Raw genomic sequence first — 53,635 nt, forward strand, 5'->3', positions numbered from 1 at the left:
GGCGAGGCGCGCTCAGGCGTTTGCGGAGAGGCGCTTGATGTCGGCGTCGACCATCTCGGTGATCAGCGCCTCCAGGCTGGTCTGCGCCTCCCAGCCGAACGTCGCCTTCGCCTTGGCCGGGTTGCCCAGCAGAACCTCGACCTCCGCCGGACGGAACAGGTCCGGATCGATCACGAGGTGATCGTCGATGGCCAGCCCGACATGCCGGAACGCGATCGCGCACATGTCCCGCACCGTCGTGGTCCGCCCGGTGGCGATCACGTAGTCGTCCGGCCGGTCCTGCTGCAGCATCAGCCACATCGCCTGCACGTAGTCCCGGGCATGGCCCCAGTCGCGCTTGGCGTCGATGTTGCCCAGCCGCAAGTCCTTCTGCCGGCCCAGCTTGATCCGCGCCACCGCGTCCGTGACCTTGCGGGTCACGAACTCCACGCCGCGCAGCGGGCTCTCGTGGTTGAACAGGATCCCGTTCGAGGCGTGCAGCCCGAAGCTCTCCCGGTAGTTGATCGTCATCCAGTGGGCGTACAGCTTGGCCACGCCGTAGGGCGAGCGCGGGTAGAACGGCGTCGTCTCGCTCTGGCGCGCCTCCTGGATCAGCCCGAACATCTCCGAGGTCGAGGCCTGGTAGTAGCGCGCCTGCGGCGCGACCGTGCGCAGGCATTCCAGCATGTGCGCGGCGCCCAGCCCCGTGACCTGCCCGGTGAGCAGCGGCTGCTGCCAGGACGAGTTCACGAACGACTGGGCGGCGAGGTTGTAGATCTCGTCGGGCTTGGCCGCCTGGACGATCCGCAGCAGGGCCGAGAGATCCAGCAGGTTGCCGTCGACCAGCTCGACCGCGTCGAGGATGCCCAGCCACTTCAGCCGGTGGTCGAACACGCCGGCGTGGCTGGAGCGGCGCACGATGCCGGTCACCGCGTAGCCCTTCTGCAGCAGGAGCTGCGCCAGGTACGCCCCGTCCTGGCCCGTCACCCCCGTGATCAGCGCGCGCTTGCCCGTCATAGCCCGTCCCGTCCCAACAGATGCCCGGCTGCTACGACTCGGGTGCCCCGGACGTCAAGGCGAGCTTTCCCGGGCGATACTGGGCCCTGCCCGCGAAGACGTCGGGATTGCAGTTTCCAGCAGGGAGCGCACATGCAATCGCGGAGCGACGACGCGTGTCTATGGATGCTCCAGCCAGTCTTGCACGCCCGTGATCGTCCGGAACTCCTCCAGCGCGTGAACCCTGGCGTCCGGCAATGTCGACCGGGCCATGGTGGCGAGGGCATGCCCGGGGCCGAGCTCCAGCACGCGGTCGGCCCCGTACTCGCGACAGGCCTCTAGGCAGGCGGCCCAATCGATGCACTGCGCGATCTGCGTCGCCAGTTTGTCCAACCCGTGATCGTTTCGAAACACGACCGCGCCGTCGAGCCCGCTCACCAGGCGCGGCGCGCCCAGCGCTGGGCGGCGCACTGGCGTCCGGCGCAGGGCCTCCCGGAACGCCTCCGCGGCGTCCCGCAGTCGCGGCGTATGCGACGGAGTGTGCACCGGAAGGATTGCTGCGCGCTGCGCCCCGCGCGCGTGCGCCGCGCGGCACAGCGCCTCCAGCGCATCGCGCGCGCCCCCTACGACGCCGCTATCGGCGGCGTTGCGGATGGCGAGATGGCATCCGTGCGCGGTGGCAAGAGCGTCGAGGGCGTCGAGTCCGAGGCCCCGAATGCCCGCCAGCGCGAACCCGGTGCCCGAGGCGGCGTCCATGGCCTCCGCCCGTCGCGCGGCGAGTCTCAGCACGTCCGTCGGCTCGAGACGTCCGGCGACGCCCCAGGCCGCGAGATCGCCGATGCTGTAGCCTGCCACGATCGTGCGTTCCACGGGGGCGGCCCCCAACGCCTGCCAGCCGGCGAGCGCGGCGACGCAGCACAGGATCTGGCCGGTTCGGTTTTCGTGCAGGGCGTCGCCCCCCCTACGCGCGACCTCGCGGGGGTCGACGTCACCGAGCAGCGGTTTGGCCGCGGCGAAGATCGCCTGCGCCGCGGGGTGGTCGGCCGTCAGGTCGAACATCCCCGGATTCTGGCCGCCCTGACCGGAGAGAAGGAGCGCCAGCGTCATGCATTCCTCGATCCGCGCAAACCGGCAACTGCTCTGAGCGTGACGCCATCGAGGCCCTTGGCCAGGATCGACCCGCCCTTCGGCGCGTCGCGCAGCTCACGCCAGTGGAGGCCGGTCCCGTCCGGAAGCAGGATCTCCCCGTCGATGCGCATCGGGGCCTCGCGTGCGATCGCGTCGAGCCCATCGAGCAGCCCTGTCGAAACCGGCTCCGGGCAGGGCCAGAGCAGGTCGAGATCCGAGGTCGGGCCGAGATAGGTGAGGCCGGTGACGGCCTGCCAGAGCACGCTGCCGAAGGGCCGTGGCGCGAGGCCGTGACCGCGTCCGAGCGCGAGGAGCGCGGCGATGGTCGCGTGCCAGGCTGCCGGGGCGTACTCGCGGGTCGCTGACAGATCGGGAGGGGCCATCGGCGTCAACGCGGCGGCCGGCAGGGCGAGACCGATCCGCCGCTTGCCGTCCGCGGGCGGCATCGGCAGGCCGAGGGGGATTGCTGTGCCGGCTTCCCCCGGCACGCGCCGCCGCACGATCAGCGGACGTCCAGCGTCAGCCCATCCGTCGAGTTGCCGGAGGCCCGTGAGATCCGGCCGGGTCTTCAGCCATGCCGCCCAGGCTGACGGATCGACCCGCACGAGATCGTGGCGCCCAAAGGTCCCGGACAAGGCCGGCCTCAGCCGCGCCGGGCCTGATCGATCACCGCCGCGGCGACGGCACGCGCCACCGGGCGGCCACCGCGCTCCGCGCCCAGGCGGTCGCGGACATCACCGGGCTCCATCCCGGTGATGAGGTCGCGGATCTGATCACCCAGAGGTTTGCCCGGATCGAGGACGACGTGCACGGCGCCGGTCGCCACCATGTTGTCGAGGCCCGGGGCGAAGACCGGTGTCGATTTCGCCATCTGCTCGAGCTTGTCGAGGGGCAGCTTGGTCACCCGGGCGACCGAGGGCAGATCCATCACGCTCGGGTTGGCTCCCGGCAGAGCCGCCAGCACCCGCGTGGCCAGCGCCGTCGCGATGAAGGCGCCCGCGGCCGAGTGGCCGTAGATCAGCCCGATCGTCGGATGGCCCGACCGATCCGCCAGAAGCAACGCCTTGGCGAGATGGGCGAGGCATTCGTTCAGCCCCAGCAGCTCGTCCCGCCGGCTCATGCGCTGGCTGTCCGAATCGACCGCCACCAGGATCGGGCTCCGATCGCCCTTACGGATCGCATCGAGGACAATGCGCGACAGTCGAAGTGCCCCGTCGACCCCAAGCGGCGTATCGCCATCGATGCCGACGACGGTGATCCGGCCGTCCGCGAACGGCCCGGTGCCGCTCACCAGCCCGTCCTCGACCGTGACGTCGTGCCCGTTCGGAAACAGCGAGGCGAGGATCTCAGCGAGCGTCATGGTCTGCCTCCCTGACCCGGGCCACGGTCGCCTCGAAGGCGTCCGTATCCATCGCCGGCACCGTCTCCGGGTCGTTGACACCGAGACGCCGCCAGACATCCGTGGCATCGCGGCAATCGCCGAAGCGGGCGATCCGGTCTTCGAGCCGCGCCTGCTCGGCCTCCAGGGTGGCGAGGTCGAAGGCTGGGGCCCGGCCGATCAGCCCCAGGGCGGCCCGCCGGAAGGCAAAGACCGTATCCGCGCAGAACGCGTCGGCCCCGCCGGTAAGCCGGCGGTGCTTGCCGCCCATCGTCCGCCAGACGAGCGCCCGGTCGCGGGAATCGAATTCCTCCGCCCCCTTGTTGGTCTCGATCACCTCCGGCCCGGAAACCGAGATGCGGCCGCTCTCCGAGACGGCGAGACGCGAGCAGGTGCCGGCGATCAGGCCGCCGCCGCCGTAGCAGCCGGCCCGCCCGCCGATCAGCCCGATCACCGGGATGCCGGCCGCGCGGACCTCCACGATCGCCCGCATGGTCTCGGCGATGGCGGTCTCGCCGGCATTGGCCTCCTGCAGGCGCACGCCGCCGGTATCGAACAGGATCAGCACCGCCTTCGGCTTCAGGTCGAGGGCGGCGCGCAGCAGGCCGACCAGCTTGCCCCCGTGGATCTCGCCGAAGGCTCCGCCCATGAAGCGGCCCTCCTGGGCGGCGATCAGGACGGGGCCTCCGTCGAGGGTCGCGCGGCCGACCACGATGCCGTCGTCGAAGGCGCGCGGCAGGTCGAACAGCGGCAGGTGCGGGCTCATCCGCCGCTCGGTCGGCGGCAAGAATTCCTGAAAGCTGCCCGGATCGGCCAGCGCCGCCACGCGCTGGCGGGCGGTCGCCTCGTACCAGCTCAGGGCGTCCGGATCGATGCTCGCGGCGCGGTCGCCAGCCATGGTCAGGCCTCCATCAGCCGGGCGCCCTGGAGCAGGCGCAGCGACACGGTATCGGGGCGGGCACCACCGTCGTTGATGCTGATCCGGATGCCGCCGGGCTGCGCCCGGGCCACGAAATCGGCCACCACCGCCTCCCAGACGTCGCCGTAGCCGGCGATCGGCGTCTCGATGGCGATCTCGCAGGCATCCGGCGGCAGGACGCGTTCCAGCAGGATCTCCAGATTGCCGGAGGCGACCACCCCGATGATCGCGTTCGGCACCGAGCCGGGCAGCGGCTTGTGCGTGGTGTGGCGGAAGGTCAGGGATTCCATGGCCGGTTCCGTGAAAGTGGATCCTCGATCCAGACCGAAAACCTCATCCTGAGGTGTTGAAGCGTCGCGGAGGCCTCGAAGCGCCCTCCAGAGGCCACTGCGATCCCGGGAGCCCGCGTTCGAGGCCCGCTGGCGCGGTCACCTCGGGATGAGGGCATTGATTGGCGTAGGCCTGTGCATCGCACGCCCCATCACCAGTTCCGGAACTTCGCCGGTGGCTCGTACAGTCCGCCGGACCAGTGCACCAAGTCCTTGATCGACTTCGCGGCCAGCAACGCCCGGTCGGCGTCAAGCGGCTCGATGCCGAGATCCTCCGGCCGGCGGATGATGCCCCGGGCACGCAGTTCCTCGACCTTCGCCCGGTCGCGGCCGCGGCCCACCTCGGTGTAGCCGGCCACGCCCCGAATCGCCTGCTCGCGCTCATCGGCATCCCGGCAGAGCAGGAGATTGGCGATGCCCTCCTCACTGACGATGTGGGTGACGTCGTCGGCGTAGATCATGACCGGCGCCAGTTCGAGCCCGATCTTTCTGGCGAGTTCCAGGGCGTCGAGCTTCTCAACGAAAGTCGGCACCAGTTTGTCGCCAAACGTCTCGACCAGCTGCACGACAAGCTTGCGCCCGCGCATCAGCGCCGGATCGCCCACGATCTGCCCCTCGCGTCCCGCCTTCATCCAGGCATCGGACGGATGGCGGCGGCCATGCGGATCGGAGCCCATGTTGGGCGCCCCGCCGAAGCCGGCGACCCGCGACTGCGTGACCGTCGAGGAATGGCCCATCAGGTCGATCTGGAGCGTCGCGCCAATGAACATGTCGCAGGCGTAAAGTCCGGCCGTCTGGCAGAATGCCCGGTTCGAGCGCAGGCTTCCGTCCGCGCCGGTGAAGAAGATGTCTGGGCGCTCGCGGATGTAGCGGTCCATGCCGACTTCGGAGCCGAAACAATGGACCTGCTTCACCCAGCCCGACTCGATCGCCGGGATCAGCGTGGGGTGCGGGTTGAGCGCCCAATGGGTGGCGATCTTTCCCTTCAATCCGAGCTTCTCGCCATAAGTCGGCAGCAGCAGCTCGATCGCCGCCGTGCCGAAGCCGATCCCATGATTGAGGCGGCGGATGCCGTATTCCGCATAGATCCCCTTGATGGCCATCATGGCGATCAGGATCTGCGTCTCCGTCATCGCCGCCGGGTCGCGGGTGAACAGCGGTTCCACGTAGAACGGCTTGTCGGCCTCGACCACGAAATCCACGCGGTCGCCCGGGATATCGACCCGGGGCACCCTGTCGACGATCTGGTTCACCTGCGCGACCACGACGCCGTTCTTGAAGGCGGTCGCCTCCACAACTGTGGGCGTGTCCTCGGTGTTGGGACCCGTGTAGAGATTGCCGTTCCGGTCGGCCGAGACACCTGCAATCAGCGCCACGTTGGGTGTCAGGTCGATGAAGTAACGGGCGAACAATTCGAGGTAGGTATGGACTGCCCCGAGTTCGATCTGCCCGCCGTACAGCATCTTGGCGATGCGGGCGCCCTGGGGACCGGAATAGGAATAGTCGAGCCTCTTGGCGATGCCGGTCTCGAACACGTCGAGGTGTTCCGGCAAGACGATGCCGGATTGGACCATGTGGAGATCGTGGATCTTGGCGGGATCGCAGGCGCTGAGGCCCCGGGCCAAGCAGTCTGCCTGCTTCTGGTTGTCGCCTTCGAGGCAGACGCGATCCCCCGGTCGGAGGATCACTTCGAGCAGATCGACGACGGCGCCGGCCGGCACGACCTTGCCCTCGGCAAAGGTGCGACCTGCCGCTATGCGGGCATCGCGCGCCTGCCTCTCGCCGCGCCACTCGGTCATCCGCGCGCTCCCATCTCGTATGCCAACCAACAAGTAGCGCGCCGCTCGGTATTTTCAAACCGGATCTGATCACGGTTTCGTATACGGGATTGCCAGACTGTCAACATCCTGCATACTCGCTGCAAAGGCCGACAGGGCACAATCAAGAGGAGACGTTCCATGCTGAGCGCGTCGAGACCGGCGCCGTTGTGCGCCCGCATGCCGACAGAGGCACGGGGACGAATCCGATGATCGTCCTGGGTGTCGCGCTCCTCGCCGGCTGTACGCTGATCGGTGTCTATCTCGGCGACCTCCTGGGCGTGCTGCTCGGCGTGAAGGCCAATGTCGGCGGCGTCGGCATTGCGATGATCCTGCTCATCGCGGCGCGGCTCTGGCTGTCCCGCCGGGGCCGGCTGACCAAGGGCGTCCAGTTCGGCGTGGAGTTCTGGGCCGGCATGTATATCCCGATCGTGGTCGCCATGGCCGCCCAGCAGAACGTGGTCGCCGCGATGAGCGGCGGCCCGATCGTGCTGATCGCCGCGACGGGATCGCTGGTCCTGTGCTTCGGCGCAGTGGCCCTGCTCAGTCGGATCGGGCGCCAGGATCCCGGCAGCGCCGCGGTCGAGCATGGCGGATCGGTGATCGAGGGCGACGCGGAACCGGTCGCGGTCGGCCGGCCCGCGGCCTCCCTGGCCGGGAAGGAATGAGCGCCATGGACCACACGATCTGGCACGGCATCGAGCATGTCTTCGTCGAGCAGAGCCTCGTCGCCGCGTTCGCGGTGATCGGGGCGCTGATCCTCGTCTCGAATTACGCCGCCAAGCACCTCACCAACGGGCGGGTCCACGGGTCCGCCATCGCGATCGTGCTGGGCCTCGTGCTGGCTTATGTCGGCGGCCTCCATACCGGCGGGAAGAAGGGGCTCGCCGACATACCCGCGCTGGCCGGCATCGGCCTGATGGGTGGGGCAATGCTGCGGGACTTCGCCATCGTGGCCACCGCCTTCGAGGTGGACGTGGTCGAGGCCCGGCGCGCCGGGTTGCTCGGCGTGCTCGCCCTCGCCCTCGGGACGATCCTGCCCTTCATCGTCGGCACCCTGACGGCGGTCGCCTTCGGATATCACGATGCGGTCTCGATCACGACGATCGGCGCAGGCGCGATCACCTACATCGTGGGCCCTGTGACCGGCGCGGCGATCGGCGCGGATTCGACGGTCATGGCGCTCTCGATCGCGACCGGCGTGACCAAAGCCGTCATGGTGATGGTCGGCACGCCGCTGGTGGCCCGGCTGATCGGACTCGACAATCCGCGCTCGGCGATGGCCTACGGCGGGCTGATGGGGACGGTGAGCGGCGTGGCCGGGGGGCTCGCCGCGACCGACCCCAAACTGGTGCCCTACGGGGCCCTGACGGCGACCTTCCACACCGGCATCGGTTGTCTTGTCGGGCCGTCGATCCTGTTCCTTGCGGTGCGAGCGCTGGTCGGCTGATCGGCACCGCGCTGTGCCGGAGCGCGCAACGCAGTGGATGAGGAAGGAGGACTGCTTCGTTTGCCCCATAGAACTGAAGCCGCAGCGCGCGAATTGGTTTAGGAACGTTCGATGCACGGCGACTTTCAGAAGATCGACACGGGACTGCTCTCGGACCGGATCCGCGACGCGCTCACCGATGCCATCGCGTCCGGCTCGATCGCGGCCGGCACGGCGCTCGACGAGCAAAATCTCGCGCAGCGCTACGGCGCCTCGCGCACGCCTGTCCGGGAGGCCCTGCGGCAGCTCGCGGCATCGGGACTCGTAGAGATTCGGCCGCGCAGGGGTGTCGTCGTCGCGCGGCTGACGCCGCAGCGCATCGCCGACATGTTCGAGACCACCGCCGAGATCGAGGCGATGTGTGCGCGTCTTGCGACCTATCGGATGACTCCCCTCGAACGGGGCCAGCTGATGGAGCTTCACGCCGATTCCGCGAACGCGGTCCGGGACGGCGACCTCGACGCCTACGATCGCTTCAACCGCGCCTTCCACGAGGCGCTCTACACGGCGACCCACAACGGCTACATGGCCGAGCAGGCGCTGGCGATCCGGGAACGCCTCGCCGCCTTCCGCCGGACGCAGCTGCGCCACGCCGACCGGATTCGCTGCTCGCACGACGAGCACGGCGATATCCTGACGGCGATCGCCGAGGGCGACGGCGAGACCGCCGCCCGGCGGATGCGCGCGCACATGCTGCGGGCCGCGGTTGCGCTGGGGCGCTACATCGCCGAACACGGCTGAGTCCTGCGCAGGTCGACGGCGACGCACGCGGCTGACAGGCGGCCCCGACCGCCGACACGGCACCGACTCCAACCGTCGCCGTCCGCCAGTCTCGGCGGCGCGCCGGTTCGGCAGCCTCAAGCCGAACCGCGCTGTGGGAGCGATCCGAGCGCATCCGCTAATCTGCCGACCCGCTCGGCCGCCCGACCGATGCCCGCGGCGGCCCGCTCCGCATCGACCGCCCGGCCACGTTCGGCCGTTTCGGCGGCGGCCCGCAACGTCGCGTTGTCCGCTTCGAGCCCGGCAAGGCGGCGGCGCAGCTCCGCCAGTTCATCCGCAATCGTCAGCGCCGCCATCACCTGCAGGCGCATGTCGCCGATCTCGCCGAAACTCTTGCGCATCTCGCCGATGCGCCCGTCGAGGTCCGCGGCGAGCCCGGTGAGGTACGCCTCCTCGCCCTCGCCGCAGGCCATGCGGTAGTTGCGGCCGTCGATGGTCACGTTGATCTGCGGCATAGGCGGCTCCGGGATAGGCTCCGAGGGACGTGAGGCCCGATCAGGCGCGCCCCAGAACATCCTGGACGGTCTCGATCGCCCGATCGAGGCGGTGGCCGACCGCACCGGTCGTGGCGGTGACCTCCGCAAGCCGTGCGCTCGCCGCGTCGAGGGCGGCGGCGAGCCGCGCGCGATCCTCGTCCATCAACGCCAATTCGGCGTCGCGGTCGTCGGGCTGGGCGGCGGTCTTCAGGCGGTGCTGCACGACGGCATCCATGCGATTCACGGCCGCCTCGAGCCGGGCAAGCGCCTCGTCGATCACGCTGGGTTCGGTCTCGTCGGCCATGATCTTTCGTCCGTTCCGGCCTCAAGCTTTCCGTCGAATGCAAGCGGAATTCCAGCGCAAAATAACGTCCGATGCCCGGATGGGGCTGGCCACCAAATCGAATGCGAAGTTCCCTGTTTATTGGTCGGTGAATCGAAGGTCTTTGTCACCGCAGTGCGTTTGACAGGTCGGGGCGCCATGCTAGACAGCCGCGCGCTCTCGAAAGGGGACGCGCCAGACAGGCCGGATCGCCGGTCCGCGAGAGCCCCGAGGCGTCGGCCCGCACCGTGCGCTCTGGCGGTCGCGGGCGGCGGAGCCCGGCCTCGCCGGACCCGGTTCATCGCCGGTTCAAGCCCGCCCGCACAGATCCGCGCGACCGAGATCGACGCGCGGTGGGCGGTACTCGGGGCGGGACGTCGGGATCCGCCGCAAATCCCGCCCTGCGCGTCGACGCGCGGTCGAGGGCCGCATCAGGAAGGAGTGACGCCGTGACGAAGGTTGCCATCAACGGGTTCGGACGCATCGGCCGCAACGTCCTGCGCGCAATCGCGGAAGCCGGCCGCAGCGACATCGAGGTCGTGGCGATCAACGATCTCGGCCCGGTGGAGACCAACGCCCACCTGCTCCGGTTCGATTCCGTGCACGGCCGCTTCCCCGGCACGGTCGCAGTCGACGGCGAGTTCCTGGTGGTGAACGGCAAGCGCATCAAGGTCACCGCCGTGCGCAACCCGGCCGAGCTGCCGCACCGCGATCTCGGCGTCGACATCGCGCTCGAATGCACCGGCATCTTCACGTCGAAGGACAAGGCCAAGGCCCACCTCGATGCCGGCGCCAAGCGCGTCCTCGTCTCGGCGCCCGCCGACGGCGCCGACCTGACGGTGGTCTACGGCGTCAACCACGACAAGCTGACCGGCGAGCACCTCGTGGTCTCGAACGCCTCCTGCACCACGAACTGCCTCGCCCCGGTGGCGCAGGTGCTGAACGAGGCCGTGGGCATCGAGCGCGGCTTCATGACGACGATCCATTCCTACACCAACGACCAGCCGTCGCTGGACCAGATGCACAAGGATCTCTACCGCGCCCGCGCCGCGGCGCTGTCGATGATCCCCACCACCACCGGTGCCGCCAAGGCCGTGGGGCTGGTGCTGCCGGAACTGAAGGGCAAGCTCGACGGGACCTCGATCCGCGTGCCGACCCCGAACGTCTCGGCGGTCGACCTCGTGTTCACGGCCAAGCGCCAGACCTCGGTCCAGGAGATCAACGACGCCATCAAGGCGGCGGCGTCCGGGCCGCTGAAGGGTGTGCTCGGGGTCACCGATCAGCCGAACGTGTCCATCGACTTCAACCACGATCCGCACTCGTCGACCTTCCACCTCGACCAGACCAAGGTCATGGACGGCACCTTCGTGCGCATCCTCGCCTGGTACGACAACGAGTGGGGTTTCTCGAACCGCATGGCCGATACCGCCGTGGCGATGGCGAAACTCCTCTGAGTCGGCTTGCGAACGGCCGCCGTCCCGTGACAGGACGGCGGCCGTTCGCCCGATCGGGCGGCCTCACCACGAACCGGGAACTCGCCAGGGATGACCGACGCTTCGCAGGCCCCGTCGACCGCACCGAATACAGCCGTGCCACCCACCCCGCTTCCGGCGCCGCCGCCGGCCGCCGCTTCACAGTCCCACGCCCTTCCGGCCAACCAGCTCTTCGACCAGCTCGCACGGATCGAGGACAAGTGTTCCCGGATCGAGGACAAGTATGCTCGATCCGAGGCACTGCTGTCACGCGTCGAGGACAAGGTCGAGAACGCGACCAGCCGGATGAATGAATCGGCGCGGCAGACCGATCTCGCGGCTCTCCGCGCGGAGATGCGCGGGATTTCGGAGCGGACACGCCGGCTCCCGGGGACCGGCGCGCTGGTCCTGACGGCCGTGATCACCGCCATCCTGACCGTCGTGCTGATGATCGCGGTCGAGCGGCTGAACCTGGTCCGGCTGCTGCCGCAGCAGGCCGCGATCGGCACGACCGCCCAGTGATCCACCGACCGACGCAGGACCGCATGAGCGCCTTCCGCACCCTTGACGATGCCGGCTCCCTGACGGGCAAGCGGGTCCTGATGCGCGTCGATCTCAACGTGCCGATGGAGAACGGGCGCGTCACCGACGCGACTCGCATCGAGCGCGTGGTGCCGACGATCCGCGAGGTCGCCGCGCAGGGCGCGAAGGTGATCCTGCTGGCGCATTTCGGCCGGCCGAAGGGCAAGCGCGAGCCGAAGGACTCCCTGGAGCCGGTTGTGCCGGCGCTGGGACAGGCCCTCGGGCGCGCGGTCACCTTCGCGCCCGACTGCGTCGGCGCGGAGGCCGCGAAGGCGGTGGCGGCGCTCAAGGATGGCGACGTGCTGCTCCTTGAGAACACCCGCTTCCATGCCGGCGAGGAGAAGAACGAGGCGGCCTTCGCCGACGCCCTGGCGGCAAACGGCGACATCTACGTCAACGAGGCCTTCTCCGCGGCCCACCGCGCCCATGCCTCGACGGAGGGGCTGGCGCACCGCATGCCGGCCTTTGCCGGCCGCGAGATGCAGGCCGAACTCGACGCCCTGACCAAGGGCCTTGAAGCGCCCCAGCGCCCGGTGATCGCGCTGGTCGGCGGCGCCAAGGTGTCGTCCAAGATCGACCTGCTCGAAAACCTCGTCGCCAAGGTCGACATTCTGGTGATCGGCGGCGGCATGGCCAACACCTTCCTGCACGCGCAAGGCAGGGCAGTGGGTAAGTCGCTGTGCGAGAAAAATCTCGCCGAGACCGCCACCCGTATCCTGGCCGCCGCCGAGAAGGCCGGCTGCCGGATCGTCCTGCCGGTGGACGCGGTGGCGGCGACGGAGTTCAAGGCCCAGGCCCCGCACGAGACGGTACCGGTGGATGCCGTGCCGGAAACCAGCATGATCCTCGATGCCGGCCCGCGCTCGGTCGCGGAGATCAACGCCGCCATCGACGGGGCGAAGACCCTGGTCTGGAACGGGCCGCTCGGCGCCTTCGAGTTGGCCCCCTTCGACGCCGCTACAGTCGCGGCCGCCCGGAACGCGGCGGCGCGCACGAAGGCCGGGCAGCTGGTCTCGGTGGCGGGCGGCGGCGACACGGTCGCAGCCCTCAACCATGCGGGGGTCGCCGGGGACTTCACCTACGTCTCGACCGCGGGCGGCGCCTTCCTCGAATGGCTGGAGGGCAAGGCCCTGCCGGGCGTCGAGGCGCTGCGGGCCAAGGGGTGAACGCGGCGCCCGTACCCTCCTCCCGCGCCGCGCCAGCCCCATTTATACTGTCGCCCGCAACCGACCGGGGGCGAGTCGATGCGTGAGGACGTAGAGAACGCGACGATCGAGATCCTGAAGGGCATTTAGGCGAGCCGTGCGCAGCTTCGGTCGGACACGACGGCGTTCCGCCCCGAAACCGTCGCCCGCTTTGACAGCCTCGAAGCCGGCATGCGCAAGGATCGGCGAAACGCTGCGGGTATGCTCGTGATGATGCGTGCTACGGCCGGTGACTTCGACGCGCGGGTGAGCGAGGTCGAGGAACGTGTCGCAGCTCTTGATACCAGGATCGCCTGACATTTTCCGCTGGACAGTTGGTCCGCTCCGTGACGATCAGCACTTTCGAGCAAAGCACTCAGCCGGATAGCGCTATAGAAGCTGGCCGAGACCTTCAAATCGCCGTCGGCGATCGGGCGGACCACCAAACGCGAAACAGGAAGACAGTCACGATGGCACGCATCACCCTCCGACAGCTCCTGGATCACGCCGCCGAGCACGAGTACGGCGTGCCTGCGTTCAACCTGAACAACATGGAGCAGGGGTTGGCCATCATGGCGGCCGCCGACGCCACCGATTCTCCGGTGATCCTCCAGGCGAGCCGCGGCGCGCGCGCCTACGCCAACGACATCGTGCTGGCCAAGCTGATCGACGGCCTCGTCGAGATCTACCCGCACATCCCGGTCTGCATGCATCTCGATCACGGCAACAACGAAGCCACCTGCGCCACCGCGATCCAGTACGGCTTCACCTCGGTGATGATGGACGGATCGCTCAAGGGCGACGGCAAGACCCCGGCCGACTACACCTACAACGTCGAGATCACCCGCAACGTCACGAAGATGGCCCACTGGGCCGGCGTCTCGGTGGAGGGTGAGCTGGGCGTGCTCGGCTCGCTGGAGAGCGGCCAGGGCGAGGCCGAGGACGGCCACGGCGCCGAGGGCACGCTCAGCCACGATCAGCTCCTGACCGATCCGGACGAAGCGGTGAAGTTCGTCGAAGCCACCAGGGTCGATGCGTTGGCGGTGGCGATGGGCACCAGCCACGGCGCCTACAAGTTTACCCGCAAGCCGGACGGCGAGGTCCTCGCGATGAACGTGATCGAGGAGATCCATCGCCGCCTGCCGACCACCCACCTCGTGATGCACGGCTCGTCCTCGGTCCCGCAGGACCTTCAGGACATCATCAACCAGTATGGCGGTCAGATGAAGCCGACCTGGGGCGTCCCGGTCGAGGAGATCCAGCGCGGAATCAAGCACGGGGTGCGCAAGATCAATATCGACACCGACAACCGCATGGCGATGACCGGCCAGATCCGGAAGGTTCTGACCGAGAACCCGTCCGAGTTCGACCCGCGCAAGTACCTGAAGCCCGCCATGGAGGCGATGACCAAGCTGTGCAAGCAGCGCTTCGAGGAGTTCGGCACGGCCGGCAAGGGCTCGACGATCCGGCCGATCTCGGTGGCCGAGATGGCCAAGCGCTACGCCAGCGGCGCGCTCGATCCGAAGATCGGCGCGCGCTGAGAGGGCTCAGGCCATCGCGATGAGTCACACCACGCGCCTCGCCCTGCTCGGGCCGCACGGCCTCGACGCGGCCGCCACGGAGGGTTTCGTGTCGGCCCTCCGGATCGCCTGCGGTGCGGGTGATGTCGCGGCCGTGATCCTGCGGCTGGCCGCCACCGACGAGCGCGGGCTGATCACGCAGGTGAAGCAGGTCGCGCCGGTGGCGCAGGAGCACGGGGCGGCCCTCGTGGTGGCCTGCCCGGGCTTCACCGGCGATCTCGCCGCGGTGGCGATCCGGGGCGGCGCCGATGGTGTCCATGTCGACAAGCCCCGCGATCTGAAGGACCTTCGGGATCGGCTGCGGGACGGCCGCATCCTGGGCGTCGGCGGCACCGAGACCAAGCATGCCGCCATGGAGGCCGGCGAGGCGGGCGTCGATTATGTGATGTTCGGCGGCCTCTACCCGGACGGCGCGGCGCCCGACGCCGAGATCGTGCTGTCCCGCGTCACGTGGTGGGCGGAGATCTTCGAGACCCCCTGCATCGCCGTGGCGACGCATGTCGACGCGATCGGTCCGCTCTCTGCGACGGGTGCGGAGTTCATCGGACTCGAGAGCGGGCTCTGGCTGCCCGTCCCGGCCGCGGTCGGGCAGGCGCAGCACGCGCTCGCGCAGGTACCGGCGCGATGAGGCGGACGATCCATCCGGTCCTCGCCCTCGTCGGTGCGCTGTTGGCGTCGCCGGCTTGGGCAGCGGGTCCGAGCGATCCGTCGAAGGGCACGGTGGCGCCGGGACCGTCCAGCGCCGTGCCCGCCAAGAAGCCGATGCCGGAGCTGCCGAGCCCCTATACCCCGAACTACACCCGCGGCGCCGTCCCCCCGTCCAGCGGCGTGCCGGCGGATCTCGCTTACGGCGCTTATCAGCGCGGGCAGTACGTGACGGCCTTCCGGGAGGCCACCAAGCGCATCGAGGCGAATCCCAAGGATGCCGCCGCGATGACGCTGTTGGGCGAATTGTACAATCAGGGCCTGGGGGTGAAGCAGGATCCGGTGAAGGCCGCCGAGTGGTATCGCCTCGCCGCGGCCCAGAACGATGCCGCCGCCATGTCGTCCCTCGGCCTGATGGCGCTCGATGGCCGCGGCATGCCGAAGGATCCGAAGGCCGGCCGCCGCTGGCTGGAACAGGCCACAGCGCACGGTTCGCCGACGGCCGCCTACAATCTCGGATTGATCCTGATTGGGACCGGCAGTCCGTCGGACGAGGCCGCCGCCGCCGCGCAGTTCCGCAAGGCGGCAGATGCCGAGATCGGCCCGGCCCAGCACGACCTCGGCGTGCTATACCTGCAGGGCCGCGGCGTCCCCAAGGACGCCAGCAAGGCGGCGTCCCTGTTCCGGCGCGGCGCCGACAACGGCGACCTGGCCAGCGAGATCGAATACGCCATCCTGCTGTTCAACGGCACCGGCGTGACCAAGGACGAGCGTTCGGCCGCCCGCTATTTCCTGCACGCCGCCTCGCGGGGGAACGCGATCGGTCAGAACCGCATCGCGCGGCTCTACGCGGTCGGGCGCGGTGTCGCCAAGAACCCGGTCGAAGCCGCGGCCTGGAATCTGGCCGCAGCGGGCCAGGGCCTGTCCGATGCGTGGCTGGATCAGACGCTGGCGGGCCTCTCCGCGGAGGAGCGCGCCCGCGCCGAACGGCTGGCCAACGAGCGGATCGAGCAGCGCTGAGGCGCTACCCCTCGGCCTTCGACCAGTCGACGCCGGATTCGAGCTCCGGTAGCAGCACGACGCTCTCCTGCTCGTTCGGATCGGTCCGGCTGATCACGGCTGTCACCGGCTCCGTCTGGCTGCGGTTATAAGGCAGGTGCGGTACATCCGCGGCGATGTAGACGAACTCGCCCGCCCCAGCGATCGCGTGGTGTTCCAAACGTTCGCCCCAGTAGCAGCCCGACACGCCCGACAGAACGAAGATCGCGGTCTCGTGCGACTCGTGCTTGTGGGCGTGGGCGCGCTCGCCGGGTGGGATCTCCAGGAGCTGCATGTGCAACCCCTTCGCGCCGACCGCCTCGGCCGAGATGGCTGGACGATAGAGGTGACCCTGCTTGCCGCGGAACGGGGCGCTCTCGCGCACCACGCGCAAGCGACCCTTCGGCGTGTCGGAACCGGAGCTCATAGACCTTCCCCCACCTCGAAGGCGGTATCGACAGGGATCTGCATGCCGTTCACCAGCGCGTTGGTCTGGTTCGCCGTGCCGACCACCGCCAGGAATTCGCCATGCTGCTGGGGCGTCAAGCCCTTCGCCCGCGCAGCCGCGGTGTGCGAATGGATGCAGTAGGGGCAACCATTCGCGATCGACACCGCGATGTAGACCAGTTCCTTGGTCAGCGGATCGAGTGTCCCGGGCCCCATCACGGTCTTGATGCCGGTCCAGGTCCGTTCCAGCAGGGCGGGGTCGTTGGCGAGCCCGCGCCAGAAATTGTTGATGAAGTCGGAGTTCCGGGTGGCCCGGATATCGGCAAAGACCGCACGGACCCGCGGATCCGCCTCGGCCTCGGCATCGCTCCAGAGCGGGACTGTCGCCATCGTGAGGATGCCTCCTACAGCTTGCAGGCGCCCTCGAGGGCACGATTCTCGGCATCCGAGAATAGGCGCGAGCGGATGTGGAAGCGCTTCTCGCGCCCGTTCTCAAGCGAGAACATGCCGCCGCGGCCCGGCACGACATCGAGGATCAGGTGCGTGTGCTTCCAGACCCCGAACTGCGACCGGCTGATGTAGAAATCCGCGCTCCCGACCTGCCCCAGATGAACATCGCCGTCACCCACCAAGAAATCGCCCACCGGGTAGCACATCGGCGAGGAGCCGTCGCAGCAGCCGCCCGATTGATGGAACATCACCGGGCCGTACTCGGCGCGAAGCTCCTCGATGAGCGCCAGCGCCTTCGGCGTCGCGGTGACCCGCAGCGGCGTGCCGTCGGCGCCGACCTGCTCCGCGGTCGTGGCTTCGATCGTCGTATCCAGGCTCATGCTGTCCTCCCCGGTTCGAATGTTGATATGCGTGCGCGGCCTGGGATTTCCACTTTCGCGTCAGCGGAAAAGCCAAGCTGATGCCGGAGGGCTCGCTGCCGCGTTGCCCGACGAGAACGCCCCAGGTGGGCGACCCGGAGAGCCCTGCGGGCTGATCGAGACCATGACCCCACGAGTCGCCGTTTCCTGTCTCACCCTCCTCATCAGCGTCGCGGCGGCGAGCCCGGCCGGCGCCGAGGCGCTGACGCTGCGGGTTCAACCCCGGACACAGCCATTGTTCGTCCAGCACGCGTGGCACGTCGCCGGAAACCCGAACGTCACGCCCGACAATCCGATGGGCGTCGTCGGCTGGGACGGTCCACCCGATGACGTGCCGAGCGTGAGCGCCGATGCCGGTCCCATGCCGCCCGGCTCCATCGGCAACGCGCCCTTCGAAGGCCTCGGATACGGCGTCTATTGATCCGCCGCGTCATCCTGCTGCTCGTTGCGCTTTCAGGCGTCCCCGCTCTCGCGCGCGAGGATGTCGATGCACCCGCGCGCGGGGCCGAGCTGCGAACCTGCCTGAATCACCCCGAATGGGTGGCGCCGCCCGATGCCGCGATCCCGGACCGGGCGGCATTCTGTGCCTGCTACGCCGACGGGGCGGTGAAGGCGCGTCTATGGGAACTCGAGCGGGCCGAGGCCAATCAGGGCGAGGAGGTCAGGAAACCCGTGGTTGATCGCACGATCACCCTCCACGATCGCAAATCGGCGGAGATCGCCGCGTCCTGTCTGAAACGCTGAACGCGAGAGTTGAAAAAGCCCCGGCCGCGAGGCCGGGGCTAAGTTGTCTCGGGGGTTTAACCCGGGCAGAAGCTCAGAAGAAGCCGAGCTTCTTGGCCGAGTAGCTGACCAGCATGTTCTTGGTCTGCTGGTAGTGATCGAGCATCATCTTGTGGGTCTCGCGGCCGATGCCGGACTGCTTGTAGCCGCCGAAGGCCGCATGGGCCGGATAGGCGTGGTAGCAGTTCGTCCAGACGCGTCCCGCCTGGATCGCCCGGCCGAAGCGGTAGGCGCGGGTCCCATCCCGGGTCCAGATGCCGGCGCCGAGGCCGTAGAGCGTGTCGTTGGCGATCGAGAGCGCCTCGGCATCGTCCTTGAAAGTCGTGACCGACAGGACCGGCCCGAAGATTTCCTCTTGGAAGATGCGCATCTTGTTGTGGCCGCGGAACACGGTGGGCTTCACGTAGAAGCCCTCGGCGAACTCGCCGTCCTTGACGTTGCGCTCGCCGCCGGTGAGCAGCTGCGCGCCCTCCTGCTTGCCGATGTCGATGTAGGAGAGGATTTTCTCCATCTGCTCGCCCGAGGCCTGGGCGCCGATCATCGTGGCCGGATCCAGCGGCGAGCCCTGCGTGATCGCCTCGACGCGCTTCACCGCCCGCTCCATGAAGCGATCGTAGATCGATTCGTGGACCAGCGCCCGGCTCGGGCAGGTGCAGACCTCGCCCTGGTTCAGGGCGAACATCGTGAAGCCCTCGAGCGCCTTGTCGAAGAAGTCGTCGTCCGCATCGGCGACGTCGGCGAAGAAGATGTTCGGCGACTTGCCGCCGAGCTCCAGCGTGACCGGGATCAGGTTCTGTGAGGCGTACTGCATGATGAGGCGGCCGGTGGTCGTCTCACCCGTGAAGGCGATCTTGGCGATCCGCGGCGACGAGGCGAGCGGCTTGCCGGCCTCCAGGCCGAAGCCATTGATGACGTTGAGCACGCCCGGGGGCAGCAGGTCGCCGACGAGTTCCATCAGCACCAGCACGGAGGCCGGGGTCTGCTCGGCGGGCTTCAGGACCACGCAGTTGCCGGCGGCGAGCGCTGGCGCCAGCTTCCAGACGGCCATCAGGATCGGGAAGTTCCACGGGATGATCTGGCCGACGACGCCCAGCGGCTCGTGGAAATGGTAGGCGACCGTGTCGTGGTCGATCTCGGAGATCGAGCCTTCCTGCGCCCGCACGCATCCGGCGAAGTAGCGGAAATGGTCGATCGCCAGCGGGATGTCGGCGTGGGTCGTCTCGCGGATCGGCTTGCCGTTGTCCCAGGTCTCGGCCAGCGCGATCAGATCGAGGTTCTCCTCCATCCGGTCGGCCATCTTGAGGAGGATTCGGGCGCGCTCGGCCGGCGCCGTGCGGCCCCAGGCCTCCTTCGCGGCGTGGGCCGCGTCCAGCGCCTTCTCGACGTCCTGCGCGTCGGAGCGGGCGACCTCGCAGATCACCTTGCCGGTGATCGGCGAGGTGTTCTCGAAGTAGCGGCCGGCCGCGGGGGCGACCCACTGGCCGCCGATGAAGTTCTCGTAGCGGGCCGAGAAGGGCGACTTCACCTTCGCGTCGCCGAGGAATTCCGGCTTGTTCATCGCTCTGTTCCCTCCATGGGCCCCGGCCTCGCGAACCGGGGCTCTCAGGCTTTAGTGCGTGCTCGGGCGGCCGTTCCGTCGGGCCGCATCCAGGTCCGCTATGGTCACAGCCAATGGCTTTTGGCCTGTCGAATCAAGGTGGACTTTTGGCCAGTGCGCGAGTGCGGGGATCCTACGCCGTTCCAGAGGCGACCGCGAGAGGACAATGGTGCTCGCGTTTGAAGACGCTCGAACCCGCGCTGTCACGAGTTCTGGATCCGCGTTCTTTGCGGAAAGACTGCACGCCCGGAGCGGTCACCGCATCAGTGCGAGCGGCAGCGTCAGGGCGGCGAGGGGTAGCGCCGCCAGGGCGGCGGCGCGCAGCGATCTCGGCCGATAGGCGATCAGCGCGACGACGGCGAGCGCCGCGCCGGTGAGCGAGCCGATCCACTGGACCGGGCCGAAACTCCAGCCGGCGGATGCGATCGCCGCCGCGAAGGACAGCCCGAGACCCGACCAGCCGGCGGCGCGCAGGCTGCCGATCCGGCCACGGGGGACCGGTGTGCGGAACACCGCGCGGTGGTGTCGATCCAGGCTCAGGGCCAGGGCGGCAAAGCCCGCGAAGGCGAGCAGCAGGCTCAGGACCAGCGCCGGGAGGGTCACGCTTCGGCCGTTCCGTGCAGGCGCGACTGGGCCGGGTTGCGCGCCAGCACGCGCCGCCCGGCGAGCCGCGCCGCGAGGAGCAGCAGCAGGCCGAGGAGCGCCATGGCGATATCGAAGCCGATGAACCGGAATTCCCCCACGGTCAGGGCATCGACCCCGGGGATCGCCAGGAATGCGAAGCCGGGCACTGCCAGGGCGATCGGCCACGCGAGCGGCCGCGGATAGAGCGCGGAGGCCAGGGCGGCCAGCATCCAGACCGCGAAGAAGGCGCCAACTTCCCGGTCCGCCCGCGCGTCCAGCCCTGCGGGGAGCAACCGGTTGGCGAGGAAATAGGCGGCGAGGCCCGCAGGAAGCCCGGCGATGGTGCCGAGGTTGAGGATGCGGACGAAACGCAGGCCGAGGCCCTCCGGCGCGCCCTTCTTCGGCACCCGTGCGACGGTCCAGAGCACGAGCCCCGTCGCCACCGCGGCGGCCCCCATGAGGCCGCAGAGGAAGAATAGGAGACGCAGGGGCGCAGCCGCGAAATGCGCCTCATGGAGCCCAACCATCACAGCGCCGGTCCGCGTGGCCGCACCGGCCTCGCCGACCCGTCCGAGTTCCGCGCCCGTCGCCGCATCGTAGGCGATCTGCGGATGGAGATGGGCGAGGCCGGGCGGTTCCTCGAAGTAGACGGTCGCGGTCGCCGCCGCGTCGCCCGGATGCGAAACGACCATGAGTTCGGGCGTCTCGCCCATCACCGCCACCGCCCGCGACACGATCTCGCCGAGGGGCAATGCCTGTCCGGGACGCCCGACCGGCGGGCGACCCGCGACCAGGATGCCCGCATCCGCGTAATAGCGCAGTATATCGCCGTGGTAGGCCGTCTTGACCGCCCAGGGCATCAGCATCGACGACAGGGTGACCAGGCCGGTGTAGACGATCATCAGGTGGAACGGCAGCGCGAGCACACCCATCACGTTGTGGGCGTCAAGCCATCCGCGTTGCGCCGAGCGAGCACGCCGGAAGGTGAAGAAATCGGCGAAGATCCGCCGATGCGTGACGATCCCGGAGATGAGCGCAATGAGCAGGTTCATCGCGCAGGCGGAGACGATCCACCGGCCCCAGATCGGCGGCAGGTTCAATTCGTAATGGAAGCGGTAGAGGAAGTTGCCGCCATGCGTATCCCGCACGCTCGCACGCTCGCCCGTCGCTGGATCGAGCAGCGCGTGATGGAACGGGCCTGCAAAGCTTCGCCACCAATAGACCGTGACGGCCGGGCTCTCGGCGCTCGGCAGCCTGATCGACCAGGCCGCAGCATCGGGCATCGTCTTCTGGAGAAACGTGCCCGCCCGAGTCGCTGCGGCGACCGGATCGGCAGCCGTCTCCGACAGTTCCGGCCGCATCCAGTGCGAGATTTCGGTTCGGTAGTAGCTGGCCGTACCGGTGACGAAGATCGCGAACAACACCCAGCCGACCACGAGGCCGGACCACGTGTGCAGCCATGCCATCGACTGGCGGAAGCTTCTGGGTCGGCTCATGCCGAGGCCCCGGCCTGGACGGCTCCAGCGAGCCATAGGGCAACGGTCAGCAGCGCCGCGACGAGCCCCAGGACCAGCGCGGCACGCCCGACCGTCCGCGCGGCGAAAACCCAGATCACAGCGGCCGCCATGATGGCGAAGCTCGTGATCATGGCGGCCGATACGGCCTCGGCTCTGGTGACGGGCAGGATCAGGGGGAGCAGCGCGCTCGCCAGGGCGGCGATGGCGTAACCGCCACCCGCGGCCAGGAGAACACGGGCGGCCACCGACAGCCGATACGCGCGCGTCGCGGATGCATGGGCGCTGCCCCGATCAGCGCTGACCTGCCCGGCGCTCATGGCGCCACCTCGCGTATCCGTGAACCCATGGCGCGACCTAACCGCGGTCCGCGGAGCGGCGCAACGGCAATGTTCCGGAACGATTCCAGTGAAGCGAGAGTGACTTGGAACAGATCTCAACTGGCCGGGTCTGGAAACAAGGCGGCTCCCGTGGCCGCATCATCGGCGCCTTCCGCGCAACGGCCTCGGCCTGAGGTGCCTGCGTCAGCGAGCGTCGGAGCGAGACTCCAGGGATCGCAAGGCCGGCTGGAACGCTCCTTTGAGGCCTTCGCGGGCTCCTCAATCCCGGGGTCACGAGCTTGCGAATTCACACACCGTCCACTGCGCCGGCAAGGGCGGCCGTTCTCCGCCCGCCCCGCCTGTGGGGAGCGGGCTCCTTGCCCCCAGTCCAGAGAGCAAGGCGCTCTAACGCGAGACCTACCGCGGATCGTCCCTCACCTCCGGCTCCGCCTTCGACACGGACGACGAGATCCGTGGGGCCCTATCCCCACGCGCAGCGTATGGGCGGCGTCACGCACGCAGACGCGGACGATGCGTCATCCCCGTACGGATGCAGAGCGGATCGTACGGCCGATCCGCGGGTGTACGATTCGTGTCATCTCGGGAAAAACCCGTCGGCGGCGAGACCGTCCGGCGATTTCAGCGCGCCTCAGCGCCCGGATGGCGACTCGGTGTGAACCGCCGCGGATCGGCGCAGCGCCAGGGCCGCGTCCCGCGCGCTCGGCGGCAGATCGGCCCCCGGCTCGACCCCAAGCGAGTGCGGCTCGCGCGTGGTCCGGTCGTGCTCATGCCCCCGGGCGTACCCGGCGTTGAGCCCGGCATAGAAGCCCGTGAAGTCTTCGGCGCGCGCTTGGCCGGCGGCGACGAGCAAGAGGATCGAGATCAGAATGCGACGCATGGCGGACCCGAAGGGCGAACCCGGAAACGAAGCGGGCGGCGGCCCCGATCGGAACCACCGCCCTCAACTCTTCGTGCAGTTCGCGGCGGCACCGCGACCGCAGCAGCCTCAATCTTCGACGTTGATGCTCTGAGCCTCGCGGCCCTTCTGACCCTCGACAACGCCGAGGGTGACCTGCTGACCTTCGGCCAGTGAATCGAGGCCGGCTCGGGACAGGGCCGAGCGGTGGACGAACACGTCCTTGCCGCCGTCATTGACCGAGACGAAGCCGAAGCCCTTGGCCGGGTCGTACCACTTCACGGTGCCGGTCATCTCCACGGAGGGACCGCTGGCGAAGCGGCCACCACCGCCACCGCCACCGCCACCGCCGTAGCCGCCGCCACCAGCGCCGCCGCCGCCGCCGTACCCACCGCCGCCACCGGCACCGGCACCACCGTAGCCGCCGGTGCGCGGACGGAACTCGCGGCGCGGTGCAGGCGCCTCGGCCGTGGAGGTGTCGACGCTCGTAACGCTGGTCACCTGCGGGCCCTTCTGACCCTGTGCCGTGGTCACCGTCAGTCGGGTTCCCGGCATGAGATCAGCGTGGCCGGCCGCCTCGACGGCGCGGATATGGAGGAAGGCATCGCCCCCGCCGTCACCCAGCTCGACGAAGCCGAAGCCCTTCTCCTTGTTGAACCACTTGACTGTGGCATCCTGCTCGGGCCCGGAAGCGACCGGAGCCGCACCGCGGGACGGACCGCGGTCGAACCCGCCGCCGCCGCCGCCGAAGCCGCCACCACCGCCACCGAAACCACCACCGCCGTACCCGCCGCCGTATCCGCCGCTGGGAGGAGCCTGGTCAGGCCATCTCGGCTCGCCACTCTCGTCGAAGCCGCGCTTCTGCGGCCCTCTGAAATCACGACCACGTCCCATAGAAAGCTCGCAAAAACCGTCCGCCGCCCTTGTCTCGAATACCGCGTGCGCGCCATCCCAGACAGCCCACGCCCCGCACTATCATTACCCCAGGTCGCGGTAACCAAGAATAACGCCCCAGTCCTGACGCAATCGGGCCTTGACCGCAAGGACCTTCTTGGCCCAAACGCGCCCGTTTCGTTACTTTCTTGCGGTAAACAACGCAGGCCCCGGGGGCGGTCCGCCACAATCTTTCGCATGTGAGGGAAGGCATTAGCGAAGCGCAAACGCTGCCCGGGTAGTCTCGGTGTCGCGTCCCGCACTGCGACCGGCCATGATCGCGACCCCGACCTTCCCCGACCTCTCGGCCCTCGTCGTCGACGAGAGCCTCTACATCCGCCGAATCGTGCGCGACATGCTGATGCGCGTCGGCATCAAGCGCGTCCTGGAGGCGCCGGACGGGGCTGAGGCGCTCGGCGTCCTGGCGGAGAGCAAGCCCGACATCAGCATCATCGACTGGGATCTCTCGATCCTGTCGGGCGAGGAGTTCATCCGCCTGGCGCGCACGCCCGCGACCTCGCCCTGCCCCACCATCCCGATCATCCTGATGCTGGCCCAGCCCCGCCGGAACGTCGTCGACCGCGCGGTGGCGCTCGGCGTCAACGAGATCATCGCCAAGCCGTTCTCGCCCAAGACCCTGTGGTCGCGCCTCGACGAAGTGATCAACCGCCCCCGCCCCTACTCCCAGGTCAAGAGCCTCCTGCGCCCGATCCCGCGCCGGGCCGGCATGATGAAGGCCGTCGCCTGAGTACGACCGCGATCGGACGTTGCAGTTCCCTGCCGAGCCTGTAGGGTTGTAAGCCAGCTCAGGCCGAGCACAGCGCTCCTGGCCGACCCGAAGGATCGACGGCCGCGCCGATGAGGGACGAGACCGCCGCGGCCGCGCCGTCCCGAATCCAGATCGGCGCAGGGCCACACCCGTCGCCCAGCCCCATCGTGGGCCGCGAGCGCCGTCGGCCCGCCTACGCGGCGCTGGACCTCGGCACCAACAATTGCCGCCTTCTGATCGCCGAGCCGACCTTCAGCGGCTTCCGCGTGATCGACGCGTTCTCGCGCATCGTCCGACTCGGCGAGGGTTTGGGCACCTCGGATCGGCTGAACGAGGCGGCGATCGAGCGGACCGTCGAGGCCCTGCGCATCTGCCGCTCCAAGATGCAGACCCGGGGCGTCCAGCGCGCCAAGGTGATCGCCACCGAGGCGTGCCGACTCGCCGTGAACGGGGCGGCCTTCGTCGAGCGGGTCCGGCGGGGGGTGGGGCTCGATCTGGAAATCGTCGACCGGCAGACCGAGGCCTATCTTGCCGTCACCGGCTGCGCGGCGCTGGCCGACCCGCTCGCCGAATCGGTCGTGATCTTCGATATCGGCGGGGGCTCCACGGAGATCGCGTGGCTCGACGGCGCGGCCGCCAATCCGTCGACCGACCCGACCCTGCGGATCCGGGCCTGGGATTCGCTCCCCGTGGGCGTGGTGACGCTCGCGGAGCGCCACGGCGGCGCCGAGGTCACGCGGCGCATGTTCGAGGGCATGGTCGAGGAAGTGGCCGAGAAGCTCTCGCCCTTCGCGATCCGGGCGGCCGCCGCCGCGACGGCGCCGCATTTCCACCTCCTCGGCACCTCCGGCACGGTCACGACAATCGCCGCCATGCATCTCCGGCTCGCCCGCTACGAGCGGCGGCGCGTCGACGGCCTGTGGATGAACGACGCGGCCGTCACCACCGCGATCGACGACCTGCTCGACACGCGCCTGGAGCAGCGGGCCGACAACCCCTGCATCGGCCGCGACCGGGCCGACCTCGTGCTCGCCGGCTGCGCGATCCTGGAGGCGATCCGCCGGGCCTTCCCGTCCGAGCGCCTGCGCATCGCCGACCGGGGCCTGCGCGAGGGCCTGCTGATGAACATGATGCGGGAGGACGGGGTCTGGAACCGGAAGGCGGTTCGATGAGGGGATCATCGATAAGGGTAAGGCGATGAGCGACCGACGCGGCGGCGCGAGTTCCGGCGGTGGCGTGCGCGGGGAGCTGAAGCAGCGGGTCAAGACCGGCCGTGGACGGACCCTGTCGCAGAAGCGCTGGCTGGAGCGGCAGCTCAACGATCCCTACGTCGCCCGGGCCAAGCGGGAGGGGTACCGGTCCCGCGCGGCCTACAAGCTCATGGAGATCGACGAGCGCTACGCGTTGCTGCGGCCCGGCCAGAGGATCGTCGACCTGGGCGCTGCGCCGGGCGGCTGGTCTCAGGTCGCGGCCCGGGCGGTGGGCCCCTCCGGCAGGGTGGTCGGCATCGACCTCCTCGAGATCGAGCCGATGGCCGGCGTCGAATTCATCACCCTGGACTTCCTGGATCCCGCAGCTCCGGCGAAACTCGTATCGATGCTCGGCGGCCCGGCCGATCTCGTGATGTCCGACATGGCGGCCAACGCGACCGGCCACAAGAAGACCGACCATCTGCGCATCATCGGCCTCGCCGAGACGGCCGCGGAATTCGCCCGGGAAGTGCTGGGATCCGGCGGCGCCTACCTCGCCAAGGTGCTGCAAGGCGGCACCGAGGGCGCGCTGCTGACCGATCTGAAGCGCGACTTCGCCACCGTCCGCCACGTGAAGCCCGCGGCGAGTCGGGCCGATTCGAGCGAGCTCTATGTCCTGGCGACCGGCTATCGTGGGGTTCCGGGCGTCACCCACGCGCCAGACGGGGACTGAGCGCGACGGGCGGACCACATCGACCGGCTCGACCTGATGTTCGGCGTCAATCCAGCCCTCGCCGGACGTGGCTTGGAACCGGGCGATCGCGCCTTTCGATGAGATCGCCCGGCGCGCCGGCCGCCGTTGCGCGCCCGACATGGACAGGGCCGCCCCGGTTGTCCGGGACGGCCCTTCGAAATCCACGACCGGGATCCGCGCCGACTTACTCGGTCGCTGCGTCCTCGGAGGGCGTCCGCGCCTCACCCTCATCCGCTACGCTCTCGAAGCGCGGACGGCGGCGGCGGCGGGGCTTGGTCGCCGGAGCTTCCTCGGCGGCAGATTCCGGCTCCGACGTCACCGGCGGCTCGGCCGCCGGGACGGGCCGGGCCGGGGCCATCAGGAAGGCCGGCAGGCCCGCCGGATCCTCGGCGGCGACGGGCGAGGCGTCGCGGCGGCGTTCGCGCCGTGGGGCGGATTCCGTCCGTGCAGTCTCACTCCGGGGCGCCCGCTCAGGGCGCGCCTCCGACCGTGGCTCCTGCCGGGTCTCCGACCGCGACTCGGAACGCATGGCGTCTCCTCGCCCGGACTCGACCCGCCCGTTGTCGTAGCGGCCCTGATCGACGCGCCCGTCCTGGCGGTTCTCGTGCCGATTGTCTTGGCGGCTCTCCTGGCGCCCGTCCTGGCGGTTCTCTTGGCGGTTCTCCTGGAACCCCTCCTGCCGGTTGTCCCCCCGCTCCTGCCGATAGTCTTGGCGGTTTTCCTGGCGGTTTTCCTGCCGGCCGTAATCCTGGCGGTTGGCCTGCCGGTCCTGCCGGTAGTCCGGACGCTGATAGTCCTGCCGCTGGTAATCCTGGCGCGGCTGATCCTGCCGGCGGTAGTCCTGACGACCGTTATTGTCGAAGCGGCGCTGGTCCCGGTTCTGGAACCGGTCCCGATTCTGGCGCCCGTCCTGGTTCAGGTCGCTGCGGGTGTCGTAGGGCTGGGGTTGCTGGCTCGGATCGCCGTCATCGTAGCCGTTATAGGCGTTGCCGTTCTGGGCCGTACCGTTGCCCTGCCCGTCCTCATCGCCCTCGTCCATCTCGTCGTCGAAGGGGCGACTGGCGTAGCCACCAGTATTGGCAGGCCGGGTCTGTTCCTGAGCACCGGACACGATCCGGAAATAGTGCTCGCCGTGCTGGAAATAGTTCTCGGCAGCGACCGGATCGCCCGCCGCGAGCGCGTCGCGCGCGAGTTGGGCATACTTGTCGGCGATATGCTGAGCGGTGCCGCGGATTTTGACGTCGGGACCGTTGGATTCGTACGAACGCGTCAGCGGGTTCGGACCTTTCGGCCGATTCCGGCCGCGCATCCGTCGATTCTGGTTTGGTCTCATCGGTCTGTAATGACCCTCGTTCACGCAAACGACTGTCTTCGGAGGCGCTCAAGCGGAAGTTCGAGACGCGAACCGGTCAAGCGCACCCGGCGGCGCCGCGCATTTGGCCGCACAGCGACCTTCGCGTCTGTCTGACCATCCCTCGCACCGCGCGCCTGGGATAGGCACCGGAAACCAGCTGATTGTCAGGTTCGAGTGCTGTCAAACCGCCGCGCCGTTGTGCGCGCTCTGGTCCAACGGTGTGGGGATCAGCGAACCCATCGGCGACCTGTGGTCGTCGCCGACCATAGCGGAGTCCGTCTTAACGAACCGTTCGCGATCTTCAAGTCGACACTAGCGTTCCCCGGCTCAGGCAACAAGCATTTTTTCGACGCAACAGCGCTTGGTCGAGGTGGGTGCAGCTCCAGCTCGAGGAAGCGTGTGGAGGGATTCGCCGTGCCAGATCGGGGCGCCCGCGCGCGTTGGTTCATCAGCTCCCGTCTCTGACTTGGGGTTCCGCAGCACCTTTGGGAAGGCCGAAGCACAGCACGCGATCATGCCCGGACAGATCACGGGTCAGACCACAATCCACGAAGCCCGCCGCGGCGGCGAGGCCGCGGACCGCCGCCGCCTGATCGTAGCCGATCTCCAGAGCCAGCGTTCCAGCGGGCGCGAGCAGGTTCTGCGTACGTATGCCATCGAGGATGCGCCTGTAGGCATCGAGGCCGTCGGCCCCACCGTCGAGGGCGGCCAGGGGATCGTGCGTCCGCACCTCACGATGAAGTGTCGGGATGACGTCGCGGACGATGTAGGGCGGATTCGAGACCACCAGATCGAAGCGTCCCTGGAGCGCGTCGCACCAATCCGCCGCGGCGAAGGCCGCGCGTCCGCCGAATCCGTTCGCCGCGAGATTGTGACGCGCCGTCGCGAGCGCCGCCTCCGAGCGGTCGAGCCCGAGGCCGAAGGCGCGGGGAAGCTCGCTCAGGAGCGCCGCCAGGATGCAGCCCGAACCCGTGCCGAGGTCGAGGCACCGCAGCGGCGCGCTCCGGTCCGATAGGTTCGCGAGCGCGGCCTCGACCAGGACCTCGGTATCGGGCCGCGGGACCAGGGTTTCGGGTGTGAGTCGGATCGGCAGGCCCCAGAACTCCCAGGTGCCGAGGATGCGGGCCACCGGCTCACCGGACAGCCGCCGAGCCAGGGCGGAATCCAGGGCGGCGGCTTCGCTCCCGTCGAGGAGCCGATCCCCGGCGACGAGTAGGTCACGGGCCTCGAGCCCGAGGATCCCGAGCAGCAGAAAGCGGGCGTCGCCCGCCGCTTCGCCCAGTCCGCCCGCCTCCAGCGCGACCGCGCAGCGCCGCAGGGCGGCACGGCGGGACAGGCCTCGGCTCGATCCGGACATCGCGGCGCCGCTCAGGCCATGCCCTCGGCGGCCAGGAGCTCCGCCTGATGCTCGGTGATCAAGGCATCCACCACCTCGTCGAGGGCCGTGCCGGCCATCACCTCTTCCAGCTTGTAGAGGGTCAGGTTGATCCGGTGATCGGTCACGCGACCCTGAGGAAAGTTGTAGGTGCGGATCCGTTCGCTGCGATCGCCGGAACCGACCTGCGCCTTGCGGTCGGCCGCACGGGCTGAATCCTTGGCGCTCCGCTCGGCCTCGTAGAGCCGGGCGCGCAGCAGCGTCATGGCGCGGGCGCGGTTCTTGTGCTGCGAGCGCTCCTCTTGGACGAACACCACGATGCCGGTCGGCAGGTGGGTGATGCGGATCGCCGACTCCGTCTTGTTGACGTGCTGGCCGCCCGCGCCCTGGGCGCGCATCGTGTCGATCTTCAGATCCGCGTCGTTGACGTGGATGTCGACCTCCTCGGCCTCGGGCAGGACCGCCACGGTGGCGGCCGAGGTGTGGATCCGCCCCTGCGTCTCGGTGTCGGGCACGCGCTGCACCCGATGGGCGCCGCTCTCGTACTTGAGGCGGGCGAACACGCCTCGCCCCTTCACTTCGGCCACGACCTCACGGAACCCGCCGACCGTCCCCTCGCTCTCGGAGATCACCTCGACCCGCCAGCCCTTCGACTCTGCGTATTTGGCATACATCCGGAACAGGTCGCCGGCGAAGAGCGCCGCCTCGTCGCCGCCGGTGCCGGCGCGGACTTCAAGGATCGCGCTCTTCTCGTCTGCGGCGTCCTTGGGCAGCAGCAGGAGCTGGAGGTCGCGGTGCGCCGTCTCCAGCGCGGCCTGCGCCTCGGGTTTCTCCTCGGCGGCGAGCGCCCGCATCTCGGCGTCCGTGCCGGGCTCGTCGATCAGGGCCTCGACGCCCGCGAGGTTCTCGAGGGAAGCCCGATAGTGGCGGATCGCCCCGACCACCGGATCGAGGTCGGACAGCTCGCGCGAGAGCTGGACCACGGTTTCCGGGTCGCCCTCGCCCGAGGCGAGCTGCGCGGTGACGATATCGTGCCGCGCCAGGATGGCGTCGAGGCGCTCGGTGGGAAAGGGGATCATCGCCCGTGTTTCTAGAGTGCTGTGCGCGGCGTCCCGGTCGGGGCGCGGATCACGTCTCGGACGCGGAAGGGCGCGGTCCGCCGAGCCCCCGGCCCGGCATCTTGTCCTCCCCCCGCACTCCGCCCGTTCGAGAGCGGAAACCGCGGCGCGCCGACCGAGAGCGTCGTGGCGTTGCCGTACAACCCCGGCCGGATATCGGGCAAGGGTCGGCCCCTAGATAGGAACGCCGTGGGCGTGCGCGAAGGCGGTGAGCGCCGGGCGCAAGGAGTCGCCGTCGTGCATCCGCGCCATCTCGCTGTCGATGAGTTCGGCGACCGCCTCGGCGTCGAGGCTCAGCACCATCGCCTTGACCGGGCCGATGGCGGCCGGCGACATCGACAGGTCCCGATAGCCGAGGCCGATCAGCGCCATGGCGTCGAGGGGGCGGCCGCCAATCTCGCCGCAGACCGTCACCGGGCAGCCGGCGGCGTTCGACCGCTCGGCGATCAGCCGGAACGCCCTCAACGCCGCGACGCTGAGCGGATCGAACCGGTTGGCCACCCGACGGTTCTCGCGATCGACCGCGAAGAGAAACTGCATCAGGTCGTTCGAGCCGACGGAGAGGAAGTCCGCCTCCTTGGCGATCTCGTCGATCTGGAACAGGAGCGAGGGCACCTCGATCATCGCGCCGAGCCGGCACTCGGTCGGGAGCGTGTAGCCGTGGCGCTTGAGGTAGGCCTTCTCGCGCTCGACGATGCCGCGGGCCCGGACGAACTCGTCCACCGTGGCAACCATCGGGAACATGATCTTGAGCGGATCTCCATCCGCGGCCTTCAGCAGCGCGCGGAGCTGCATCCGCAGCAAGGCCGGCCGGTCGAGGCCGATCCGGATCGCCCGCCAGCCGAGCGCCGGGTTCTCCTCCTCGAGCTTGGCCATGTAGGGCAGGATCTTGTCGCCGCCGATGTCGAGGGTGCGTACCGTCACGGGCTTACCCTTCGAGGCGGCGAACACCTTGCGGTAGAGCTCCTGCTGCTCGGCGGCCGAGGGCATGCGCTGCGCCACCATGAATTGCAGCTCGGTGCGGAACAGGCCGACACCCTCGGCGCCGGTCTCCTGGAGGTGGCTGAAATCCACCAGAAGCCCGGCATTGAGATGCAGGCCGACCCGCACCCCGTCGCGCGTCTGGGCGGGCACGTCGCGCAGCGCCCGGTACTGTTCCTGCCGGCGGGCGCGCAGGCGCACCATCTCGGCGTAGGCCGCCTCGACCTCGGGGCCGGGCCGGACATGGATCTCGCCGGCCACGCCGTCGACGATGATGGCATCGCCCGCGTCGCAGAGCGCGGTCGCGTTCTCGACCTCGCCCACCGCCGGGATGCCGAGCGCCCGGGCCACGATGGCGACGTGGCTGGTCGGGCCGCCCTCCTCCAGCACGATGCCGCGCAGCGTCGAGGCCTCGTAGTCGAGGAGCGCCGCCGGCCCCATCGTCCGCGCCACCAGGATGGCGTTCTCGGGCAGGACCAGCACGCCCGCTGCCTCGGGGCCGATCAGGGCACGCAGCAGCCGGTTGGCGAGGTCGTCGAGATCGTGCAGCCGCTCGCGCAGGTACGGGTCGGACTGGCGCATCATCTTGGCGCGGTTGTCCGACTGGACCCGCTCGACCGCGGCCTCCGCGGTCAGGCCGGAGGCCACCGCCTCGCGCATCCGCCGGAGCCAGCCCTTGTCGTGGGCGAACATCCGGACGGTCTCCAGCACCTCGCGGGATTCGGCGGTGCCGATCCGGTCGCCGCGCTCCACCAGGGCGTCGATCGCCGAGCGGACCTCCTCGATGGCCTCGTCGAGCCGGGCGACCTCGCGATCGACATTCTCGGCGATCAGCGTCTTCACGACGACGCGGGGCTCGTGCAGCACCACGTAACCGAGGCCGATCCCGTCCGCGAGCGCGATGCCCCGCGCCACGACAGGGCGGCGCGCGGCCGTGCCGGCGTCGAGGGCCAGGCCTTCCAGTTCGCCCGAGGCGATCATCTCCGAGAGCACCATGGCGGTGGTCTGGAGCGCCTCGATCTCCTCCTCGGAATAGACCCGATAGGTCTTGTTCTGAACGGTCAGGACGCCGAGCGTGTTGCCGGCGCGCAGCAGCGGCACACCCAGGAAGGCGTGATAGGCCTCCTCGCCCGTCTCCGGCCGATAGGAGAACGCCGGGTGGTTCTGCGCGTCGGAGAGGGAGAGCGGCTCCGCCGTTCGGGCGATCAAGCCGACGAGGCCCTCGTCGGCACGCATGCGGGTCTGGTGGACCGCCTCGCGGTTCAAGCCCTCGGTTGCAAACAACTCTAACGTGTTGTCGTCCCGCAGCACGTAGACCGAGCAGACCTCGGCCACCACGTTGGCGGCGATCAGGACGACGATGCGGTCGAGGCGTGCCTGGGGGCTGACCGGCTCCGCCATCGCTTCGCGGAGGCGGCGCAGCAGCAGGCGCGGGCCTCCGGGCGCAGCGGGCATCTTTTCGTCGTTCCAATGTCGGCGAGCGGCCTTGGCGTCGACCACCCTGCAACCTTGGCGCCAAGCTCGGGACGGCCGGCGCCGCATGAACCGTACCGCTGTCTCCAGACGGGCGCTGGGATCGGCGAAACGGCCCGCGACTGTTCAGCTCACATTACGCGCGCTGATAGAAACCGCGTCGTCCCAGGCTCAGGCCTGATCCAGGCCGTATAGCGAGTGGAGCGTGCGCACGGCAAGCTCCGTGTAGGCGGCCTCGATCAACACGGAGAACTTGATCTCCGAGGTGGTGATCGCGCGGATGTTGATTCCCTTCTCGGCGAGCGCCCGGAATGCCTTGGCGGCGACGCCGGCATGGCTGCGCATGCCGACGCCGATCGCCGAAACCTTCACGACGTCGGTGGCGCCCTCGATCTGCGCGTACCCGATCTGGGTCCGCGCCTGGTCGAGGATCGCGCGGGCGCGCTCGTACTCGGCGGACGGCACCGTGAAGGTCATGTCGGTGGTCGACTGGTCGCCCGACACGGTCTGAATGATCATGTCGACGTTGATGTTGGCGTCGGCCAGCGGCCCGAAGATCGCGGCGGCGACGCCCGGGCTGTCCTTGACCTTGCGCAGGGTGATCTGCGCCTCGTCCCGGGAGAAGGCGATCCCGGTGATGATCTGCTGTTCCACGATGTCGTCCTCGTCGCAGATGAGGGTGCCCGGGCGCGCGGCGTCGGGCGGATCGAAGGAGGAGCGCACCGTCGTCGGCACCCTGTGGACCATGGCGAGTTCCACCGAGCGCACCTGCAGCACCTTGGCCCCGAGCGAGGCCATCTCCAGCATCTCCTCGAAGGTCACCCGCTCCATCCGGCGGGCCTTCGGCACGATGCGGGGATCCGTGGTGTAGACCCCGTCCACGTCCGTGTAGATGTCGCAGCGCTCGGCGCCGATCGCGGCCGCCACCGCCACCGCCGAGGTGTCGGAGCCGCCGCGGCCCAGCGTCGTCACCCGCCCGGTCTCGGCATGGACGCCCTGGAAGCCCGCGATCACCGCGACCTCGCCCTTGGCGAAGCCGGCTTCGAGGTTCTTCGGGTCGATCTCTTCGATCCGGGCCGAGCCGTGGGCGTCCGAGGTCACCACCGGGATCTGCCAACCCTGCCAGGAGCGGGCCTTCAGCCCGTCCTTCTGGAGCGCGATCGCCAGAAGGCCCGCCGTCACCAATTCGCCCGAGGCGACCACCGCATCGTATTCCCGCGGATCGTAGAGCGGGTTGGCGTCCTTGACCCAGTCGACCAGCTCGTTGGTCTTGCCCGACATCGCCGAGACGATCACGGCGACGTCGTAGCCGGCCTCAACCTCGCGGGCGACGTGGCGGGCCACGTTGCGGATGCGGTCGACGTTGGCGACGGAGGTGCCGCCGAATTTCATCACCAGACGGGGCATGGTCTCTCGGTCGCGGGTTCCCGATGGCCACGGGCACGGGACCGAAGCGGGCCGGTCCGAAGGGTGTGCGGCGGGTACAAGCGGCTCGGTGAGGTGTCAACAACCGGCCAAGCATGGCGCACACGCGCCGCGGCGACGCGGGGGGGAACGCCGTGCTAAGGCGCGGCCGGAGCTACGAGGACGGTACGCGCATGGACAGGGCAGCCACGGAGAGCGGCAGCGGCGGCTTCGTCGATCGCGGCGAAGTCGCCCGGTTCGACGCGCTCGCCGCGACGTGGTGGGACGCGGCCGGGCCAATGCGGGTGCTGCACCGGTTCAACCCGGTGCGGCTCGCCTATATCCGCGACGCCCTGTGCCTTCATCACGGGCGCGATCCGCACGGGCCCTTCCCGCTCGACGGCCTCGCGATCTGCGATGTCGGTTGCGGCGGCGGCGTGTTGTCGGAGCCGCTGGCCAGGCTCGGCGCGACCGTGACGGGGCTCGATCCGGCCGAGCAGAACATTGCGGTGGCCCGAGCCCATGCCGAATCCGCGGGCGTGCCGGTGACCTATCGCGGCGAGACGATCGAGGCGGTCGTGGCCGCCGGTGAAAGCTTCGATGCCGTGCTGATCATGGAGGTGGTGGAGCACGTCTCCGACATGCCGGCTTTCGTGCGCACGGCCTGCGCGGCAGTGAAGCCCGGCGGGATGCTGTTTGCCGCAACGCTCAATCGGACGATGCGCTCCTTCGCGCTCGCCATCGTGGGCGCCGAGTACGTGCTCGGCTGGCTGCCGCGGGGCACGCACGACTGGGAAAAGTTCGTCACGCCGGACGAGCTCGGCCGCGCGATCCGGACGGGCGGCTTGTCTGTGACCGACACGGTCGGCGTCGTCTACAACCCTCTGACCGATGGCTGGCGGACCGGCCGGGACACCGCGGTGAACTACATGGTCGCAGCCGAGCGGCGGGACTGAACCGCACGCCCCCTTCGCCGTTGGCTCCGCGGCGGAGACAGCGACGATGCTCGAAAAGATACCCAGCGTTGTGGGCGCGGCCCTGTCGGGCTTGAAGGCCGGCGTCGAGAAGACGGCCTTCCACGCGTCGTTCCCAGATATTCCGGCCTCACTTGCACTGAGGAGCTCCGCCTTCGTCGACGGGGCTGCGATGCCGGCCCGCTTCACCGCGGATGGCGAAGGTGTGTCGCCGCCGCTCGCCTGGAGCGGCCTGCCCGAAGGGTCCGCGTCCGTGGTGCTGCTGGTCGAGGATGCCGGCAGCCCGACGCCCCAGCCGCTGGTCCATCTGATCGCCTGGAATTTCCCGCCCGATCAAGGCGGGCTCGGCGAAGGCGACGCCTCGGATCCCGCGCCCGACAAGAACCTGCCGCTCGGCCAGAACAGCTTTCTCCGCACGGGCTGGCTGCCGCCGGATCCGCCGAGCGGTCACGGCCCGCACGCCTACGTCTTCCAGGTCTACGCCTTGCGCCAGCCCCTCGATCTCGCGGAGAAGCCCGGTCGCGGTGCGCTTCTGACGGCGATGAACGGTCTCGTCCTCGCCAAAGGCATTCTGACCGGAACCTATGCGCGTCCTTGACCATCGCGCGCCGTCACGCGATCGCGTCAGCGCCGCCAAACGTTGCGTTGTACCACGCGCGGCAGACCTCTAATATTCCAACGCCGTTGCCGGGTACGGGCAGAACCTTCGACGCATCAGTGGAGATCGGGCCTGTGGGGGTCGACGGGCGGCCGAGGCGGCGGGGCAGCGAGAGTGTGGCACGCGCGCTCGCCGCGTCGGACGTCGGCACCTGGGAGTGGTATGCCGCCGACGAGATCCTGCGCTGCGACGCCGTGGCGGCTTCGATGCTGGGCGTGCCCCGGGCCCGGGGGGATCGGGGTGGGTCCTTCGCATCACTCCTCGACCGGATCCATCCGGAGGATCAGCGGCGGATCGGGTCGATGATCGACACGCTCCGTCGGCAGGGAGGCCTCTTCGTGACGCAATTCCGGACCATACCGGAGGCGGACGAGGTCCGATGGATCCTGGCGCGCGGCCGCTTTAACCGGACCGCAGAAGCGGCGGTGTACGAGGCGCGCGGGATCGTCATCGACGTGACCGCCAGCAGCCAAGACGGATTTCTCGACGAGGCCGCGTTCTGCGCCGCGGACGCTTCGGCAGGCGGGATCGATCGCGTGGCCGAGCTGGCGCTCATGCTCTTCGAATCGGCGGAGTCCTCCCTCCACCCGCACGATTTCGATCGGCTCAAGCCCTTGCTCGACGTTCTGCTGCACGAGATCGGGCGGCAGCTCGTAGGATCCCCGCCGATCGCGCATCTCGACCTCATCCATTGAGAGCCCTGGTCCGGCCACGCCTTGCCTTGCAGGGGAGAATCCTGATAAGGCGGCGCCATTCCGCGATGCGTGAGCCGTGATCGCCGGGCGCGAGTGCGCGTCCAGCCCGCGGCGACGTTCCCGATACCCTTTTGATGGACGGCCCTCCGGGCTCGAGAGACCGATGAAGATCCGCAACTCCCTCAAGTCCCTGCGCGGCCGCCACCGCGACAACCAGCTCGTGCGCCGCAAGGGCCGGGTCTACGTGATCAACAAGACCCAGAAGCGCTTCAAGGCCCGCCAGGGCTGAGGTCCGCTCGTCCGGCCGTGGTCGGTCCAGTGCAGCCGCTCCCGGCCGGGCGCGGCTGCTTTCGCATGCGCGGCACCGCGGCGCGTTGACGGGCCTGTCCGCGGGGCACACTCTGGCGGGATGATATCGGCCCGCCTCTTCACAGCCTTGATCTGCCTGTCGGCGCTGACGGCCGCGTCGCCGGCAGCCCGGGCGGAGCCGCAGCCGAGTCGCTCGGGCCGAACGGCACCGGAGGCGAAGCCCGCGCCGAAGCCCCCGAGCCTCGACGATCTGTTCGCCCGCCTGCGCGCAAGCGAGGATCCGGTCGAGGCCAAGGGCATCGCGCGACTCGTCGAGCGGCGTCTTGCCGGCTCCGGAAGCCCCACCGCCGACCTTCTGACCGACCGGGCCCGACAGGCCGTCACGGCCCACGATTTTCCCCTCGCCGCCGAGTTGATGGACCGGGTGACGGCCCTGGAGCCCAACTGGTCCGAGGGCTGGAACCGGCGCGCCACGGTGTTCTGGCTGCTGACCGACAAGGACGACGCGATCGGCGACTTGAAGCGTGCCCTGGTCCTGGAGCCGCGCCACTTCGAGGCCTGGGCGGCCCTGGGCCGGATCTTCGAGTCTCAGGACGACAAGGCACACGCGCTGGCGGCCTTCCGCCGGGCCAAGGCGCTCTACCCGCAGATGGACAAGATCGGCGAGGCAATCGACCGCCTCGCGCCGGAGGTCGACGGCCGCGACCTGTGACCCGGATGCTCGGCGTTCTCCTGACGCTCGCCGCCCTGCCCGTCGCGGTGCTGAGCCTCGTCCTGATCGTCGGCGCGCTGGCGACCCTCGTGATCACGTCGCGGGTCAGCGCCGCCTATCCGCCGGCCGGACCCTTCGTCGCCGTGACCGGGGGCCGCCTCGCGACGATCCAGGATGGGCCGGCGGACGGACCTCCGATCGTCCTCCTGCACGGCGCGTCAGCCAACGCGTCGGATCCGATGGAGGGCATCGGCCGCCGCCTCGCCGCACGGGGCTTCCGGGTGATCGCCTTCGATCGTCCGGGCTTCGGCTGGAGCGACCGGGTCGCCGGGGGCGAGGCGGCTGCGCCCACCGTGCAGGCGCGCCTAATCGCGGAGGCACTGGCCACCATGGGCGTCGGTCCGGCGATCGTGTTCGGCCATTCCTGGGCGGGCTCGCTGGCGCTGGCGCTCGCCCTCGATCACCCGGAGCGGGTTTCGGCCCTCGTCCTGGCGGCGCCCGTCGCCATGCCGATGCCGGACCGGCTGCCCGATCTGCCGTGGTACTGGCGGTTGGCCATCCAACCGCCGGTGGCGTGGCTGCTCAGCCGCACCGTGGGACCGCCCCTGGCGCAGCGCTTCCTGCCGGAGGCGGCCCGTCGGGTCTTCACGCCACAGCCGGAGGACCCGGCCTATCCGGAACTCGCCAGGGCAGCGCTCGTCCTGCGGCCTGGAACGCTGCTCGCCAACGTCCAGGATCTGCTCGGCCTGACGAAGGCGCTGGCCGCCCAGGCCCCGCGCTACGGCGCGATCCGGGTTCCCGCCCTGGTCATCGCCGGCGAGGCCGATCCGATCGTGCGCAGCGCGGAGCAGGCGGTCCCCCTCGCGCGGGCGATCCCGGGGGCGCGGCTCGTCCTGCTGCCGGGGATCGGACATATGCTCCAGTACGCGGCGGCCGACCGCGTGACGGAGGAGATCGCCCGGCTGTCCGCCGGATCGACCAACGCGGCGACGGCGGCTCCCGCCGCCCGGTGAGGCGCCGTCGTCCGTACGAGCCGTCGGACGACGGCACGGATTGATCGCAGACCGCTCCGGCCACCCGGAGCCCAAGCCCATCACGCCTTCTCGGCGTGCTCGCGGGTGATGAAGGTGAGCCGCACGAGATTCGTGGCCCCGGGCGTGCCGAAGGGCAGGCCGGCCACCACGATCACACGATCGCCCACCGCCGCGAATCGCTCCCGCACAGCGAACTTGGCGGCGCGAAACGACATGTCGTCCACGTCGCTGGCATCCTTGGTGACGATCGGGTGCGTGCCCCAGGCGAGCGCGAGGCGCCGCGCGGTCTCGCGCCGGGGCGTCAGGGCGATCACCGTAGCGTTCGGGCGCTCGCGCGAGAGGCGCAGCGCCGTCGAGCCGGAACTGGTCCAGGCCATGATGGCGTCGAGGTCGAGGGCGTCCACCATCTGGTGCGCGGCCGCCGCGATCGCGTCGTTGGCGGTGTGGTCCGGCGTCGCGCTCTGGGCGCGGATGATCGACCAGTAGAGCGCGTCCCGCTCCACCTGCTCGGCGATGCGGCTCATCGTCTCCACCGCGGCGAGCGGGTGTGCACCCGAGGCGCTCTCGGCCGAGAGCATCACGGCATCCGCGCCCTCGTAGACCGCGGTGGCCACGTCCGAGACCTCGGCACGGGTCGGCACCGGCGCCGTGATCATCGATTCGAGCATCTGGGTCGCGACCACGACCGGCTTTCCGTGGCGCCGGGCCCCCCGGGTGATGCGCTTCTGAACGCCCGGGACCTGCTCCAGCGGCATCTCCACGCCGAGGTCGCCCCGAGCAACCATCAGCCCGTCCGAAATCTCGATGATCTCGTCGAGCCGAGTCAGCGCCTGCGGCTTCTCGATCTTGGCCATCACCAGGGCGCGGCCGGCGCAGACCTTCTTGACCTCCGCCACATCCTCGGGCCGCTGGACGAACGACACGGCGATCCAGTCGGCGCCAGCGTTGAGGCCCGCATCGAGATCCGCCCGGTCCTTATCGGTCATGGCCGGCACCGGGATCACCGTGTGGGGCAGCGACACGCCCTTGCGGTTGGAGATGCGGCCGCCGACCTCGACCCGGGTCACCGCCCGGTTCTCGGACGTCTCGACCACCGACAGCCGAAGCTTGCCGTCGTCGAGCAGGATCGCGTGACCCGGCTCCAGGGCCTGCAGGATCTCCGGGTGCGGCAGGTGGCAGCGCGCGGCGTCACCGGGCGTCGGGTCGCCGTCGAGCACGAAGGTGGCGCCGGCCTCGATCATCGCGGTCCCGTCCGCGAAGATGCCGAGCCGCAGCTTTGGCCCCTGCAGATCGACCAGGATGCCGATCGGGTGCTTGGCCTCGCGCTCGATGGTGCGGATCGCCTCGACCTTCTCGGGCAGTTTCTCCCGGGGCAGATGGCTCATGTTGAGACGGAATACGTCCACGCCGGCGCGGAACAGCCGTTCGATCATCTCGGGCGAATCGGAGGCCGGCCCGAGGGTGGCAACGATCTTCGTGCGGCGCGAGCGTTTCAAGCGGGATCCTCCGGGCGTTCTCCGCACGCCTCGCGGCGGCGTCGGGCGTCGTGATGGGTGCAGGGGGTGCTTACGGTTTCGCGGGGGCGTCCGCGCGGTTCGGATCCGTGAGCTGGATGGTCCAGCTCTTCTGCTCGCCGGTATCGACCTCGAAGAAACCGTTCCGGTCGTAGCCCCGCGCCAGGCAATCCTCGATCCCGCGGATCGTGAATTCCGAGTCGCGGGTGCACATCAGCGAGCGCCCGTTCCATTCGCCACCGCGCGTGTAGTCCACCGCGAAGACGTAGTAGAACCGGGCCGCCAATGCGCCCTTCAGCAGCGTTTCGCAGGCCTTCGGCGCCAGATCCCACCAGCCCTCCGTGACCCAGCCCTGCGGGTCGCGGTAGCCCAGCGAGATGCCAACCTTGCTGCCGGTCTGGTTGCACAGGCGCAGATCGGCCTTCGCGGGTCCCGCGCCGAGGAGTGCGAGGCCGAGGGCCGTGAATACGGGAAGGATCCGAACCGCCGGAACGCGAACCTTAATTGACGAGGATGATGCGGCAATCGTTGACATTGGTACAGGTCGGGCCGGGGTTCACGAGGTCGCCGAGGGCCGCGAAGAACGCGGTGGAATCGTTCTGGTCCAGCATCGCGGCCGGGTCGAGGCCGGCGGCGCGCGCGCGCACCAGCGTCGTGGGATCGATGATGCCGCCCGCGGGATCGGTGGCATGCCCTCGGCCGCCATCGGTGCCGTCGGTATCGGCGCTGATGCCGGAGATGCCCGGCTCCCCCGCCAGCGCCACCGCGAGGGCCATCGCGTATTCCTGGTTCGGGCCGCCGTCGCCCTCCCCCCGGATGGTCACGGTGAGTTCGCCGCCGGAGATCAGCGCGACCCGCTGGCCGGCTTGCCTGTAGCGCTTGGCCGCGGCAGCGTGCTCGGCGGCGACTTCGCGAGCCTCGCCCTCGAGGTCGGCACCGAGCATCACCGGCTCGTAGCCGGCCACGCGGGCTCCCTCCGCCGCTGCGTTCAGGGCGTCGATCGGGCGGGCGATGATGCGGTACTCCGCCCGGGCGAAGGCCGGATCACCCGCCTTCGGCGTCTCGTTGTTCGGATCGTTGAGCAGGCGCGTCGCCTCTTCCGGCAGCGGGATGCCGCGGCGCTCGCAGATGGCTTTGGCTTCGGCCAGGGTGGACGGGTCGGGCACGGTCGGCCCGGAGGCGATCACCGCGGGATCGTCGAAGGGCACGTCCGAGATCGCCAGTGTCAGGATCCGTCTCGCGTTGCGGGCGGCGAGCGCGAGGCGCCCGCCCTTGATCCGGGAAATGTGCTTGCGCACCGTGTTGATCTCGCCGATCGGGGCGCCCGAGCGCAGCATCGCGCGGGTGATCGCCTGCTTCTCGGTAAGCGTCAGGTCGCCCGCCGGGGCGATCCAGTTGGCCGATCCGCCGCCGGAGAGCAGCACCAGCACCTCGTCGTCCGGCCCTGCCTCCGTGGCGAGCCGGAGGGCCTCCTTGGTCGCCGCGATTCCGGCCTCGTCGGGGACCGGGTGGCCGGCCTCGACCATGTGGATCCCGGGCGCGTCCTGCCCATAGCCGTGGCGGGCCACCGCGAGCCCGACGATCCGGTCGTCGCCGAGCCCATGCTGCTGCCGGTAGAAGCGGCTTGCCACGGCGCTCATGCTGCCCGCGGCCTTGCCGGCGGCCAGGATGATCAGCCGACCCGGGCTCGGCTCGGGCAAGTGCGGCGGCAAAGCGAGATCGGGATGGGCGGCCCGGATCGCCGCCGTGAGCAAGCTGTCGAGGAGCGCGCGCTGCGCCTGGATGGCGGGATCGGCGGCGGGCGGGGCGGTCTCGGTCATGGCGTCGGACGGGCTCCTCTCTAGACCCGATCGCACGATCCCCGCCCGTTTCTTGCCTGGGCGGCGGGCCCGTTTCTTGCCGTGAGCGCACGATCCTTGGTAGGTGATCTGCCCGAGCCTTCGCCCTACGGCAAGCGCCTTCGGCACGCCCGCACAGATTGGAAGACCTCGAAAGCCCCGTGACCTGTCCGGAGATTGAAGCGGCGGCCGCTCCGCATCCCTGCGAGATCATCCCGGGCGATCCCGGCTGCGGCCTCGTCATCGCCTGCGATCACGCCTCCAACCACGTCCCGCCGGATATCGACCTTGGCCTGCCGGCCTCGGAATTCGCCCGGCACATCGCCTACGACATCGGCGCGGCAGCCGTGACCCGGATGCTGGCGGCGCAGCTCGGGGCGCCCGCGATCCTGACGAACTTCTCCCGCCTGATCATCGACCCGAACCGGGGCCGCGCCGATCCGACGCTCGTCATGCGCCTGTCCGACGGTGCGGTGGTGCCGGGCAACGCCCGGATCGACGAAGCCGGCAAGCAGGCACGGATCGCCCGTTTCTACGCGCCGTTCGATGCCGCCATCGACGCGGCGGTCGACGCCGCCGCGGCCGCCGGCCGGCCGGCCAAGATCCTGACCATACACAGTTTCACGCCGTACTGGCGCGGTATCCCGCGGCCCTGGCAGGTCGGCATCCTGTACGACCGCGACGCGCGCCTCGCACGCCCGCTGATCGAGGCGCTGGGGGCCGATCCGGCCGGGCTGAACGTCGGCGACAACCAGCCCTACGGGGGCGGCCTGCCCGGCGACACGATCGACCGCCACGCGACGGCGCGCGGCCTGCCGAACGCGCTCGTGGAGATTCGCCAGGATCTGATCGCCGGCCCGGCCGGGCAGGCGGAATGGGCGGACCGTTTCGCCCGGATCCTCCGGTCGCTGCCGGCGGCTTGATCCCGGCGCCCCCGGCCCCGAAATGCCGGGCGTCATTCGCAGAGGAGCAGGCGATCGATGACCGATCTCGAAGCACGCGTACGGACCGAACTCGAAGCAGCCGTGTTTCGCCGGCTGGTGGCGCATCTGCAAACGCGCACCGACGTGCAGAACATCGATCTGATGAATCTGGCTGGCTTCTGCCGGAACTGCCTCTCCAACTGGTTGAAGGCTGCCGCCGACGAGACCGGTGTGGCTCTCACCAAGGACGAGAGCCGCGAGGCGGTCTACGGCATGCCGTATGACGCGTGGAAGGCGAAGCATCAGACCGAGGCCAGCGCCGCACAGCAGGCGGGCTTCGCGGCCAATCAGGCCAAGGGGCATTGAGCCGCCGCGAATCGGTTCAGCTTCCGGTAAGTTCGCCCCGTTAACCACGGGTCGAGGGCGCAACCGCGCCGTGTAGTCCGGAGAGCCCCATGAACGCCCATTCGATGCCCAGCGCCGCGCAGCGGCCCAGCGGCGACGTCTCCTCGGCCGAAGGCGTAGCCGCCGACGAACTCAAGCAGTTCATCGAACGGCTGGAGCGGCTGGAAGAGGAGAAGGCCGGCATCATGGGCGACATCAAGGAGGTGTTCGCCGAGTTGAAGGGCCGAGGCTTCGACGCCAAGGCGGTGCGCACCATCCTGCGGATCCGAAAGCAGGACCACAGCGAGCGCCAGGAGCAGGAGGCGATCCTCGAGCTGTACCTGCAGGCGCTCGGCATGGCCTAAGCAGGTCTCTCGATAGTGGCCTCCGCTTTTGCGACGGAAACCTGCGGCACACCAAGGACCTGAGCGGACCAAGCGTCAGCCTGCCAACACAAGGCCGCTCAGGCCAACGACACCGTGCCGGAGATTGGTCCCGGCACGAGAACGGGCATCGCCGGGGCCGTCAGTGGGCCTCGGCCGCCACCGCAACGCCTTCGTCGGTGAGACCCAGCGTTCGCCCCGGATAGCCGGCGGTGTCGAAATAGCGGGTCTCGCCCACCGTCTGATACCGCAGGATCGTCGTCAGGCCTGCGGCGTCCGGCTGCGAGCGCTCGACATGCGTGTCTGCCTTGGGCGTCGCACCGTTCGCCAGCGCCTCGGTGAGCACCCGGCCGACCAGCGTGCCCTTGGCGGGAATCGTCAGATCAAGGATCCGCGCGATGGTCTTGCCGAGATCGGCGTTGCTCGCCGGCACCGGGCTCTCGAGACCGGACCGAAAGCTCGGGCCTGCGGCGCCCATCACGTTGCGCGTGTCGGCCCGCGAGAAGCTGCCGTGCATGCCCTGGCCCTGCTGCAGCGCCGTGTCGGACACCTCGACCCCGCAGGTGGTCGGATCGGCGCAGCCCGTGGAGAAACTCCGGAAGTTGACAACGATGGCGGGCATCGGCGTCAGGGCCGAACCGTCTAGCGCGATGGTCGAGAGCGGCAGCGTCCCCGGGATCGGCCCGAGCGCGGCGCTCACGAACAGGCCGCTGACGTAGTCCTGCTTCGACAGGGCCTCGACCACGCGTTGCGCCAGCACCTTGTCACCGTTCGGAATGTAGACGAGGTCGGAGCCGCCATTGGCCGCCACCACCACGTCGGGCTTGCCCGGATCCGTGCCGATCAGGCCGTTCGCCCGGCTCGGAAAGTTTTCGATACTGAGCTTCGCGCCCTTCGCATCCGGATCGAACAGGGCGAGGCCCAGGGCGTGCGCAAGGTCGATGGCCACGAAGCCCGGCGGAAGCTGGCGGCTCGGCACGCCTTTGTAGCTCTGTGTCGCCGCAAAGCTTGTCGCGCTCTCCTTCGAGATCGTCGAGAAGCCGTGATCCGAGGTCAGGATCACGTCGGTCGTCTCCGCCAGCCCCTGGTCCTTCAACGCCCCCAGCAGCGTGGCGAGGTTGGTATCGGCGTTGCGGATCGCGGCAAGGCTGGTCGGGCCGTTGATGCCCGGGACCAGCCGGCCGAGACTGTCGCCCTGGTTGTGCTGGGTACCGTCAGGATCGCGCGACCAGAAGACCAGCACGAACGGCTTCTCGCGATCCTTGAACAGCGGCAGCACCGCCTTGGTGGCGACATCGGCGAAGTAGGCCTGCTGGTCGACGTTCGCGGAGAGCGTCCCCGGCGTCTCGGCATTGCCGGCCGGGCCGTTGGCGCCGCGGGTCGGCGCCTGCACGGGCAGCCCGACGGCCCCGAGGCGGGTCTTGAGGTCGTCGCTCAACGGGATGCCGCCCGCCCGTCCCGTGCTGTCGTCGATCAGGACTGTGTCCTGGCCCGAGCGGGCGGTGTGATCGAACACGAGCGACGGTCCGAGCTTGCCGATGCTGGCGGTCGACATCCCCTTGGCGTGCGCCGCCCGCAGGATCGTCTCTTCGTTCAGGTAATTGCCGGCGAAATGCTCGTCGACGTCGCCGAGCACCGGATCGTTCTCCAGGAACGGCGTCAGGCTCTCGCCCGCGCCCGGCACCGGGAAGGCCGTGTAGATCGTGTTTCCGTACTGCCCGGTATCGCCCAGCATGTGCCCGGTCGCCATCGCGGTGGCATTGGGCATCGTGAAGGTCGGGAATAGGGAATGGGTGTTGGTGAACCGCACGCCGGACTTCATCAGCCGGTCCATGGTCGGGGCGTTCGCGGAGTTGACCATGCCGTAGCGCAGCCCGTCGGCGACGAAGAGCACGACGTTGCGGGGCTGGGCCTGCGCTCCGGATACAGCCAGCAGCCCCAATCCGATCCAGCAGGAAGTGAGTGCATGCCGCACGATGAATCTCCTCAGCGTCCGGCACGCGGCGTGAGGGGAGACTGTGACAGGCGCATGACAGGGGGATTGTGGGGCGCCTTCGCTTCCCATCCTCCCGCCTCTGAGGGAGTGGGAGGGAACGTCGCGGGTTCGGGTGATGCCGACGAGGATGCGGACATGTGAGCCCGCATCCTCTTCGCTATCGAAGGCCTTCAGGCGGCGCGCTTGGCCCGGTTCAGCAGCTTCCGGTTCACCAGCACCTCGGCGATCTGAACGGTGTTCAGCGCCGCGCCCTTGCGCAGGTTGTCCGAGACGCACCAGAAGTTCAGGCCGTTCTCCACCGTCGCGTCCTCGCGGATGCGCGAGATGTAGGTCGCGTCCTCGCCGGCCGCCTCGTGCGGGGTGATGTAGCCGCCATTCTCGCGCTTATCGATCACCAGCACGCCGGGCGCGGCGCGCAGGATCTCGGTGGCCTGCTCGGGTGAGAGCGGCCGCTCGAACTCGACGTTCACCGCCTCCGCATGCCCGATGAAGACCGGGACGCGGACGGCGGTCGCCGTCAGCTTGATCTTTGGGTCGAGCATCTTCTTGGTCTCGGCGACCATCTTCCACTCTTCCTTCGTGTAGCCATCCTCCATGAACACGTCGATGTGGGGGATGACGTTGAAGGCGATGCGCTTGGTGAACTTGCCGCCCTGCTTGATCTCGCCGGCGGTGAACACCGCGCGGGTCTGGTTGAACAGTTCGTCCATCGCCTCCTTGCCGGCGCCGGAGACCGACTGGTAGGTCGAGACCACCACCCGCTTGATCGTCGCCGCCTCGTGCAGCGGCTTCAGCGCGACCACGAGCTGCGCGGTCGAGCAGTTCGGGTTGGCGATGATGTTGCGCTTGGTGAAGCCCACGATCGCGTCGGCGTTCACCTCGGGCACGATCAGCGGCACGTCGGCGTCGTAGCGGAACGCCGAGGAGTTATCGATCACCACGCAACCCTGCTGGCCGATCCGCGGCGACCACTCCTTCGAGGTCTCGCCGCCGGCCGACATCAGGCAGATGTCCGTATCGGAGAAGTCGTAAGAATCGAGCGTTTTGACCTTGAGCGTCCTGTCGCCGAAGGAGACCTCCTGGCCCTGGCTGCGGCGCGAGGCCAGAGCCACGACCTCGTCGGCGGGGAAAGCCCGCTCGGCCAGGATATCGAGCATCTCGCGGCCCACGTTGCCCGTGGCGCCGACGACGGCGACCTTGTAACCCATCTCTCGTCTCCGCGCGGAAAACCCCGACCGATCCGGGTGCCACGCTCCTGCCAGACATATCGGCCGAAGGATCGTTCAAGCCGAACGGCGCCCGCCGAACGGGCGCGGCCGTGGACCCGAACCTCGTCCGAGGTGGGATCGACGGCCTGCCCGAGCAAGGCGCGCATGGGGTAGCGCTGTCAAGACTGAGAAAAAGGCAACGATCGATTCACCCTGACGTGGGGAATCCGGTGAGGGTGTTGGGACCGACAGGAGAATTCAATCCTTGAGGCTGACGATCGCGGACGAACCACGAGGGTCTCTGTCCGCGGGGCATCAGGATGGCTGGATCGGAGGAGGCACCGGATAGGCGCGACACCGCCGGTCTCATGGAGCGTCCCACGAATTGGGTGACGCTGTCGCCCGGCGCCCTCGGCCGTCGCCTCGTTGTGGCCTCGGCCCTGATCGCCCTGTTGTGCGTCTGCGCTTGGCAACCCGGTGGCGGACAGAACGCATCCGCGGCAGGACCGGCGGCACGACCGTTGGAACCCCGCTACCTGCCTGCGGTCCCGGCCCCGCCGCCGGTCGCCGCTGCCCTGTTCGACCTTGCGGAGCCCGGGATCGATCCCCTGCGCGTGTCCGCCGCCATAGACCCGCGCACGGGCCTGCGCGAGGACGTGCTGAGCCGCGGGGAGGTCGCCGCCGTGGAGGCCCCGGCGCTGCGGGTCACGCTCACGCGCGGCGGCGAGCCGGGAGCGGTGCCGACGCTGTTCGTCCTGATGGCGCGCCGTGCTGCGTCCGGCCCGGCGCTCGCAGTGATCAAGACCGGATCGCGCGACCACATCCGGACCAAGTTCGGCGTCGTTGAAACCCTTGAGATCACGTTCGGCGGCCCCGTACCGCGGACCTGCCTGGGCTTCGTCAGTCGGGAGGTTGGGTTCCGCCTCGACGGATGGTTGTGTGCGCCCCTCGGGCAGCCGCCGCGGGCTTACGCGCTGGCCTGCACGCTCGACGCGCTCAGCCTCCTCGACCTCGCCGATCCCGAGACGACGGCCGCGTTCTCGGCCGCGGCGCCCGCGACGCGCACCTGCCCCGTGATGAAAGTCGCGGCGGTTTCCGGCCCGATCGCAACGGCGGGTAAACGGTCGCGGAATAAAAAATGAGGCATCAGTGTGGCAAATCACACAAGCTCAGCCATAAGGGCGGAACAACAGCCTCGCTCAAGCGTCTTATCGTGAAAGGCGTCGAACTGTTAAGCTTCGCTCGCCATATTGGTGGCACTCACACGCAAGGTTAGCCATGCGCTCGTTCAGGATCGCACTTCTCGGCGTCATCGCCGCTGCCGGCCTCGGCGTTGCCGCTCCGGCCCAGGCGCAGGACGGTTTCGTTCCCGGCCCGGTCTACCGCGTCAGCCGTCCGCTTCCGATTCGGGTGCGCCCGCGCAGCTGGCTCGACGCCGGCAACGTGCCGCTGACCTCCAACGTTCCGGGCGCCGGCGGCTCGCGCAATCCGGCGCTGAACCCCTACCTGATCGCAGCGTCCAACCAGTTGACCCCGCCCTACGGCCCGACCGACCGGTTCGGCCGCGGGATTCTGCCGGACCCGATCACCAATGGGCCGTTCATCGGCGCCCGGTCGTCGGCGATCCGCAACGTCGACCTCTCCTTCGTCGACCGTCTGGACCCGACCTCGCCGCTCTACGGTCGCCCGTACTAAGCGCTACACGATAAGTCGATCGAGCAGCGCGGGCCCTCGGGTCCGCGCTTTTCGTTTGCGGCGCGCCGCTTCCGGCCTTCACCCGCGCTGGTTATCCTGTATGCCAAATGGCGCAGGCGCCGACGGGCTGCCGAGGCAGGGTCCGAACCATGAAGCCGTTCGACTGGGCGACCGGGTATCCGTCGCTGCGCATGCCGATGTTCGGGCGCAACTGCGTGGCGACCTCCCACGCATTGGCGGCGCAGGCCGGCATCCAGATGCTTCAGGCGGGCGGCAACGCCGTGGATGCGGCTATCGCCACCGCCGCCGCCAAGACCCTCACGGAGCCGTGCAGCAACGGGCTCGGCTCGGACGCGTTCTGTATCCTGTGGGACGGCACGCAGCTGCACGGGCTCAACGCCTCCGGCGGGGCGCCGGCCGCCTGGACCCGGGACTACTTCCTGAGGAAATACGGCCCGGCCGAGCGGCCGCCGATGCGGGGTTGGGATTCCGTCACCGTCCCGGGTGCGGTCGGTGCCTGGGTCGCGCTCAGCGAACGGTTCGGCCGCCTGCCTTTCGCGGATTTGATGCAGCCGGCGATCCGCATCGCCGAGCGGGGCTACCTCGCCCCCGTCGTTGTGCAGCAGAAATGGGCGGCGGCTGCCCGGGTCGAAGCCATCACCCGCCAGCCCGGCTTCACGGAGTTCTTCCTGCCGAAGGGCCGGGCGCCCGAAGTCGGCGAGCTGGTGACCTTCCCGGGCGCCGAGAAGACCCTGCGGCTCATCGGTGAGACCAAAGGCGAGGCGTTCTACCGGGGTGAGATCGCGGAGGCGATCGCCGCCCATGCGCAGGCCCATGGTGGGGCCATGACCACGGCCGATCTCGCCGCGTACAGGCCGGAATGGGTGACGCCGACGGCGCAGGACTATCGCGGCTACACGCTTCACGAGATCCCGCCGAACGGCCAAGGCATCGCGGCGCAGATCGCCCTCGGCATCCTGCAGCATTTCGACCTCGCCGGCCTGGCCGTCGACGGGCCGGAGGCGCAGCATCTCCAGATCGAGGCGATGAAGCTCGCCTTCAGCGACACCTATCGCTACGTCGCCGACCCGCGCGGGATGGACGTGACGCCCGAGGCGATGCTCGATCCGGCCTATCTCGCCGGGCGCGCGAAGCGGATCGACCGGAACCGGGCTCAGGTGTTCGGCCCCGGCAAGCCACCGTCCGGCGGTACGATCTATCTCACCGCGGCCGACGAATCCGGCATGATGGTGAGCTTCATCCAGTCGAACTACATGGGCTTCGGCTCCGGCGTGGTTGTGCCAGGCTGGGGCCTCTCGCTGCAGAACCGCGGCTACGGCTTCGTGCTCGATCCGGAAAGCCCGAACGTGGTGGAGCCCGGCAAGCGGCCGTTCCACACGATCATCCCCGGCTTCCTCACGCGGGACGGCGCGCCGGTGATGAGCTTCGGGGTGATGGGCGGCAACATGCAGCCGCAGGGGCACGTCCAGACCCTGGTGCGGATGCTCGACCACGGCCAGAACCCGCAGGCCGCCTGCGACGCACCGCGCTGGCGCGTGAGCGAGGGGCTCGACATCAACGTCGAGTCCGCGATGCCGGCCGCGACCCTCGAACGGCTGAAGGCGCTGGGCCACCGGCTGGAGGTGATCGAGGACAGCTATCAGGATTTCGGAGCCGGCCAGTTCATCTGGCGGATGGGCGATCCCGCCGTCGAGGGCTACGTGGCGGCGAGCGACCCGCGCCGGGATGGACAGGCCGCGGTCTGGTGAGGCGCTACTTCATCTGAATGCTATCCACCAGCGCGCGGAACTTGGCCAACACCCCGGCCCGCTGGTCCTCGCGGACGACGCCGAGCGCGCGCAGATAGCCGTCCGGGTTGAAGCGGATGGTCTGCGAGACCACCACCGGCAGGTTGGTCGGCTGATCGACGGCGCGGGCCACGATCTCGTGCCAGTCCACCCCGTTCGAGCGGTAGCTCTGCGCCCGCTCGATCACAAAATCCTTGAGCGTCTGGTTCGACGCGAGGGCTGCCCGGGCGAAGCCGTCGCGCTGCTCGGCGGTCGGCGGCTGCTGGACCGCCTGGGCCAGGACCAGGATCGGCTGCTCGAGATTCTGCATCTGGTCCTTGGGGCCCTGGGTCAGCAGGACGGAGTTGCCGGCCAGAACGCGGACGGGGCGGAAACCCGCCATGTCGCCGATCCGGAACGGCAGCGCGTCGACCTGCTGGGTCAGCGACAGCGCAGGGCGCAAGGTGACGCCGGTCACCATCCTGCGCATCGACGCCTCGGTCTCGGCGTCGGGAAGGGCCTGCGCGATGACGAGGCCCGTCACGCTGGGCGCCCCGATGACGAGGATCCACTTCCGGATCGCAGGGGCGGAGGCGTTCGGATCGGCGGGCTGCTCGCCGGTGTAGAGCATGCCCTCGTTGTCGCCGATCTTGACCTCCTCGCGCTTCTCGACCGCGAAACCCTGGCTCAGCAGGTTCGCGTCGGTGAAGCCGCTGACGAGTTCCGCGAAGGCATTCGGCGGCAGCTCCACCACCGACACGGTGGCGCCGCCTTCCTTGCGCTCGAAGCCGGTGAAGCGCCGCGACAGCGTCATGTCGGCGGGCGGCTCGAAACCGAAGCGGGAGCCCGGCGGATAGACCGGCTCCCCGGCCCACGCGGGGGTGCCGAAGACCAAACTTGAGAGGACGAGGATCCGCCCGAGACGCAGCGACAGATTCCGCACCAGCATCGGCCTTCGTGTCTCCAGGGGGGGCCGCCGGGCGCCGCCGCCCGCGATGCGTCCGATGCCGCGCCGCCGGTGTCAAGCACGAGACAGATCAGGAAATCGGGAGACCCGGTTCGCCCGGTCGGCCGGTTCGGTCGCTCACCCGGCGCAGCGTCAGGTTGCAACGGCCTCCAGCTGGCAGAAACCTTGTGAGAGGTAGCTCGACCAGCTGGTCGGCGGACCGATAGAGCCGGTCGATCCCGTGAAAGATCAGCCGCGAGGCGCCTCCAATCACCACGGCATCCCCGGCGAGCAGCCGCACCGAGCGCGTCGGATCGGTGCGATGCAGACCGCCATAGCGGAACAAAGCGGGCGCCCCGACCGAGAGCGAAACGACCGGAGCGGAGAAATCGGCCTCGTCGCGATCCTGATGCAGGCCCATCCGGGCGGCCGGATCGTAGAGGTTGATCAGGCAGGCTTCCGGTAACGCCGGATACCGCGCCAGAGCCTCCCAGGCGGCCAGCGCAGTCGGCGGGATCGCGGGCCAGGGACGGCCAGTCTCGGGATGTGTCGCCTGATAGCGGTAGCCGTTCCGGTCCGAGACCCAGCCGAGCGGCCCGGCGTTCGACATCCGCACCGAGAACGGCTTCCCGGTGCGGGGCATCCGCGGGGCAAAGGGCGGTGCCGCCTCGAGTATCGCAGCGACCTGTTCGGCAAGGCGAAGACGGGCCGCCGGATCGAGGAAGCCCGGATGGTGGATCAGACCCGGCGCCAGTTCCGTCGCCACTCAGCCGTCCGTCTCGTCCCGGGGGAGAACGCTCTTCTCCGCGACCGACGTGTCGTCTTCGAGCCGGTAGACCAGCGGCTCGCCGGTCCTGATCTCCAGGGCGGCAACTGCGTCGCTGTCGAGCCGGTCGAGCACCATCACAAGGGCGCGCAGCGAACTGCCGTGCGCCGCCACCAACACCCGCTCGCCGCGCATCACCCGGGGCAGGATCGCCGTGATGTAGAAGGGCAGCACCCGTGCGGCCGTATCCTTCAGGCTCTCGCCGCCAGGCGGACGCACGTCGTAGGCGCGGCGCCACTGGTGGACTTGCTCGTCCCCCCACCGCTTGCGCGCCTCGTCCTTGTCGAGGCCGGCGAGGTCGCCGTAATCGCGTTCGTTCAGTGCGCTGTCCCGCACCACCGGGATGCCGGCGAGCCCCATCGCGTCGAGCATGAGCGCGCAGGTATGCTGCGCCCGCACCAGCCCGGAGGTGAACGCCACGTCGAAGGCATAGCCGTCCCCCTTCAATCGGCGGCCGGCGGACTGCGCCTCCGCGACGCCGCGCTCGGTCAGCTCGGGGTCGCGCCAGCCCGTGAACAGGTTCTGGCGGTTGAACGCGCTCTGGCCATGCCGGGCAAGGACGAGAAGGCGCGTCATCGAATCCCCGTCAGAGGCCGAGCACGTCCGTCATGGCGTAGAGCCCCGGCGGTTTCGGATGGGCCCAGAGCGCGGCCTTGACCGCCCCTGAAGCGAAGAGACCACGGTCGGCGGCGTGGTGGCTGATCGTCAGGCTCTCGCCCGGCCCGGCGAAGATCACGCTGTGGTCGCCGACCACCGTGCCGCCCCGCAGGGTCGCGAAGCCGATATCGCCGGGCTTGCGCGCGCCGGTATGGCCGTCTCGGGTCGAGACGCGGACCGCCTTCAGCGCGACGTCGCGGCCCTCGGCGGCGGCCTCGCCGAGCATCAGCGCCGTCCCCGAGGGGGCGTCGACCTTCATGCGGTGGTGCATCTCGCAGATCTCGATGTCGAACTCGTCGCCGAGCGATTTCGCCACGCGCCGGACGAGCTCGGCCATCAGGTTGATGCCGAGCGACATGTTGCCCGACTGTACGATCCGCGCGTGATACGAGGCCGCCTTCAGCTTCTCGCGATCCTCGTCCGACAGGCCGGTGGTCCCGACCACGTGAACGATGCGGGCCTGACCGGCCAGTTCGGCGAACTGAATGGTGGCCGCGGGGGTTGTGAAGTCGAGCACCCCGTCGGCCGCCGCGAAGGCTTCGAGCGGGTCATCGGAGACGG

The 53,635-nt window shown here is 69.4% G+C and carries 58 protein-coding genes (1 of these 58 cut by a window edge); 26 read left to right on the plus strand and 32 right to left on the minus strand.

Annotated features, from left to right (window positions below; genetic code table 11):
- Positions 1-12: 12 nt before the first annotated feature.
- The 7 genes from gmd to mdcA form a co-directional block, all read right to left on the minus strand.
- The gene (gmd, locus tag MKK75_RS15640; RefSeq protein ID WP_244043475.1) at positions 13-996 is read right to left on the minus strand and encodes a GDP-mannose 4,6-dehydratase; all 984 of its coding nucleotides are present in this window, start codon (positions 994-996) and stop codon (positions 13-15) included.
- A 159-nt stretch (positions 997-1,155) separates the two neighbouring features.
- Positions 1,156-2,082: an acyltransferase domain-containing protein gene (locus tag MKK75_RS15645; RefSeq protein WP_244043476.1), complete on the minus strand. Its 927-nt coding sequence runs from the start codon at positions 2,080-2,082 to the stop codon at positions 1,156-1,158.
- The gene (mdcG, locus tag MKK75_RS15650; protein WP_244043477.1) at positions 2,079-2,738 is read right to left on the minus strand and encodes a malonate decarboxylase holo-[acyl-carrier-protein] synthase; all 660 of its coding nucleotides are present in this window, start codon (positions 2,736-2,738) and stop codon (positions 2,079-2,081) included. The genes MKK75_RS15645 and mdcG overlap by 4 nt, the downstream gene beginning before the upstream one ends.
- 8 nt (positions 2,739-2,746) lie before the next feature.
- The gene (gene mdcE, locus MKK75_RS15655) at positions 2,747-3,463 is read right to left on the minus strand and encodes a biotin-independent malonate decarboxylase subunit gamma (RefSeq protein ID WP_244043478.1); all 717 of its coding nucleotides are present in this window, start codon (positions 3,461-3,463) and stop codon (positions 2,747-2,749) included.
- Positions 3,450-4,379 (minus strand): biotin-independent malonate decarboxylase subunit beta, encoded by a 930-nt coding sequence (locus MKK75_RS15660; protein WP_244043479.1) that lies wholly within the window; start codon positions 4,377-4,379, stop codon positions 3,450-3,452. The genes mdcE and MKK75_RS15660 overlap by 14 nt, the downstream gene beginning before the upstream one ends.
- A gap of 2 nt (positions 4,380-4,381) precedes the next feature.
- Entirely contained in the window at positions 4,382-4,690 is a 309-nt protein-coding gene (gene mdcC, locus MKK75_RS15665; RefSeq protein WP_244043480.1) for a malonate decarboxylase acyl carrier protein, read from the minus strand.
- Between the two features lie 191 nt (positions 4,691-4,881).
- Positions 4,882-6,528: a malonate decarboxylase subunit alpha gene (gene mdcA, locus MKK75_RS15670; protein WP_244043481.1), complete on the minus strand. Its 1,647-nt coding sequence runs from the start codon at positions 6,526-6,528 to the stop codon at positions 4,882-4,884.
- A 227-nt stretch (positions 6,529-6,755) separates the two neighbouring features.
- Between mdcA and madL the strand changes: the two genes are divergently transcribed.
- From madL to MKK75_RS15685, 3 genes are all read left to right on the plus strand, one after another.
- Complete coding sequence (madL, locus tag MKK75_RS15675; protein ID WP_244043482.1) at positions 6,756-7,214, plus strand: malonate transporter subunit MadL; 459 nt, start codon at positions 6,756-6,758, stop codon at positions 7,212-7,214.
- Positions 7,215-7,231: 17 nt separating this feature from the next.
- Entirely contained in the window at positions 7,232-7,996 is a 765-nt protein-coding gene (madM, locus tag MKK75_RS15680) for a malonate transporter subunit MadM (protein WP_244043685.1), read from the plus strand.
- Positions 7,997-8,107: 111 nt separating this feature from the next.
- A complete protein-coding gene (locus MKK75_RS15685) occupies positions 8,108-8,776 on the plus strand; it encodes a GntR family transcriptional regulator (RefSeq protein ID WP_244043483.1) in 669 nt (222 codons plus the stop codon).
- Positions 8,777-8,892: 116 nt separating this feature from the next.
- Here MKK75_RS15685 and MKK75_RS15690 read toward each other — a convergent pair whose 3' ends face one another.
- Positions 8,893-9,270 carry a cell division protein ZapA gene (locus MKK75_RS15690; RefSeq protein ID WP_244043484.1) on the minus strand — a complete coding sequence of 126 codons (378 nt, stop codon included), beginning with the start codon at positions 9,268-9,270 and terminating at the stop codon, positions 8,893-8,895.
- A 40-nt stretch (positions 9,271-9,310) separates the two neighbouring features.
- A complete protein-coding gene (locus MKK75_RS15695; RefSeq protein ID WP_244043485.1) occupies positions 9,311-9,595 on the minus strand; it encodes a DUF4164 family protein in 285 nt (94 codons plus the stop codon).
- 467 nt (positions 9,596-10,062) lie between these two features.
- Here MKK75_RS15695 and gap point away from each other — a divergent pair, with 467 nt between their 5' ends.
- From gap to MKK75_RS15725, 6 genes are all read left to right on the plus strand, one after another.
- Positions 10,063-11,067, plus strand: a complete 1,005-nt coding sequence (gap, locus tag MKK75_RS15700; protein WP_244043486.1) for a type I glyceraldehyde-3-phosphate dehydrogenase — start codon at positions 10,063-10,065, stop codon at positions 11,065-11,067.
- Positions 11,068-11,157: 90 nt separating this feature from the next.
- A complete protein-coding gene (locus MKK75_RS15705; protein WP_244043487.1) occupies positions 11,158-11,607 on the plus strand; it encodes a hypothetical protein in 450 nt (149 codons plus the stop codon).
- 23 nt (positions 11,608-11,630) lie between these two features.
- Positions 11,631-12,833, plus strand: a complete 1,203-nt coding sequence (locus tag MKK75_RS15710) for a phosphoglycerate kinase (protein WP_244043488.1) — start codon at positions 11,631-11,633, stop codon at positions 12,831-12,833.
- A 488-nt stretch (positions 12,834-13,321) separates the two neighbouring features.
- The gene (gene fba / locus MKK75_RS15715; RefSeq protein ID WP_244043489.1) at positions 13,322-14,392 is read left to right on the plus strand and encodes a class II fructose-bisphosphate aldolase; all 1,071 of its coding nucleotides are present in this window, start codon (positions 13,322-13,324) and stop codon (positions 14,390-14,392) included.
- Between the two features lie 19 nt (positions 14,393-14,411).
- Positions 14,412-15,059, plus strand: coding sequence for a thiamine phosphate synthase (locus tag MKK75_RS15720; RefSeq protein WP_244043490.1), 648 nt, complete (start codon positions 14,412-14,414; stop codon positions 15,057-15,059).
- On the plus strand, positions 15,056-16,096 hold the full coding sequence (locus tag MKK75_RS15725) for a tetratricopeptide repeat protein (RefSeq protein WP_244043491.1): 1,041 nt from the start codon (positions 15,056-15,058) through the stop codon (positions 16,094-16,096). Before MKK75_RS15720 ends, MKK75_RS15725 begins: the two co-directional genes overlap by 4 nt.
- A 4-nt stretch (positions 16,097-16,100) precedes the next feature.
- On the opposite strand, the gene MKK75_RS15730 is transcribed toward MKK75_RS15725, so the two are convergent.
- From MKK75_RS15730 to MKK75_RS15740, 3 genes are read right to left on the minus strand one after another with little or no spacing between them, the layout of a single operon-like run.
- Positions 16,101-16,541 (minus strand): cupin domain-containing protein, encoded by a 441-nt coding sequence (locus MKK75_RS15730; RefSeq protein ID WP_244043492.1) that lies wholly within the window; start codon positions 16,539-16,541, stop codon positions 16,101-16,103.
- Positions 16,538-16,951, minus strand: coding sequence for a carboxymuconolactone decarboxylase family protein (locus MKK75_RS15735; RefSeq protein ID WP_244043493.1), 414 nt, complete (start codon positions 16,949-16,951; stop codon positions 16,538-16,540). Before MKK75_RS15735 ends, MKK75_RS15730 begins: the two co-directional genes overlap by 4 nt.
- Before the next feature lie 14 nt (positions 16,952-16,965).
- Entirely contained in the window at positions 16,966-17,391 is a 426-nt protein-coding gene (locus MKK75_RS15740; protein ID WP_244043494.1) for a DUF779 domain-containing protein, read from the minus strand.
- 163 nt (positions 17,392-17,554) lie between these two features.
- On the opposite strand from MKK75_RS15740, the gene MKK75_RS15745 reads away from it, so the two are divergent.
- Positions 17,555-17,851, plus strand: a complete 297-nt coding sequence (locus MKK75_RS15745) for a hypothetical protein (RefSeq protein WP_244043495.1) — start codon at positions 17,555-17,557, stop codon at positions 17,849-17,851.
- A complete protein-coding gene (locus MKK75_RS15750; RefSeq protein ID WP_244043496.1) occupies positions 17,848-18,174 on the plus strand; it encodes a hypothetical protein in 327 nt (108 codons plus the stop codon). Before MKK75_RS15745 ends, MKK75_RS15750 begins: the two co-directional genes overlap by 4 nt.
- A gap of 73 nt (positions 18,175-18,247) precedes the next feature.
- On the opposite strand, the gene adh is transcribed toward MKK75_RS15750, so the two are convergent.
- The 6 genes from adh to MKK75_RS35750 form a co-directional block, all read right to left on the minus strand.
- Positions 18,248-19,771 carry an aldehyde dehydrogenase gene (gene adh, locus MKK75_RS15755; RefSeq protein ID WP_244043497.1) on the minus strand — a complete coding sequence of 508 codons (1,524 nt, stop codon included), beginning with the start codon at positions 19,769-19,771 and terminating at the stop codon, positions 18,248-18,250.
- A gap of 294 nt (positions 19,772-20,065) precedes the next feature.
- Positions 20,066-20,413, minus strand: a complete 348-nt coding sequence (locus MKK75_RS15760) for a DUF3325 domain-containing protein (RefSeq protein ID WP_244043498.1) — start codon at positions 20,411-20,413, stop codon at positions 20,066-20,068.
- Positions 20,410-21,930, minus strand: a complete 1,521-nt coding sequence (locus MKK75_RS15765) for a PepSY-associated TM helix domain-containing protein (protein WP_244043499.1) — start codon at positions 21,928-21,930, stop codon at positions 20,410-20,412. The genes MKK75_RS15760 and MKK75_RS15765 overlap by 4 nt, the downstream gene beginning before the upstream one ends.
- Positions 21,927-22,268, minus strand: a complete 342-nt coding sequence (locus tag MKK75_RS15770; protein WP_244043500.1) for an iron transporter — start codon at positions 22,266-22,268, stop codon at positions 21,927-21,929. Before MKK75_RS15770 ends, MKK75_RS15765 begins: the two co-directional genes overlap by 4 nt.
- A 649-nt stretch (positions 22,269-22,917) precedes the next feature.
- Complete coding sequence (locus MKK75_RS15775) at positions 22,918-23,166, minus strand: hypothetical protein (protein WP_244043501.1); 249 nt, start codon at positions 23,164-23,166, stop codon at positions 22,918-22,920.
- Between the two features lie 108 nt (positions 23,167-23,274).
- Positions 23,275-24,078: a cold-shock protein gene (locus tag MKK75_RS35750; protein WP_279593907.1), complete on the minus strand. Its 804-nt coding sequence runs from the start codon at positions 24,076-24,078 to the stop codon at positions 23,275-23,277.
- 313 nt (positions 24,079-24,391) lie between these two features.
- On the opposite strand from MKK75_RS35750, the gene MKK75_RS15790 reads away from it, so the two are divergent.
- The 3 genes from MKK75_RS15790 to MKK75_RS15800 all read left to right on the plus strand — a co-directional run bounded on the left by MKK75_RS15790 (position 24,392) and on the right by MKK75_RS15800 (position 26,809).
- A complete protein-coding gene (locus MKK75_RS15790; protein WP_244043502.1) occupies positions 24,392-24,865 on the plus strand; it encodes a response regulator in 474 nt (157 codons plus the stop codon).
- 110 nt (positions 24,866-24,975) lie between these two features.
- Entirely contained in the window at positions 24,976-26,058 is a 1,083-nt protein-coding gene (locus MKK75_RS15795; RefSeq protein WP_244043503.1) for a Ppx/GppA phosphatase family protein, read from the plus strand.
- A gap of 25 nt (positions 26,059-26,083) precedes the next feature.
- Positions 26,084-26,809: an RlmE family RNA methyltransferase gene (locus tag MKK75_RS15800; RefSeq protein WP_244043504.1), complete on the plus strand. Its 726-nt coding sequence runs from the start codon at positions 26,084-26,086 to the stop codon at positions 26,807-26,809.
- A 205-nt stretch (positions 26,810-27,014) separates the two neighbouring features.
- Here the strand turns inward: MKK75_RS15800 and MKK75_RS15805 are convergent, their stop codons facing one another.
- The 5 genes from MKK75_RS15805 to MKK75_RS15825 form a co-directional block, all read right to left on the minus strand.
- Positions 27,015-28,139 carry a DUF4167 domain-containing protein gene (locus MKK75_RS15805; protein ID WP_244043505.1) on the minus strand — a complete coding sequence of 375 codons (1,125 nt, stop codon included), beginning with the start codon at positions 28,137-28,139 and terminating at the stop codon, positions 27,015-27,017.
- 493 nt (positions 28,140-28,632) lie between these two features.
- Positions 28,633-29,541 (minus strand): peptide chain release factor N(5)-glutamine methyltransferase, encoded by a 909-nt coding sequence (prmC, locus tag MKK75_RS15810; protein WP_244043506.1) that lies wholly within the window; start codon positions 29,539-29,541, stop codon positions 28,633-28,635.
- Between the two features lie 11 nt (positions 29,542-29,552).
- A complete protein-coding gene (gene prfA, locus MKK75_RS15815) occupies positions 29,553-30,638 on the minus strand; it encodes a peptide chain release factor 1 (protein ID WP_244043507.1) in 1,086 nt (361 codons plus the stop codon).
- A 213-nt stretch (positions 30,639-30,851) separates the two neighbouring features.
- Entirely contained in the window at positions 30,852-33,113 is a 2,262-nt protein-coding gene (ptsP, locus tag MKK75_RS15820; protein WP_244043508.1) for a phosphoenolpyruvate--protein phosphotransferase, read from the minus strand.
- Between the two features lie 189 nt (positions 33,114-33,302).
- The gene (locus MKK75_RS15825) at positions 33,303-34,538 is read right to left on the minus strand and encodes an aspartate kinase (RefSeq protein WP_244043509.1); all 1,236 of its coding nucleotides are present in this window, start codon (positions 34,536-34,538) and stop codon (positions 33,303-33,305) included.
- A gap of 191 nt (positions 34,539-34,729) precedes the next feature.
- On the opposite strand from MKK75_RS15825, the gene ubiG reads away from it, so the two are divergent.
- The 6 genes from ubiG (at position 34,730) to MKK75_RS15855 (ending at position 38,896) form a co-directional block, all read left to right on the plus strand.
- Positions 34,730-35,491, plus strand: a complete 762-nt coding sequence (gene ubiG, locus MKK75_RS15830) for a bifunctional 2-polyprenyl-6-hydroxyphenol methylase/3-demethylubiquinol 3-O-methyltransferase UbiG (RefSeq protein ID WP_244043510.1) — start codon at positions 34,730-34,732, stop codon at positions 35,489-35,491.
- Positions 35,492-35,537: 46 nt separating this feature from the next.
- A complete protein-coding gene (locus tag MKK75_RS15835; RefSeq protein ID WP_244043511.1) occupies positions 35,538-36,107 on the plus strand; it encodes a YbhB/YbcL family Raf kinase inhibitor-like protein in 570 nt (189 codons plus the stop codon).
- Positions 36,104-36,862, plus strand: a complete 759-nt coding sequence (locus tag MKK75_RS15840) for a PAS domain-containing protein (RefSeq protein ID WP_244043512.1) — start codon at positions 36,104-36,106, stop codon at positions 36,860-36,862. The genes MKK75_RS15835 and MKK75_RS15840 overlap by 4 nt, the downstream gene beginning before the upstream one ends.
- Before the next feature lie 163 nt (positions 36,863-37,025).
- Positions 37,026-37,151 carry a type B 50S ribosomal protein L36 gene (gene ykgO, locus MKK75_RS15845; protein WP_003601867.1) on the plus strand — a complete coding sequence of 42 codons (126 nt, stop codon included), beginning with the start codon at positions 37,026-37,028 and terminating at the stop codon, positions 37,149-37,151.
- 120 nt (positions 37,152-37,271) lie between these two features.
- A complete protein-coding gene (locus MKK75_RS15850) occupies positions 37,272-37,883 on the plus strand; it encodes a tetratricopeptide repeat protein (protein WP_244043513.1) in 612 nt (203 codons plus the stop codon).
- A 5-nt stretch (positions 37,884-37,888) separates the two neighbouring features.
- Positions 37,889-38,896, plus strand: a complete 1,008-nt coding sequence (locus MKK75_RS15855; RefSeq protein WP_244043514.1) for an alpha/beta fold hydrolase — start codon at positions 37,889-37,891, stop codon at positions 38,894-38,896.
- An 80-nt stretch (positions 38,897-38,976) separates the two neighbouring features.
- Here MKK75_RS15855 and pyk read toward each other — a convergent pair whose 3' ends face one another.
- The 3 genes from pyk to MKK75_RS15870 form a co-directional block, all read right to left on the minus strand.
- Complete coding sequence (gene pyk / locus MKK75_RS15860) at positions 38,977-40,413, minus strand: pyruvate kinase (protein WP_244043515.1); 1,437 nt, start codon at positions 40,411-40,413, stop codon at positions 38,977-38,979.
- A gap of 70 nt (positions 40,414-40,483) precedes the next feature.
- Entirely contained in the window at positions 40,484-40,966 is a 483-nt protein-coding gene (locus MKK75_RS15865; protein ID WP_244043516.1) for a DUF1036 domain-containing protein, read from the minus strand.
- Complete coding sequence (locus tag MKK75_RS15870) at positions 40,932-42,251, minus strand: glycerate kinase (RefSeq protein ID WP_244043517.1); 1,320 nt, start codon at positions 42,249-42,251, stop codon at positions 40,932-40,934. The genes MKK75_RS15865 and MKK75_RS15870 overlap by 35 nt, the downstream gene beginning before the upstream one ends.
- 179 nt (positions 42,252-42,430) lie before the next feature.
- Here MKK75_RS15870 and MKK75_RS15875 point away from each other — a divergent pair, with 179 nt between their 5' ends.
- From MKK75_RS15875 to MKK75_RS15885, 3 genes are all read left to right on the plus strand, one after another.
- On the plus strand, positions 42,431-43,192 hold the full coding sequence (locus MKK75_RS15875) for an N-formylglutamate amidohydrolase (protein ID WP_244043518.1): 762 nt from the start codon (positions 42,431-42,433) through the stop codon (positions 43,190-43,192).
- A gap of 57 nt (positions 43,193-43,249) precedes the next feature.
- Positions 43,250-43,558 (plus strand): DUF1244 domain-containing protein, encoded by a 309-nt coding sequence (locus MKK75_RS15880; protein ID WP_244043519.1) that lies wholly within the window; start codon positions 43,250-43,252, stop codon positions 43,556-43,558.
- Between the two features lie 104 nt (positions 43,559-43,662).
- The gene (locus MKK75_RS15885; RefSeq protein WP_409567578.1) at positions 43,663-43,941 is read left to right on the plus strand and encodes a DUF2312 domain-containing protein; all 279 of its coding nucleotides are present in this window, start codon (positions 43,663-43,665) and stop codon (positions 43,939-43,941) included.
- Between the two features lie 160 nt (positions 43,942-44,101).
- On the opposite strand, the gene MKK75_RS15890 is transcribed toward MKK75_RS15885, so the two are convergent.
- Both MKK75_RS15890 and MKK75_RS15895 read right to left on the minus strand, forming a co-directional pair.
- Positions 44,102-45,934: an alkaline phosphatase family protein gene (locus MKK75_RS15890; RefSeq protein ID WP_244043521.1), complete on the minus strand. Its 1,833-nt coding sequence runs from the start codon at positions 45,932-45,934 to the stop codon at positions 44,102-44,104.
- A gap of 191 nt (positions 45,935-46,125) precedes the next feature.
- Complete coding sequence (locus tag MKK75_RS15895) at positions 46,126-47,163, minus strand: aspartate-semialdehyde dehydrogenase (protein WP_244043522.1); 1,038 nt, start codon at positions 47,161-47,163, stop codon at positions 46,126-46,128.
- Between the two features lie 368 nt (positions 47,164-47,531).
- Here MKK75_RS15895 and MKK75_RS15900 point away from each other — a divergent pair, with 368 nt between their 5' ends.
- The 3 genes from MKK75_RS15900 (at position 47,532) to MKK75_RS15910 (ending at position 50,627) form a co-directional block, all read left to right on the plus strand.
- Positions 47,532-48,305, plus strand: coding sequence for a hypothetical protein (locus MKK75_RS15900; protein ID WP_244043523.1), 774 nt, complete (start codon positions 47,532-47,534; stop codon positions 48,303-48,305).
- A gap of 136 nt (positions 48,306-48,441) precedes the next feature.
- Positions 48,442-48,858: a hypothetical protein gene (locus MKK75_RS15905; protein ID WP_244043524.1), complete on the plus strand. Its 417-nt coding sequence runs from the start codon at positions 48,442-48,444 to the stop codon at positions 48,856-48,858.
- 149 nt (positions 48,859-49,007) lie between these two features.
- Complete coding sequence (locus MKK75_RS15910) at positions 49,008-50,627, plus strand: gamma-glutamyltransferase family protein (RefSeq protein WP_244043525.1); 1,620 nt, start codon at positions 49,008-49,010, stop codon at positions 50,625-50,627.
- Between the two features lie 4 nt (positions 50,628-50,631).
- On the opposite strand, the gene MKK75_RS15915 is transcribed toward MKK75_RS15910, so the two are convergent.
- The 4 genes from MKK75_RS15915 to dapB all read right to left on the minus strand — a co-directional run.
- The gene (locus MKK75_RS15915) at positions 50,632-51,594 is read right to left on the minus strand and encodes a hypothetical protein (protein ID WP_244043526.1); all 963 of its coding nucleotides are present in this window, start codon (positions 51,592-51,594) and stop codon (positions 50,632-50,634) included.
- An 88-nt stretch (positions 51,595-51,682) separates the two neighbouring features.
- The gene (locus tag MKK75_RS15920) at positions 51,683-52,357 is read right to left on the minus strand and encodes an alpha-ketoglutarate-dependent dioxygenase AlkB (protein WP_244043527.1); all 675 of its coding nucleotides are present in this window, start codon (positions 52,355-52,357) and stop codon (positions 51,683-51,685) included.
- Positions 52,358-52,993, minus strand: coding sequence for a 2,3-bisphosphoglycerate-dependent phosphoglycerate mutase (locus MKK75_RS15925; RefSeq protein ID WP_244043528.1), 636 nt, complete (start codon positions 52,991-52,993; stop codon positions 52,358-52,360).
- 10 nt (positions 52,994-53,003) lie between these two features.
- A protein-coding gene (gene dapB, locus MKK75_RS15930; RefSeq protein ID WP_244043529.1) for a 4-hydroxy-tetrahydrodipicolinate reductase crosses the window boundary here: on the minus strand, positions 53,004-53,635 show its 3' portion. The gene runs 166 nt beyond the window's last position; 632 of the gene's 798 nt are visible here — the last part of the coding sequence; its start codon lies beyond the right edge, outside the window; the stop codon is at positions 53,004-53,006.

This window comes from Methylobacterium sp. J-030, from assembly GCF_022829545.1.
Taxonomy (GTDB): Bacteria; Pseudomonadota; Alphaproteobacteria; order Rhizobiales; family Beijerinckiaceae; genus Methylobacterium.

Excerpts from the sequence above, each read along its gene's own strand:
- MKK75_RS15695 (WP_244043485.1), bottom strand. The coding sequence starts at position 9,595 with ATGGCCGACGAGACCGAACCCAGCGTGATCGACGAGGCGCTTGCCCGG.
- MKK75_RS15660 (WP_244043479.1), bottom strand. The coding sequence starts at position 4,379 with ATGGCTGGCGACCGCGCCGCGAGCATCGATCCGGACGCCCTGAGCTGG.
- MKK75_RS15740 (WP_244043494.1), bottom strand. The coding sequence starts at position 17,391 with ATGAGCCTGGATACGACGATCGAAGCCACGACCGCGGAGCAGGTCGGC.
- prmC (WP_244043506.1), bottom strand. The coding sequence starts at position 29,541 with ATGTCCGGATCGAGCCGAGGCCTGTCCCGCCGTGCCGCCCTGCGGCGC.
- MKK75_RS15645 (WP_244043476.1), bottom strand. The coding sequence starts at position 2,082 with ATGACGCTGGCGCTCCTTCTCTCCGGTCAGGGCGGCCAGAATCCGGGG.
- MKK75_RS15910 (WP_244043525.1), top strand. The coding sequence starts at position 49,008 with ATGAAGCCGTTCGACTGGGCGACCGGGTATCCGTCGCTGCGCATGCCG.
- gmd (WP_244043475.1), bottom strand. The coding sequence starts at position 996 with ATGACGGGCAAGCGCGCGCTGATCACGGGGGTGACGGGCCAGGACGGG.
- prfA (WP_244043507.1), bottom strand. The coding sequence starts at position 30,638 with ATGATCCCCTTTCCCACCGAGCGCCTCGACGCCATCCTGGCGCGGCAC.
- MKK75_RS15730 (WP_244043492.1), bottom strand. The coding sequence starts at position 16,541 with ATGAGCTCCGGTTCCGACACGCCGAAGGGTCGCTTGCGCGTGGTGCGC.
- ubiG (WP_244043510.1), top strand. The coding sequence starts at position 34,730 with ATGGACAGGGCAGCCACGGAGAGCGGCAGCGGCGGCTTCGTCGATCGC.
- MKK75_RS15770 (WP_244043500.1), bottom strand. The coding sequence starts at position 22,268 with ATGAGCGCCGGGCAGGTCAGCGCTGATCGGGGCAGCGCCCATGCATCC.
- MKK75_RS35750 (WP_279593907.1), bottom strand. The coding sequence starts at position 24,078 with ATGGGACGTGGTCGTGATTTCAGAGGGCCGCAGAAGCGCGGCTTCGAC.
- mdcE (WP_244043478.1), bottom strand. The coding sequence starts at position 3,463 with ATGACGCTCGCTGAGATCCTCGCCTCGCTGTTTCCGAACGGGCACGAC.
- MKK75_RS15865 (WP_244043516.1), bottom strand. The coding sequence starts at position 40,966 with ATGTCAACGATTGCCGCATCATCCTCGTCAATTAAGGTTCGCGTTCCG.
- MKK75_RS15705 (WP_244043487.1), top strand. The coding sequence starts at position 11,158 with ATGACCGACGCTTCGCAGGCCCCGTCGACCGCACCGAATACAGCCGTG.
- MKK75_RS15725 (WP_244043491.1), top strand. The coding sequence starts at position 15,056 with ATGAGGCGGACGATCCATCCGGTCCTCGCCCTCGTCGGTGCGCTGTTG.
- MKK75_RS15720 (WP_244043490.1), top strand. The coding sequence starts at position 14,412 with ATGAGTCACACCACGCGCCTCGCCCTGCTCGGGCCGCACGGCCTCGAC.
- fba (WP_244043489.1), top strand. The coding sequence starts at position 13,322 with ATGGCACGCATCACCCTCCGACAGCTCCTGGATCACGCCGCCGAGCAC.
- ptsP (WP_244043508.1), bottom strand. The coding sequence starts at position 33,113 with ATGCCCGCTGCGCCCGGAGGCCCGCGCCTGCTGCTGCGCCGCCTCCGC.
- MKK75_RS15905 (WP_244043524.1), top strand. The coding sequence starts at position 48,442 with ATGCGCTCGTTCAGGATCGCACTTCTCGGCGTCATCGCCGCTGCCGGC.
- MKK75_RS15790 (WP_244043502.1), top strand. The coding sequence starts at position 24,392 with ATGATCGCGACCCCGACCTTCCCCGACCTCTCGGCCCTCGTCGTCGAC.
- MKK75_RS15870 (WP_244043517.1), bottom strand. The coding sequence starts at position 42,251 with ATGACCGAGACCGCCCCGCCCGCCGCCGATCCCGCCATCCAGGCGCAG.
- MKK75_RS15835 (WP_244043511.1), top strand. The coding sequence starts at position 35,538 with ATGCTCGAAAAGATACCCAGCGTTGTGGGCGCGGCCCTGTCGGGCTTG.
- MKK75_RS15915 (WP_244043526.1), bottom strand. The coding sequence starts at position 51,594 with ATGCTGGTGCGGAATCTGTCGCTGCGTCTCGGGCGGATCCTCGTCCTC.
- MKK75_RS15795 (WP_244043503.1), top strand. The coding sequence starts at position 24,976 with ATGAGGGACGAGACCGCCGCGGCCGCGCCGTCCCGAATCCAGATCGGC.
- MKK75_RS15775 (WP_244043501.1), bottom strand. The coding sequence starts at position 23,166 with ATGCGTCGCATTCTGATCTCGATCCTCTTGCTCGTCGCCGCCGGCCAA.
- madL (WP_244043482.1), top strand. The coding sequence starts at position 6,756 with ATGATCGTCCTGGGTGTCGCGCTCCTCGCCGGCTGTACGCTGATCGGT.
- MKK75_RS15855 (WP_244043514.1), top strand. The coding sequence starts at position 37,889 with ATGCTCGGCGTTCTCCTGACGCTCGCCGCCCTGCCCGTCGCGGTGCTG.
- mdcA (WP_244043481.1), bottom strand. The coding sequence starts at position 6,528 with ATGACCGAGTGGCGCGGCGAGAGGCAGGCGCGCGATGCCCGCATAGCG.
- ykgO (WP_003601867.1), top strand. The coding sequence starts at position 37,026 with ATGAAGATCCGCAACTCCCTCAAGTCCCTGCGCGGCCGCCACCGCGAC.
- MKK75_RS15765 (WP_244043499.1), bottom strand. The coding sequence starts at position 21,930 with ATGAGCCGACCCAGAAGCTTCCGCCAGTCGATGGCATGGCTGCACACG.
- MKK75_RS15885 (WP_409567578.1), top strand. The coding sequence starts at position 43,663 with ATGCCCAGCGCCGCGCAGCGGCCCAGCGGCGACGTCTCCTCGGCCGAA.
- MKK75_RS15685 (WP_244043483.1), top strand. The coding sequence starts at position 8,108 with ATGCACGGCGACTTTCAGAAGATCGACACGGGACTGCTCTCGGACCGG.
- MKK75_RS15895 (WP_244043522.1), bottom strand. The coding sequence starts at position 47,163 with ATGGGTTACAAGGTCGCCGTCGTCGGCGCCACGGGCAACGTGGGCCGC.
- MKK75_RS15850 (WP_244043513.1), top strand. The coding sequence starts at position 37,272 with ATGATATCGGCCCGCCTCTTCACAGCCTTGATCTGCCTGTCGGCGCTG.
- mdcC (WP_244043480.1), bottom strand. The coding sequence starts at position 4,690 with ATGGAATCCCTGACCTTCCGCCACACCACGCACAAGCCGCTGCCCGGC.
- MKK75_RS15800 (WP_244043504.1), top strand. The coding sequence starts at position 26,084 with ATGAGCGACCGACGCGGCGGCGCGAGTTCCGGCGGTGGCGTGCGCGGG.
- MKK75_RS15900 (WP_244043523.1), top strand. The coding sequence starts at position 47,532 with ATGGAGCGTCCCACGAATTGGGTGACGCTGTCGCCCGGCGCCCTCGGC.
- MKK75_RS15880 (WP_244043519.1), top strand. The coding sequence starts at position 43,250 with ATGACCGATCTCGAAGCACGCGTACGGACCGAACTCGAAGCAGCCGTG.
- MKK75_RS15805 (WP_244043505.1), bottom strand. The coding sequence starts at position 28,139 with ATGCGCGGCCGGAATCGGCCGAAAGGTCCGAACCCGCTGACGCGTTCG.
- MKK75_RS15825 (WP_244043509.1), bottom strand. The coding sequence starts at position 34,538 with ATGCCCCGTCTGGTGATGAAATTCGGCGGCACCTCCGTCGCCAACGTC.
- MKK75_RS15735 (WP_244043493.1), bottom strand. The coding sequence starts at position 16,951 with ATGGCGACAGTCCCGCTCTGGAGCGATGCCGAGGCCGAGGCGGATCCG.
- adh (WP_244043497.1), bottom strand. The coding sequence starts at position 19,771 with ATGAACAAGCCGGAATTCCTCGGCGACGCGAAGGTGAAGTCGCCCTTC.
- MKK75_RS15925 (WP_244043528.1), bottom strand. The coding sequence starts at position 52,993 with ATGACGCGCCTTCTCGTCCTTGCCCGGCATGGCCAGAGCGCGTTCAAC.
- MKK75_RS15745 (WP_244043495.1), top strand. The coding sequence starts at position 17,555 with ATGACCCCACGAGTCGCCGTTTCCTGTCTCACCCTCCTCATCAGCGTC.
- MKK75_RS15710 (WP_244043488.1), top strand. The coding sequence starts at position 11,631 with ATGAGCGCCTTCCGCACCCTTGACGATGCCGGCTCCCTGACGGGCAAG.
- MKK75_RS15690 (WP_244043484.1), bottom strand. The coding sequence starts at position 9,270 with ATGCCGCAGATCAACGTGACCATCGACGGCCGCAACTACCGCATGGCC.